The organism is Streptomyces sp. NPDC006174 (genome assembly GCF_040614075.1).
Taxonomy (GTDB): domain Bacteria; phylum Actinomycetota; class Actinomycetes; order Streptomycetales; family Streptomycetaceae; genus Streptomyces.
Genome location: NZ_JBEXTJ010000001.1, coordinates 395,820 through 452,368, shown reverse-complemented (window position 1 = coordinate 452,368; position 56,549 = coordinate 395,820). Strand labels below are relative to the sequence as shown.

52 protein-coding genes and 1 pseudogene (2 of these 53 cut by a window edge) are annotated in these 56,549 nt (G+C 71.1%); 15 read left to right on the top strand and 38 right to left on the bottom strand.

The annotated features are described in order from the left end of the window. The 7 genes from ABZ267_RS02060 to ABZ267_RS02030 all read right to left on the bottom strand — a co-directional run. On the bottom strand, positions 1-795 hold the 5' portion of the coding sequence (locus ABZ267_RS02060) for a dipeptide ABC transporter ATP-binding protein (protein ID WP_356746883.1). 345 nt of this gene lie to the left of the window's left edge; the window shows 795 of its 1,140 coding nt (coding positions 1-795); its start codon is at positions 793-795; its stop codon lies beyond the left edge, outside the window. Continuing rightward, positions 788-1,846 (bottom strand): ABC transporter ATP-binding protein, encoded by a 1,059-nt coding sequence (locus tag ABZ267_RS02055; RefSeq protein ID WP_356746884.1) that lies wholly within the window; start codon positions 1,844-1,846, stop codon positions 788-790. Before ABZ267_RS02055 ends, ABZ267_RS02060 begins: the two co-directional genes overlap by 8 nt. An 11-nt stretch (positions 1,847-1,857) precedes the next feature. After that, entirely contained in the window at positions 1,858-2,820 is a 963-nt protein-coding gene (locus ABZ267_RS02050) for an ABC transporter permease (RefSeq protein WP_356746885.1), read from the bottom strand. Continuing rightward, a complete protein-coding gene (locus ABZ267_RS02045) occupies positions 2,813-3,739 on the bottom strand; it encodes an ABC transporter permease (protein WP_356746886.1) in 927 nt (308 codons plus the stop codon). The genes ABZ267_RS02050 and ABZ267_RS02045 overlap by 8 nt, the downstream gene beginning before the upstream one ends. Before the next feature lie 94 nt (positions 3,740-3,833). Further along, positions 3,834-5,456 (bottom strand): ABC transporter substrate-binding protein, encoded by a 1,623-nt coding sequence (locus ABZ267_RS02040; protein WP_356746887.1) that lies wholly within the window; start codon positions 5,454-5,456, stop codon positions 3,834-3,836. A gap of 636 nt (positions 5,457-6,092) precedes the next feature. Next, complete coding sequence (gene typA / locus ABZ267_RS02035; protein WP_356746888.1) at positions 6,093-7,964, bottom strand: translational GTPase TypA; 1,872 nt, start codon at positions 7,962-7,964, stop codon at positions 6,093-6,095. A 399-nt stretch (positions 7,965-8,363) separates the two neighbouring features. After that, positions 8,364-10,772, bottom strand: a complete 2,409-nt coding sequence (locus ABZ267_RS02030; RefSeq protein ID WP_356746889.1) for an ABC transporter family substrate-binding protein — start codon at positions 10,770-10,772, stop codon at positions 8,364-8,366. 244 nt (positions 10,773-11,016) lie between these two features. Between ABZ267_RS02030 and ABZ267_RS02025 the strand changes: the two are divergent. Next, positions 11,017-11,289, top strand: a pseudogene (locus ABZ267_RS02025) (substrate-binding domain-containing protein); the annotation flags it as partial. 72 nt (positions 11,290-11,361) lie between these two features. Continuing rightward, positions 11,362-12,555 carry a PP2C family protein-serine/threonine phosphatase gene (locus ABZ267_RS02020; protein ID WP_356746890.1) on the top strand — a complete coding sequence of 398 codons (1,194 nt, stop codon included), beginning with the start codon at positions 11,362-11,364 and terminating at the stop codon, positions 12,553-12,555. Positions 12,556-12,691: 136 nt separating this feature from the next. Here the strand turns inward: ABZ267_RS02020 and ABZ267_RS02015 are convergent, their stop codons facing one another. The 16 genes from ABZ267_RS02015 to ABZ267_RS01940 form a co-directional block, all read right to left on the bottom strand. Then, positions 12,692-13,645: a hypothetical protein gene (locus tag ABZ267_RS02015; protein ID WP_356746891.1), complete on the bottom strand. Its 954-nt coding sequence runs from the start codon at positions 13,643-13,645 to the stop codon at positions 12,692-12,694. Next, a complete protein-coding gene (locus ABZ267_RS02010; RefSeq protein WP_356746892.1) occupies positions 13,636-14,277 on the bottom strand; it encodes a 4'-phosphopantetheinyl transferase superfamily protein in 642 nt (213 codons plus the stop codon). The genes ABZ267_RS02015 and ABZ267_RS02010 overlap by 10 nt, the downstream gene beginning before the upstream one ends. Continuing rightward, a complete protein-coding gene (locus tag ABZ267_RS02005) occupies positions 14,274-15,407 on the bottom strand; it encodes an acyl-CoA dehydrogenase family protein (protein WP_356746893.1) in 1,134 nt (377 codons plus the stop codon). The genes ABZ267_RS02010 and ABZ267_RS02005 overlap by 4 nt, the downstream gene beginning before the upstream one ends. Next, positions 15,400-16,599: an acyl-CoA dehydrogenase family protein gene (locus ABZ267_RS02000; RefSeq protein ID WP_356746894.1), complete on the bottom strand. Its 1,200-nt coding sequence runs from the start codon at positions 16,597-16,599 to the stop codon at positions 15,400-15,402. The genes ABZ267_RS02005 and ABZ267_RS02000 overlap by 8 nt, the downstream gene beginning before the upstream one ends. Further along, entirely contained in the window at positions 16,596-16,871 is a 276-nt protein-coding gene (locus ABZ267_RS01995; RefSeq protein ID WP_356746895.1) for an acyl carrier protein, read from the bottom strand. Before ABZ267_RS01995 ends, ABZ267_RS02000 begins: the two co-directional genes overlap by 4 nt. After that, on the bottom strand, positions 16,871-18,163 hold the full coding sequence (locus ABZ267_RS01990) for a type III PLP-dependent enzyme (protein WP_356746896.1): 1,293 nt from the start codon (positions 18,161-18,163) through the stop codon (positions 16,871-16,873). Before ABZ267_RS01990 ends, ABZ267_RS01995 begins: the two co-directional genes overlap by 1 nt. Beyond that, entirely contained in the window at positions 18,147-19,664 is a 1,518-nt protein-coding gene (locus ABZ267_RS01985) for an AMP-binding protein (protein ID WP_356746897.1), read from the bottom strand. The genes ABZ267_RS01990 and ABZ267_RS01985 overlap by 17 nt, the downstream gene beginning before the upstream one ends. Beyond that, the gene (locus ABZ267_RS01980; protein WP_356746898.1) at positions 19,661-20,851 is read right to left on the bottom strand and encodes a hypothetical protein; all 1,191 of its coding nucleotides are present in this window, start codon (positions 20,849-20,851) and stop codon (positions 19,661-19,663) included. The genes ABZ267_RS01985 and ABZ267_RS01980 overlap by 4 nt, the downstream gene beginning before the upstream one ends. After that, positions 20,848-22,209 (bottom strand): TrpB-like pyridoxal phosphate-dependent enzyme, encoded by a 1,362-nt coding sequence (locus ABZ267_RS01975; protein ID WP_356746899.1) that lies wholly within the window; start codon positions 22,207-22,209, stop codon positions 20,848-20,850. Before ABZ267_RS01975 ends, ABZ267_RS01980 begins: the two co-directional genes overlap by 4 nt. Next, positions 22,206-22,484 carry an acyl carrier protein gene (locus ABZ267_RS01970; RefSeq protein WP_356746900.1) on the bottom strand — a complete coding sequence of 93 codons (279 nt, stop codon included), beginning with the start codon at positions 22,482-22,484 and terminating at the stop codon, positions 22,206-22,208. Before ABZ267_RS01970 ends, ABZ267_RS01975 begins: the two co-directional genes overlap by 4 nt. Before the next feature lie 40 nt (positions 22,485-22,524). Next, a complete protein-coding gene (locus ABZ267_RS01965) occupies positions 22,525-23,808 on the bottom strand; it encodes a glutamate-5-semialdehyde dehydrogenase (RefSeq protein ID WP_356746901.1) in 1,284 nt (427 codons plus the stop codon). Positions 23,809-23,814: 6 nt separating this feature from the next. Beyond that, entirely contained in the window at positions 23,815-24,555 is a 741-nt protein-coding gene (locus ABZ267_RS01960; RefSeq protein WP_356746902.1) for a glucose 1-dehydrogenase, read from the bottom strand. Further along, positions 24,552-25,274 (bottom strand): thioesterase domain-containing protein, encoded by a 723-nt coding sequence (locus tag ABZ267_RS01955; RefSeq protein ID WP_356746903.1) that lies wholly within the window; start codon positions 25,272-25,274, stop codon positions 24,552-24,554. Before ABZ267_RS01955 ends, ABZ267_RS01960 begins: the two co-directional genes overlap by 4 nt. Beyond that, entirely contained in the window at positions 25,271-28,435 is a 3,165-nt protein-coding gene (locus tag ABZ267_RS01950) for an amino acid adenylation domain-containing protein (protein ID WP_356746904.1), read from the bottom strand. Before ABZ267_RS01950 ends, ABZ267_RS01955 begins: the two co-directional genes overlap by 4 nt. Next, positions 28,432-28,671 carry a phosphopantetheine-binding protein gene (locus ABZ267_RS01945; RefSeq protein WP_356899701.1) on the bottom strand — a complete coding sequence of 80 codons (240 nt, stop codon included), beginning with the start codon at positions 28,669-28,671 and terminating at the stop codon, positions 28,432-28,434. Before ABZ267_RS01945 ends, ABZ267_RS01950 begins: the two co-directional genes overlap by 4 nt. A gap of 223 nt (positions 28,672-28,894) precedes the next feature. Then, entirely contained in the window at positions 28,895-30,229 is a 1,335-nt protein-coding gene (locus ABZ267_RS01940) for an MFS transporter (protein ID WP_356746906.1), read from the bottom strand. 140 nt (positions 30,230-30,369) lie between these two features. On the opposite strand from ABZ267_RS01940, the gene ABZ267_RS01935 reads away from it, so the two are divergent. Beyond that, positions 30,370-30,927, top strand: a complete 558-nt coding sequence (locus ABZ267_RS01935; RefSeq protein ID WP_356746907.1) for a CGNR zinc finger domain-containing protein — start codon at positions 30,370-30,372, stop codon at positions 30,925-30,927. Here ABZ267_RS01935 and ABZ267_RS01930 read toward each other — a convergent pair. Further along, positions 30,920-33,307 (bottom strand): condensation domain-containing protein, encoded by a 2,388-nt coding sequence (locus ABZ267_RS01930; RefSeq protein ID WP_356746908.1) that lies wholly within the window; start codon positions 33,305-33,307, stop codon positions 30,920-30,922. The genes ABZ267_RS01935 and ABZ267_RS01930 overlap by 8 nt on opposite strands. A gap of 246 nt (positions 33,308-33,553) precedes the next feature. Here ABZ267_RS01930 and ABZ267_RS01925 point away from each other — a divergent pair, with 246 nt between their 5' ends. Further along, positions 33,554-35,098 (top strand): amino acid adenylation domain-containing protein, encoded by a 1,545-nt coding sequence (locus ABZ267_RS01925; protein WP_356746909.1) that lies wholly within the window; start codon positions 33,554-33,556, stop codon positions 35,096-35,098. 49 nt (positions 35,099-35,147) lie between these two features. Here the strand turns inward: ABZ267_RS01925 and ABZ267_RS01920 are convergent, their stop codons facing one another. Beyond that, positions 35,148-36,071: a LysR family transcriptional regulator gene (locus ABZ267_RS01920; protein WP_356746910.1), complete on the bottom strand. Its 924-nt coding sequence runs from the start codon at positions 36,069-36,071 to the stop codon at positions 35,148-35,150. 314 nt (positions 36,072-36,385) lie between these two features. Here ABZ267_RS01920 and ABZ267_RS01915 point away from each other — a divergent pair, with 314 nt between their 5' ends. Next, complete coding sequence (locus ABZ267_RS01915) at positions 36,386-36,925, top strand: flavin reductase family protein (protein WP_356746911.1); 540 nt, start codon at positions 36,386-36,388, stop codon at positions 36,923-36,925. Here ABZ267_RS01915 and ABZ267_RS01910 read toward each other — a convergent pair. The 3 genes from ABZ267_RS01910 to ABZ267_RS01900 form a co-directional block, all read right to left on the bottom strand. Continuing rightward, complete coding sequence (locus tag ABZ267_RS01910) at positions 36,892-37,680, bottom strand: 4'-phosphopantetheinyl transferase superfamily protein (protein WP_356746912.1); 789 nt, start codon at positions 37,678-37,680, stop codon at positions 36,892-36,894. The genes ABZ267_RS01915 and ABZ267_RS01910 overlap by 34 nt on opposite strands. Before the next feature lie 120 nt (positions 37,681-37,800). Continuing rightward, positions 37,801-38,652, bottom strand: a complete 852-nt coding sequence (locus tag ABZ267_RS01905) for a helix-turn-helix transcriptional regulator (protein ID WP_356746913.1) — start codon at positions 38,650-38,652, stop codon at positions 37,801-37,803. Between the two features lie 816 nt (positions 38,653-39,468). Next, positions 39,469-39,912: a MarR family transcriptional regulator gene (locus ABZ267_RS01900; RefSeq protein ID WP_356746914.1), complete on the bottom strand. Its 444-nt coding sequence runs from the start codon at positions 39,910-39,912 to the stop codon at positions 39,469-39,471. 157 nt (positions 39,913-40,069) lie between these two features. Between ABZ267_RS01900 and eno the strand changes: the two genes are divergently transcribed. After that, positions 40,070-41,362: a phosphopyruvate hydratase gene (gene eno, locus ABZ267_RS01895; protein WP_356746915.1), complete on the top strand. Its 1,293-nt coding sequence runs from the start codon at positions 40,070-40,072 to the stop codon at positions 41,360-41,362. 59 nt (positions 41,363-41,421) lie between these two features. Here eno and ABZ267_RS01890 read toward each other — a convergent pair whose 3' ends face one another. From ABZ267_RS01890 to ABZ267_RS01865, 6 genes are all read right to left on the bottom strand, one after another. Continuing rightward, on the bottom strand, positions 41,422-41,778 hold the full coding sequence (locus ABZ267_RS01890; protein WP_356746916.1) for a hypothetical protein: 357 nt from the start codon (positions 41,776-41,778) through the stop codon (positions 41,422-41,424). A gap of 145 nt (positions 41,779-41,923) precedes the next feature. Beyond that, positions 41,924-42,295: a hypothetical protein gene (locus ABZ267_RS01885; RefSeq protein ID WP_356746917.1), complete on the bottom strand. Its 372-nt coding sequence runs from the start codon at positions 42,293-42,295 to the stop codon at positions 41,924-41,926. Between the two features lie 58 nt (positions 42,296-42,353). Further along, positions 42,354-42,818 carry a hypothetical protein gene (locus ABZ267_RS01880; RefSeq protein ID WP_356746918.1) on the bottom strand — a complete coding sequence of 155 codons (465 nt, stop codon included), beginning with the start codon at positions 42,816-42,818 and terminating at the stop codon, positions 42,354-42,356. Positions 42,819-42,822: 4 nt separating this feature from the next. Then, positions 42,823-43,227 (bottom strand): hypothetical protein, encoded by a 405-nt coding sequence (locus tag ABZ267_RS01875; protein WP_356746919.1) that lies wholly within the window; start codon positions 43,225-43,227, stop codon positions 42,823-42,825. Then, positions 43,224-43,439, bottom strand: a complete 216-nt coding sequence (locus ABZ267_RS01870) for a hypothetical protein (RefSeq protein ID WP_356746920.1) — start codon at positions 43,437-43,439, stop codon at positions 43,224-43,226. Before ABZ267_RS01870 ends, ABZ267_RS01875 begins: the two co-directional genes overlap by 4 nt. A gap of 35 nt (positions 43,440-43,474) precedes the next feature. Further along, the gene (locus ABZ267_RS01865; RefSeq protein ID WP_356746921.1) at positions 43,475-43,762 is read right to left on the bottom strand and encodes a hypothetical protein; all 288 of its coding nucleotides are present in this window, start codon (positions 43,760-43,762) and stop codon (positions 43,475-43,477) included. A 95-nt stretch (positions 43,763-43,857) separates the two neighbouring features. Between ABZ267_RS01865 and ABZ267_RS01860 the strand changes: the two genes are divergently transcribed. The 4 genes from ABZ267_RS01860 to ABZ267_RS01845 all read left to right on the top strand — a co-directional run bounded on the left by ABZ267_RS01860 (position 43,858) and on the right by ABZ267_RS01845 (position 46,265). Next, positions 43,858-44,697, top strand: coding sequence for a helix-turn-helix transcriptional regulator (locus tag ABZ267_RS01860; RefSeq protein ID WP_356746922.1), 840 nt, complete (start codon positions 43,858-43,860; stop codon positions 44,695-44,697). Next, positions 44,694-44,900, top strand: coding sequence for a DUF397 domain-containing protein (locus tag ABZ267_RS01855; protein WP_356746923.1), 207 nt, complete (start codon positions 44,694-44,696; stop codon positions 44,898-44,900). Before ABZ267_RS01860 ends, ABZ267_RS01855 begins: the two co-directional genes overlap by 4 nt. Positions 44,901-44,905: 5 nt before the next feature. Beyond that, positions 44,906-45,121, top strand: coding sequence for a DUF397 domain-containing protein (locus ABZ267_RS01850; protein ID WP_356746924.1), 216 nt, complete (start codon positions 44,906-44,908; stop codon positions 45,119-45,121). A gap of 355 nt (positions 45,122-45,476) precedes the next feature. Next, a complete protein-coding gene (locus ABZ267_RS01845) occupies positions 45,477-46,265 on the top strand; it encodes a D-Ala-D-Ala carboxypeptidase family metallohydrolase (protein ID WP_356746925.1) in 789 nt (262 codons plus the stop codon). A gap of 91 nt (positions 46,266-46,356) precedes the next feature. On the opposite strand, the gene ABZ267_RS01840 is transcribed toward ABZ267_RS01845, so the two are convergent. After that, on the bottom strand, positions 46,357-46,818 hold the full coding sequence (locus ABZ267_RS01840) for a hypothetical protein (protein WP_356746926.1): 462 nt from the start codon (positions 46,816-46,818) through the stop codon (positions 46,357-46,359). 175 nt (positions 46,819-46,993) lie between these two features. Next, positions 46,994-47,662, bottom strand: coding sequence for a GPP34 family phosphoprotein (locus ABZ267_RS01835; protein ID WP_356746927.1), 669 nt, complete (start codon positions 47,660-47,662; stop codon positions 46,994-46,996). Between the two features lie 305 nt (positions 47,663-47,967). Here ABZ267_RS01835 and ABZ267_RS01830 point away from each other — a divergent pair, with 305 nt between their 5' ends. The 3 genes from ABZ267_RS01830 to ABZ267_RS01820 all read left to right on the top strand — a co-directional run bounded on the left by ABZ267_RS01830 (position 47,968) and on the right by ABZ267_RS01820 (position 50,651). Next, positions 47,968-48,951: a glycoside hydrolase family 6 protein gene (locus tag ABZ267_RS01830; RefSeq protein ID WP_356746928.1), complete on the top strand. Its 984-nt coding sequence runs from the start codon at positions 47,968-47,970 to the stop codon at positions 48,949-48,951. Positions 48,952-49,064: 113 nt separating this feature from the next. Continuing rightward, positions 49,065-49,472: a YciI family protein gene (locus ABZ267_RS01825; protein ID WP_356746929.1), complete on the top strand. Its 408-nt coding sequence runs from the start codon at positions 49,065-49,067 to the stop codon at positions 49,470-49,472. A gap of 39 nt (positions 49,473-49,511) precedes the next feature. After that, positions 49,512-50,651, top strand: a complete 1,140-nt coding sequence (locus ABZ267_RS01820; protein ID WP_356747247.1) for a DUF6596 domain-containing protein — start codon at positions 49,512-49,514, stop codon at positions 50,649-50,651. Here ABZ267_RS01820 and ABZ267_RS01815 read toward each other — a convergent pair. Then, complete coding sequence (locus tag ABZ267_RS01815; protein WP_356746930.1) at positions 50,635-52,182, bottom strand: DUF6056 family protein; 1,548 nt, start codon at positions 52,180-52,182, stop codon at positions 50,635-50,637. The two genes, ABZ267_RS01820 and ABZ267_RS01815, sit on opposite strands and share 17 nt — an antisense overlap. Continuing rightward, positions 52,179-53,690, bottom strand: coding sequence for a glycosyltransferase (locus ABZ267_RS01810; RefSeq protein WP_356746931.1), 1,512 nt, complete (start codon positions 53,688-53,690; stop codon positions 52,179-52,181). The genes ABZ267_RS01815 and ABZ267_RS01810 overlap by 4 nt, the downstream gene beginning before the upstream one ends. 325 nt (positions 53,691-54,015) lie before the next feature. Between ABZ267_RS01810 and ABZ267_RS01805 the strand changes: the two genes are divergently transcribed. Continuing rightward, the gene (locus tag ABZ267_RS01805) at positions 54,016-56,184 is read left to right on the top strand and encodes a TPM domain-containing protein (protein ID WP_356747249.1); all 2,169 of its coding nucleotides are present in this window, start codon (positions 54,016-54,018) and stop codon (positions 56,182-56,184) included. A gap of 52 nt (positions 56,185-56,236) precedes the next feature. Next, on the top strand, positions 56,237-56,549 hold the start of the coding sequence (locus ABZ267_RS01800) for a PspA/IM30 family protein (protein ID WP_356746932.1). 404 nt of this gene lie beyond the right edge of the window; only the first 313 of its 717 coding nucleotides appear in the window; the start codon lies at positions 56,237-56,239; the stop codon falls past the right edge of the window.

Here is a 56,549-nt window from a genome sequence, read left to right as displayed (position 1 = left end):
CCGGTCCGAGATGTGCCGGACGATGGAGAGGTCGTGCGCGATGAAGAGGTAGGAGAGGTTGAACTCGTCCTGGAGCTTCTCCATCAGGTTGATGACCTGCGCCTGCACCGACACGTCGAGCGCGGAGACCGGCTCGTCGCAGATGATGATCTCCGGGTTGAGCGCGAGGCCGCGCGCGATGCCGATGCGCTGGCGCTGACCGCCGGAGAACTGGTGCGGATACCGGTTGATGTACTCCGGGTTCAGGCCGACGACGTCCAGGAGCTCCTGGACCTTGCGCCGCCGGTCGCCCTTCGGAGCCACCTCGGGGTGGATCTCGAACGGCTCCCCGATGATGTCGCCGACCGTCATGCGCGGGTTCAGCGAGGTGTACGGGTCCTGGAACACCATCTGGATGTTCCGGCGCACGGCCTTCAGCGCGCGGCCGGACAGCTTGGTGATGTCCTGGCCCTTGTAGAAGACCTCGCCGGCGGTCGCCTTCTCCAGCATCATCAGCAGCTTGGCGACGGTGGACTTGCCACAGCCGGACTCGCCCACGATGCCGAGCGTCTCGCCCTGGAAGAGATCGAAGGAGATCCCGTCCACGGCCTTGACCGCGCCGATCTGCTTCTTGAAGAGGATGCCCTGGGTCAGCGGGAAGTGCTTGACCAGGTTGCGCACCTGGAGGATCGGCTCGCCCCGCTCGACCGGCGCCTCGATGGCGGCGACGGCCTCCTCTTCGGTGGCGGCGTCGACCGTCTCCACCTCGGTGACGTTAGGGGTGGCGTCCACGGACTCCTTGTCGAGCTCAGCCATGGATCGTCTCCTTCCAGAAGTGGCACGCGCTGCCGCGGCCCGGCAGGTCGGTGCCGTCGCGCTCGGTGACCGGGTGCAGCGGCGGGACGTCCGTACGGCAGATGTCCTCGGCCCTGGGACACCGGGGGTTGAACGCGCAACCCGGCGGGATACGCGTCAGGTTGGGCGGCAGGCCCTTGATCGCGTAGAGCTCCTGGCCCTTCTGGTCCAGCCGCGGGATCGAGTCCAGCAGACCGCGCGTGTAGGGGTGCGACGGGCGGCTGTAGAGCTCGTGCACCGGAGCGGTCTCCACGATCCGGCCCGCGTACATGACCGCGATCTTGTCCGCGACGTCGGCGACCACACCGAGGTCGTGGGTGATCAGGATGAGCCCCATGTTGTACTCGCGCTGGAGCTCCGCGAGCAGGTCCATGACCTGGGCCTGGACGGTCACGTCGAGCGCGGTGGTCGGCTCGTCCGCGATGATCAGGTCGGGCTCCAGGGCCAGCGCCATGGCGATCATGATGCGCTGGCGCATACCGCCGGAGAACTGGTGCGGGTAGTCGTCGACCCGCTCCTTCGCCGCCGGGATGCGCACGCGGTCCATCAGCTCGATGGCCTTGAGCTTGGCGTCCTTCTTGGACATGCCGAGGTGCGCGCGGAACATCTCGCCGAGCTGGTAGCCGACGGTCAGGACCGGGTTGAGCGAGGACAGCGCGTCCTGGAAGATCATCGCGACCCGGCGGCCCCGGATCTTGCGGCGCTCCTCCTCGGACATGGTCAGCATGTCCTGGCCGCGGAAGAGGATCTCTCCCTGCGGGATGCGGCCCGGAGGCATGTCCAGGATGCCCATGATCGCCTGAGCGGTCACGGACTTGCCGGAGCCGGACTCGCCGAGCACGGCCAGCGTCTCACCGGCGTCGACGGTGTAGTTGACACCGTTGACCGCCTTGGCGACACCTTCGCGGGTGTGGAACTCGACGTGCAGGTCACGCACTTCGAGCAGCGGGCCCTGGTGGTCGTCGTCGCTGCGGGGAGCGGGGACGTTCGCGGTTTTTTCGATCGTAGTCACGTACGCCTCCCTCAGCGCAGCTTGGGGTCGAGGGCGTCGCGGACCGCGTCGCCGAGCATGATGAACGCCAGCACGGTGATGCTGACGAAGCCGGCCGGGAAGAGCAGCGGGTGCAACGACTCGCGGATCCGCCCCAGCGACTGGTTGATCATGACGCCCCAGGAGATGGTCGGCTCCTGAATACCGACGCCGAGGAAGCTGAGCGTCGCCTCGGCCGAGATGATCACGCCGAGCGAGATGGTCGCCAGCACGATCAGCGGGGTCAGCGCGTTCGGCAGCACGTGCCGGAACATCAGCCGGCCGGTGGAGGCACCGAGCGAGCGGGCGGCGGTCACGTAGTCGGACTGCTTGGTCTGCATGGCGGTGGACCGCATGATGCGGGCCATGCTCATCCAGCCGAGCACGGTGAGCGCGGTGAGCACACCCCAGATGCCGCCGATGCGGAAGCCGTCGTCGTCACGGAAGCTGTTGAGGATGACGATGGCGCCGACGAGGAACGGAATACCCATCACGATGTCGATGCCGCGCGAGATGAGCGCGTCGACCCACCGGCCGTAGAACCCGGCGACGAGGCCGAAGATCAGGGCGATGATCGCGGATCCCGCGGTGGCGAGGACGCCGACGGTGATCGAGGTGCGGGTGCCGTAGATCGTCCGGGCGTAGACGTCGCAGCCACGGGCGTCGTAGCCGAACCAGGCGTCGGCGCTGGGCTTCTGCAACGAGCGGCCCAGCTCGCACAGTTGCGGGTCGGCGCTGGCGAACAGCGACGGGAACGCGGCCATGGCGACCAGCACCAGGATGATGCCGGACGGGATCAGGAAGAGCGGTCGGCGTACGAGGTCGCGCACCGCGTCCTGGAGGAGGCTGCGCGGCTTGGCCAGCTCCTTCACGGGGGCCTTGGGAGCCTCGGCCGGAGTGGCCGGGGGCTCCTCGCCGGACGCCGGGGCGACGGAAGTCTTGGTTGCGTCACGCATAGCGAATCCTCGGGTCAAGCACGGCATAGAGCAGGTCCACGACGAGCGCCATCACCACGTAGACGATGACGAGAAGGGTCACGAAACCGACCAGCGCCGGTCCGTCCTCGATCTGGATCGCCTTGAAGAGGTTGTAGCCGACACCGGGGATGTTGAAGATCCGTTCGGTGACGATGGCCCCGCCCATGAGCGTTCCGAGGTCCGCGCCGAGGTAGGTGACCACGGGGATCAGCGAGTTCCTCAGGACGTGGATGCCGGTGATGCGGGACGGGGAAAGGCCCTTCGCCTTGGCCGTACGCACGTAGTCCATGCGCAGGTTCTCCGCTACGGAGGCTCTGGCGAGGCGTGCGATGTAGGCGAGCGAGACGGAACCGAGCACGAGGCCGGGCAGAAGGTAGCTGACGAAACCTTCGTTGGTCCCCGAGACGGGGAAGATGCCGGCCTTGACGCCCAGGAAGATCTGGCTGACCTGCCCGAGGACGAAGATCGGGACAGCGATGACGGTCAGCGTGGAGAGCAGGACCAGGTTGTCCAGGAACTTTCCGCGCCGCATGCCCGCCATCACACCGGCGGCGACACCGATGATCATTTCGAAGACGAAGGCGATGCCGGCGATGCGGAGGGTCTCCGGCCACGCGTCGGCGATCATTTCGCTGATGGGACGGGAGCCACTGAGGCTCGTCCCGAAATCACCCTGGATCAGCCCGCCCAGGTAGTAGCCGTAGCGGATCGGCAGGGGGTCGTCCAGGTGGTACTGCGCGGTCAGCGCAGCTCTGGTGCCCTCCGGGACAGGTCGCTCTCCGTACAGGTTCTGTACCGGATCGCCGCCCATGGCGGTGACGAGAGCGAAGACCAGAAAGGTGGTCCCGATGATGACCGGGAGCATCTGGAGCAGCCGTCTTGCGACGTAGCGGCCCATGGTTCCTCCTCGTGGGAACGACGGGGGGCGGATTGGGTCCGCCCCCCGTCGTCAGGCCCTAATTTTTGCCTACTGCGTCATGCGAAGACGCAGGTCAGGACTTTTCGACCTTGGTGAGCTCAACCTGGTTGAAGACGTTCAGCTCAACGTTCTTGACGTTGGTCGAGTGACCGAAGACGTTCTTGCCGAAGCGCAGCGGGATGACCGGCATGTCCTTGGCGAGGACATCCTCAGCGGCCTGCCACTTGACGATGGCCTCTTCCTCGGTCTTGGCCTCGCGACCCTCCTGCACCAGGCGGTCGAAGTCCTTGTTGCTGTACCCGTAGTAGTTCGAGGAACCGTTGGTGGTGTACAGCGGGCCCAGGTAGTTCTCCATGGACGGGTAGTCCATGATCCAGCCCATGCGGAACATGCCGGAGAACTTCTTGTTCTCGACCTGCGTCAGCAGCTCGGCGAACTTCGGCACGGCCTGGCTCACGCACTCCAGGCCCAGGTTCTTCTTGAGCTGGTCACACGTGGCGTTGATCCACTGCTCGTGACCGCCATCGGCGTTGTGACCGATGTTGATCTTGTTGCCGGCGATGCCACCGGCCTCGGCGAGCAGCTTCTTGGCGGCGGGCACGTCGAACTTGCAGGCCTCGCCACAGGTGTCCTCGCGGTAGCCGCCCACGACCGGGGAGACGAAGGAACGCGCGGAGGACTGCGAACCCTGGAAGACCACCTTGATGATCTCGTCGCGGTCGATGGCCATCGAGATGGCCTTGCGCACGCGCGGGTCGCTGTACTTCTTGTCGTACGTCGGGAAGGCGACGAACTGGAAGGTGGAGGCCGGCGACGTCTTGAAGCGGTCACCGAGCTCGCTCGGGGCGGTGCCCATGACCTCGGTCGGGATCTGGTCCACGATGTCGAGGTTGTTGGCGAGCAGGTCGTTGTACGCGGTGTTCTGGTCCTGGAAGATCCGGAACTCGACCGAGTCGACCTTCGGCTTCGCGCCGAGCTTGTAGTCCGGGTAGGCCTTGACCTTCACGAACTTGTCGTGGTTCCACTTGCCGTCCATCTGGAACGGACCCTGGCCGATCGGGGCTTCCTCGTACGCCTTGACGTCGGCGAGGGCGGCCTCGGGCACGGGGTAGAACACCGTGTAGCCGAGGACCGACTTGTAGCCGGCGAACGGGGCCTTGAGGGTGACCTGGATGGTCTTGTCGTCGACGGCCTTGAGGCCGGTGAGCAGCTTGGCCTTCGGGGCGGCGGCCTTCTTCGGGCCTTCCTCGCCGTCCGGGTCGACGGGGTTCATCTCGTCGTAGCCCTGGATGGTGCTGAAGAAGTAGTTGCCGTCGGCCGTGTTCGGGCCGTAGGCGCCCCAGTTCCAGGCGGCGACGTAGTCCTTGGCGGTGACGGGCTTGCCGTCGTGCCAGGTGGCGTCCTTGAGCTTGATCGTCCAGACCTTGTTGTCCGGGCTCTCGATGGACTCCGCGGCGGCCAGCACCGGCTCGTTCTTCGCGTCGAAGTCGACGAGCGGCGTGAACAGGCCCGAGAGGACCTGCGAGCCACCGGACTCGGTGACCGACTGCGGGATGAGTCGCTTGGGCTCGGCGATGTTCATGCTGAACCCGCTGCCGGACTTGCCCTTGCCACCCTCGTCGCTACCGCCGCCGCCACAGGCGGTTGCGGCCAGGGCGACGACTATCGCGCACCCGACCATCTTGGAACCACGCATGGGTTCTCCTCCTCAAGAGTCCACTTTTGATCACTGCAAGAGGGGCACTGGTACGTCGCCGACACCCCTGACGGCGATGAACAGTGACCCCGAAGTGTGCTCGTGAGTCGGCGCTCCCCACAGCGCGTGACCCATTGACCCGAGCTCAATGGAGCCAACTATTGAGTACGGCCGGGCCGTAAACCACACTTAAAGGGTCTCGGTTTGACAACATCACCGGCCCTTGGATGCCCGAAATCCGGACAAAGTGATCCTAGACAGACGCCCGCGAAACGGACTGTTAACGCAACTTCCGGAGGGCGACGCCCGATAACCGGACACATGCATCAGGAAAATGGATTGCGTACCGACCCGTCCCGAACCACATTCTCCCACCGGAACCAGGGCCCTGACAGGCGTATTGCCGACCCGGCCGGACCGGAGTGTGACGTTCCATCAGAGCGTTTCCCGTTGCACACATTCCGGCTGCGACCGTAAGGAACGGGCAGGCCGGCGTACGGGACAAGCGAAAGGTCCGGCCTCCACAGGTCGTGGAAGGCCGGACCGATCTCGTCGTACCTCAGGCCGTACCGCCGGGTGCCGAGAACCGCCTCGGCGCCCGCTACGGGGTTACGTGCCCGCTCCTGCCGGGTTGCGTCAGCGCTTGGCGCGGGAGGCGGCGCGGCCGCGCTCCTTCGCGTCCAGGACGACCTTGCGGATCCGCACGGTCTCCGGGGTCACCTCGATGCACTCGTCCTCGCGGCAGAACTCCAGGGACTGCTCCAGCGAGAGCTTGCGGGCCGGGACCACGTTCTCCGTGGTGTCCGCGGAGGCCGCGCGCATGTTGGTGAGCTTCTTCTCCTTGGTGATGTTCACGTCCATGTCGTCGGCGCGGGAGTTCTCGCCGACGATCATGCCCTCGTAGACCTCGGTGCCGGCCTCGGTGAAGATGACACCGCGCTCCTGGAGGTTGACCATCGCGAACGGGGTCACCGAACCCGAACGGTCCGCCACCAGCGAGCCGTTGTGACGGGTGCGCAGCTCGCCGAACCACGGCTCGTGGCCCTCGAAGATGGAGTGCGCGATGCCGGTGCCGCGGGTCTGCGTCAGGAACTCCGTACGGAAGCCGATGAGGCCGCGGGACGGAACGATCCACTCCATGCGGACCCAGCCGGAGCCGTGGTTCGTCATGGTCTCCATACGGCCCTTGCGGGTCGCCATGAGCTGCGTGATGGCGCCGAGGTGCTCCTCGGGCGAGTCGATCGTCATGCGCTCGATCGGCTCGTGCGTCTTGCCGTCGATCTGCTTGGTGACGACCTCGGGCTTGCCGACGGTCAGCTCGAAGCCCTCGCGGCGCATCTGCTCGACCAGGATGGCGAGCGCCAGCTCACCACGGCCCTGGACCTCCCAGGCGTCGGGACGCTCGGTGTCCAGGACGCGGAGCGAGACGTTACCGATCAGCTCGCGGTCCAGGCGGTCCTTCACCTGGCGGGCGGTGACCTTGTGGCCCTTGCCGCCCTTGCCGACGAGCGGCGAGGTGTTGGTGCCGATGGTCATCGAGATGGCCGGCTCGTCGACCGTGATCAGCGGCAGCGCGATCGGGTTCTCGGGGTCGGCCAGGGTCTCGCCGATCATGATGTCCGGGAAGCCGGCGACGGCACAGATGTCACCCGGGCCCGCCACCTCGGCCGGCTTGCGGGTGAGCGCCTCGGTCATCATCAGCTCGGTGATGCGGACGTTGGACATGGTGCCGTCACGCTTGATCCAGGTGACGGTCTGGCCCTTGCGCAGCTCACCCTGCTCGACGCGGCAGAGCGCGATACGGCCGAGGAAGTTGTCGGCGTCCAGGTTGGTGACGTGGGCCTGGAGCGGCGCGTCCGCGTCGAACTCCGGGGCCGGGACGTGCGAGAGGATCGTGTTGAAGAACGGCTCCAGGTTCTCGCTGTCCTGCGGGACGGTGCCGTCCTCGGGCTTGGTCAGCGAGGCGACGCCGTCACGGGCGCAGGCGTAGACGATCGGGAACTCGATCTGGTCCTCGTCCGCGTCGAGGTCCAGGAACAGGTCGTACGTCTCGTCGACGACCTCGGCGATCCGGGAGTCGGGACGGTCCGTCTTGTTGATGCAGAGGATGACCGGCATCTTCGCGGCCAGCGCCTTGCGCAGCACGAAGCGGGTCTGGGGCAGCGGACCCTCGGAGGCGTCGACGAGCAGCACGACCGCGTCCACCATCGACAGACCGCGCTCGACCTCGCCGCCGAAGTCGGCGTGGCCGGGGGTGTCGATGATGTTGATCGTGATCGGGTCCCCGCCGTCCTTGGGGTGGTACTTCACCGCCGTGTTCTTGGCGAGGATCGTGATGCCCTTCTCACGCTCCAGGTCGTTCGAGTCCATCATGCGATCGTCGAGGTGCTCGGCGGCGTGGGCGGCGAACGCTCCGGCCTGCTTGAGCATGGCGTCGACCAGCGTGGTCTTGCCGTGGTCGACGTGGGCGACGATGGCTACGTTACGGATGTCGTGGCGCGTGGGCATGGGTGGCTTGCGCTTCTCTCGGATCGTGGGATCAGGCGTCTCAGTCGGTCTTCGAGTCCTCGTACGCCCGCCGGGCGGCACGCCACGGCTCGTCCCATGGTACGGGCCTTGCGCACGCCGGGCTTCCCGGGCCGATCCGCGAACGCGGTCTTCCCGTGTGATTCAGGCGATATTCAGCCGGTGTCAAGGAGCGGTGGCAGCTGAGGAAAGGCCGCATGAGGGGGGAGGGTGTGAGGAGGTCGAACGGCCCGGGTCGGGGCGGATACCACCTTGCCCGCCGGGGTCGCCGACGGGCAAGGGTTTTGAGCAGCATCTGAGCTTGTGCAAACCGTTGACCTGCTGTTTTCTCCGCTGACCTGGTGGTTCTTCCGGTGACCTGCCGGTAGCTCCGGTGACCTGCTACTTCTTGCGGTCTGCGGCGGAACCTGCCGCTTGCCGGTCCGTGAACCCGATGTCCTGGTAACGGGGGGCCGCGAAGCCGAAGGCGCCGACGTTCGCGAGCTTCTTGTCCACCGCGACGAGCTGCGGGCGCTGGTAGAGCGGAATCGATCCGGCGGCGGCCCAGATCCTGGCGTCCGCCTGCTTCATCAGCTCCCGCGAGGCCTTCTCGTCGAGCTCGGCGACCGCCTGGTCGAAGAGCTGGTCGATGTGGTCGGTGCCGACCCGGGTGTAGTTCTGCTCGACGAGGAGCGAACCGTCCGTGGCCGGCTCCGGCTTGGCGTAGATCGGGCGGCCGTCGGTGGCCGGGTAGGCGGTGGCGGGCCAGGAGTAGAGCGCCAGGTCGTAGTCGCCGGAGGCGATGTGGTCCTTGAAGTAGCTCTCGTCGGGAACCTTGGTGATCTCCGTACCGATGCCGATCTTCTCCAGCATCGTCGCGATCTTCTCGCCGACACCGCGCAGCGACTGCGAGCCGGGCCCGGAGGGGAGCACGAAGCGCAGGGTCAGCGTCTTGCCGTCCTTGCCGAGCGGCCCCTGGACCGAGGCGGGCGCGGGTGCGGCGGTGCCCATGGGGGCGTACGCGCCGGCGGCTCCGCCGGGCTGCTTGTCCTGGGCGTTGGCCTTGGCGGCGGCTTCGGTGGCCTTGGTGGTATCGGTGGCGCTGTCCTCACTCAGAGCGCGCGCCTGACGGAGCAGGGCGAGGCTCTGAGCGGCGGCGGCCTGGGAGGGAGCGAGGATGTGGGAGGTGTCCGGGCCCTGGACGGGTCCTGCGCCCGGCTTGTCGTCCTGGCCGACGATGTAGAGGCCCTCGGCGCGGGAGGCGGAGCTGTCGTCGGAGCCGGTGGCGGCCCGGTCGTCCTGGTCCTCGGCCTTGTCGGTCTTCTCGGCCTTCTTCTCGTCCGCCTCGGTCTTCTCCGTGCTGTCCGTGCTGTCCTTGTCCTCCTTGCTGTCCTTGTCCTCCTTCTTCTCCGCCTCGCTGCCCGCCTTGGTGTCCTTCGGCTTCTCCGCCGCACCGCCCTGCGTCCAGCCAGCGTCGGCCAGCAGCGCCTGGGCCTCCTTGGTGTTCTGGTCGCCGAGCGCTCCGCTGCCGTCCTTGTAGCCGGGCTGTCCGGCCAGGGCCAGGTGGCTGCCGGGCGGCTTCGCCGGGAGCCCGAGCGGCTTCAGTACGGTCTCGGCGATCTCCTGCCGGTCCAGCGCGCGGGCCACCGCCCGGCGGACCCGGTCGTCGGCGAGCGGGCCGGACTCGCCGTTCAGCGCGAGCTGGGTGTAGGCGGGCTCCAGGGACTTGCGTACGGCGTAACCGCGCAGGGCCTTCTGCTCCGCCCCGTACGCGGCGACGGCCTCGCGGGTCTTCTCGCGGGCCGCCTGCGCGATCTCGGCCTGCTCCTCGTCGGAGCCGTGGGCTAGAGCCCAGGAGCGCAGCGCGTCGGCCGGGGTGAGGGCGGCGCCGGGGCCGTGGGTGAGCGGCTGGCCGTTGCTGCCGTCGCGGAGGGCGAGGGCGATGCGGTCGGCGGTGGTGGCGTCGATGTCGGTGATGTGCACGGTGCCGTCGGCGAGGGCCCTGGTGCGGTCCTTGGGCGCGACGGCCCGGAAGACGAGGCTGTCCAGCTTGGCCTTCTCGCCCCACCAGCGCGGGTTGCGGACGAGAGTGACGGTCCCCTCGGCCTTGCTCACGCTCTTGAGCTGGAAGGGTCCGGCGGTGTTCTTCAGCGCGGTGCGCGCGCCGTCGTTGAAGGTGTCCGGCGAGCCGGTGATCTCCTTCGGGTAGAGCGGCGAGAAGAGCGAGCGCCAGTCCGCGTACGGCTTCGCGAACGTGACCCGGACCTGGAGGTCGTCGGCGCCGCGCTCGATCTTCTCGATCCGCTCGTAGCCGGCGTTGCGGGCCGTCCAGAAGGCCGAGTCCTTGCCGCTGAGCGCCCGCCACTGGGCGACGAAGTCGGGCGCGCCGATCTCGCGGCCGTCGCTCCAGACCGCCTGCTGGTTGAGCTTGTAGAGGACGACCTGCTTCGGCTCGCGCTCGATGACCTTGGCGGTCTCCAGGTAGTCCGGGTTGAGCTCGGGCTGCCCGGCCGCGTCCATCGGGAAGAGCGTGGGCAGCAGGGCTCCGGTGATCTTGGTGGTGGCGCTGTCGGCGTCCGCCTGGAAGGCGTTGAGGGTGGTGGGCACCGCGTCGACGGCCCAGTTCACCGTCGATCCGTCGGCGACCCGGTCGCGGGCGGCGGGCGCGATGTCCTGCGGGACCCCTCGGGAGGTCTCCTCGGTGTCGGAGCTGCAGCCCGCCAGCGCGGGGATCGTGAGCACCCCCGCTGTGAGGAGCGCGAGCGAGCGGCGCTTTCGTGCCGTCCCGCGCGGGACGCCGACGTGGGACATGGCTGATACCTCCGGGGCCGGCCCGGACCACCCCGCACCGGAATGGACCGGATAGTGCGTATCTGATGGCATTTGCAGTTGATCACACTGATTTCTTCCACCCACTGAAAGCTCCTCCGCGCGGGAGGGAGCGCCGACACGGCGAACAGGCACATCAAGCTCACCCACCTGGAGGAACGATTCGGCACCCTCGCGCTCCCGCTCCCACGCACGGATCGCGCTGTCTTGCTCCTCCGGCGGCCCAGCGATGCTCTTCGTCAACGACCAGATGGCCATCTAGGCGCTGGAGCAGCGCGGTGTGCGGGTGCCCGAGGACATCGCGGTGACCGGTTTCGACGGCATCCCGCTCAGCCGGATCGTCCGTCCGCCGCTGACCACGGTCCGCCAGCCGACCCGCCAACTCCGCTAGCAGGCGGTGGAGTTGCTGGACCAACGCCTGTCCGACCCGGCGCGCCCGCCGGTCTCGCTGGAGTTGCCGGTCTCGGTGACGCGGCGGGCCGGCTGCGGCTGCGGCTGAGCCGGGCCCTTCGAAAGAGGCGCTGAGTCAGGGCTGGGAGGGCATAAGCACTTCCTACCTGAGGAGGCTGTGGTGACGAGTGACAGGACGGGGCTGGCCGCAGTGCTGGCGGCCGCGCAGCATGCCGCACCGGTGAATTCGGTCGATGTCGTGGCACGCGACCTGCGCACCCGGTTCGGTGCGCGGTACGTGTCGTTCCTCTTCGTGGACGTGGTCGGCAGCCGCCTGCTGCGGGTCAGCGACATGGCCGGCGCCTCCCAGGAGCAACGGACCGAGAGGGTTCCTCTGGCGGGCAGCGGCATCTACGACAAGGTGCTGCGGTCCCAGAAGCTGCTGCAGGTGGAGCGGGACGGGAAGGGGCAGTGCGTACTCGCTCCTGTGACCAACCGCGGTGACGCCATCGGGGTGCTGGAACTGTTCCTCGACACCGTCACCGAGGAGACGCTGGCACAGGTCGAGGAGGCCGCGCACGCGCTGGCGTACATCATCGTCACCGACCGCCGCTTCACCGACCTCTACCACTGGGGCAACCGCACCACGCCGGTCAGCCTGGCGGCGGAGATCCAGCGCCAGCTGCTTCCCTCCGCTCCCTCCTGCGACGCGGCCGAATTCGCTCTCGCCGGAGCTCTGGTCCCGGCCTCCGACATCGCCGGGGACACCTACGACTACAGCCTCGACAACAGCGCCCTCCATCTGTCCGTCACCGACGCCATGGGCCACGACGTCAACGCCTCGCTCATCGCCACGCTCGCCGTGAACGCCTCGCGCGGCGCGCGCCGTGCCGGAGCGGATCTCGCCGAACAGGCCCGCCAGGTGCACCAGGCCCTCCTCGACCACGGGAACGGCGCCTTCACCACCGGCCAGCTGCTCCGCATCGCGCTGGACGGGAGCCGCGTCCAGCTCGTCAACGCCGGCCATCCCGGACCGCTCCGGATGCGCGACGGCTCGGTCGAGGAGGTCGCACTCCGGGTCGACATGCCGTTCGGCTTCCCTCCGCAGGGTTCCTACCGGGTGCAGGACCTCGACCTGCGGCCCGGCGACCGCGTCCTGCTGTTCACCGACGGCGTGCAGGAGCGCGAAGCGGCGACGGTCGACCTGCCCGGACTCCTGGCTCGGACCGCCGCGGAGCACCCGCGTGAGGTCGTCCGCACGATGGTCACCGCGGTCGCCGACGCCTACGGCGGCCGCCCGCCCAAGGACGACGCCACCGTCCTGTGCCTGGACTGGAACGGCCCCCGGAGCGAAACCCGCCGACCGCACTCCTGAGCCCGCGCGTCCGGGACCCTCGGACGGCCGGGGCCAGCCGCTCTTCCGGTCGCCGGGGCGGCCGCGGCGGGAGAGGGAGCGGTTCTCGATCTGAGGTCCCGGGGCGCGGTCCGGAGCGGTCCATGCCGGCCTGCTCTCATGGCCCGTCGGATGCCCGCATGTCCTTCAGCGCCGTGCGGAGTTGCTCCACCGAGCGTTCGATCGCCCCCGGCCGGGGGCGCCCGCGGGCCGCGGACTGGGCGGCGAACCTCAGGGCGCGGGGCAGCTCCTCCCAGGCTGTCGAGACAGCCGCCGCCTTGTCGGAGTCGGCGGTGCCAGCCGCGACGTCGAAGGCGAGCCTGAAGGTGTGGTGGCGGGAGGCTGCCCACAGGTCGTCGACGTGCCGCGTCACTGCATCCGGGTCCGCGCACAGGACCCGGGACACATGTTCCAGCGCAGGGTCGAGCCCGAGTATCCAGGTGCCCGGTCCGGGTGTCCCGCCGGTCTGCCGGTCCGGTGGGACGGGTGCGCGCGCGAACCAGCGGTAGTGGTCGTGCGGCGGGAGGGAGATCTCCTCGCCGAGAGCGAGACGGTCGCGCCGGGCGATCTCCGGTGCAGGCTCCCCGGTCGGGGCGAGAGCTGCCGCGAGCTGGGCGTCCTCGATCCAGCCGAGGAAGGGTTCCTGGTCGCCGTGGGGAGTGAGGGCGGCGAAGTGGTCGGCGATCAGCCAGCGGCTGTCACGGTGCTCCCGGACCAGTAACCAGTGCGGGGCGTCCACCTGACCGTACGCCGGTGACCAGGGCAGGTGGCGGATGTTTCCGGCGGCGAGGACCCGGCCGTCCCGGCGCAGCAGGTGCTGCAGGGCCTCGCGCGTGGCGGCCCAGTCGGGGGCACCGGCCGCTTCCAGGCGGCTGCCGTCGTCGCCGGTGTCGATACGCGGATGGTGCGAGAAGGCCAGATGCCCGGCCGGCAGGTCGGTGCGCACGGCGAGCCGGACGCCGTGGGCCAGCCGTCGCCGGACGTCGGGGAGATCCGGCGCCAGGTGGGCCAGCAGGTTGGTGGTGTAGCAGCTGAGGTCCGGCATGGTGGACGGGACATCGGTCAGGAACACGTGGTCTCCCGAGCATCGTCGAGACGGGTGTAGGCACAGCTCAAGGGAGTGCGGGAGTGGTCGCGCAGGCTGATCCAGCGGTAGGCGCCCCAGGTGCCCCGGCGGTGTCCGGGAGGCACGTCGATGGTCCATGGGCTGCCGGACAGTCCGGTGCCGGCGGCTTTGACGCAGGCTTCCTGCACGGTCCACACCCAGGCCAGTTCGAGAGCACGCCCCCGTGCGGACAGTTTTCGTACGTGGTCGGCGTGCGGGCCCAGACAGCGGCGCAGCAGACCGTCGGGCACACTCGGCGCCGGGAGTTGGACGTCCACGCCGACCCGGTGGCAGCGGCCCACGGCGGCCGCGACCGTGTCTCCGTCGTGGGAGATGCTGATGCCGGTGTCCGGGGCGCCTTCGAGGTAGGGCCGCCCGTGCCCGTCGGTCCGCACGGAGGCGTCGGCGTGCTCGGGAACGGTGAGGCGGAGCAAGTGGCGCAACAGGGCGCGGCCCGCGAGGTATTCGGACCGCCGCGGGTGCGGCAGCAGCTCGGCGGCGGCCAGATCCTCGGCGTGTGTGGCGCCGGCGCACCACAGGTCGCGCGTTCTGGTGGCGACCCAGACGTCCGGGGCGACGCGGGTGGGGGTCGCGGTCACGGGCTCAGCTCCCCGAGGATCTGGTCCGCGTAATCGGCGACGGCATCGAGGACGAGTTCGGTGACTCCGCCGCCGATGCCGAACACGGCGGCCTCGGCGCGGATGCGCTGGGCGCCACCCCGGGCCAGGCCGTCCGCCCCTTGCAGCTGTGAGCAGGCCGACAGGACGGGATCCACGGTGAGACCGACCGCGCTCTTGAGCAGGGCCGCCGCGGCGAGGTCCCGTTGCTGGGCGATACGGTCGCCGAGCTGGTCGCAGAGCGCTTGCAGCTGTCGCACCTGTACGAGGCAGGTGGCGTAGCGCTGGCGTACGGCGGCGTTCTGCCACAGCGGAGCGCCGTCGACGGTGCGGAGCGTCAGCCGTTCCTTGGTGTCGGCGAGCACTCTGCCGGTCAGGGCGAGGGCCCACTGGGCTCCGGCGAGCCGTTCGGTGCCCATGTGGCGGGCGAAGGCGAGCATGCCGCGTCCGGGGCGGCCGACGACGTGACCGGGAGCCAGCCGTACGTCGGTGAACTCGACGTGTCCGGTGGCGGAGCCGGGCAGCAGATCGGTCTCGGCGGGGGTCACACGGACCCCGGGGGCTCCGGACGGCACCAGGACCCAGGTGAAGCTGGTGAAGTGCCTGCCGGGCCGGTGCCGGGCGAGCACCAGGAACCAGTCGGCGGCGCAGGCGGTGGTGATCCAGCGTTTGCCGCCGCGCAGTACGAGTTCGTCGGGACCGAGGTCCACCGCCGTGGTGAGCCCGGCGAGGTCGGAACCCGCGGCATCCCTGTCGGTGGCGGCCAGGGCTAGGGTCTGCCGGCCGGAGCGGACACCGTCCAGCGCCTCGCGTACCGGCCCCTCGCCGGGCGCGTCGGTGGCCAGGACCGGCAGGGCGCTCGCCGCCTGCACGAGCACGCTGAGCGTGGCGCCGTTGTCGCCACGGGCGTCGACGGCCGCCAGGAGGGCCGCCAGACGCCGTGGGATCACCGTGCCCTGCTCGTCGTAGAGGCTCTCGGTCAGCCCTGCCGCCCCGCAGGCCTCCCATACCCGTGCGGCGGGGGCGTGCTCGGGCAGGGCGGACAGGACATCGGCGGCCTCCGGTGCCGGGGCTGGGGGCCGCAGGGCCTGGATGGTGGGCAGGTCAGTCAAGACGCACCTCGGAGTCCAGCAGGGTGAGTTTGCCGTCGACGAGGTGGAGCCGGTCGTTGCTGTAGTTGAGCGCGGCGGAGCGCAGGTCGCGCAGACTCTGCTCCAGCCGGGTGGGCGAGTCCTTGAGGTAGCCGTGGCGCATCCCGACGGCCTCCACGAGTTCGTCGACGGCCCGGTGGCACTCCTCGGCGGCGGTGATCTTCAGTCCGTTCAGCAGGAGTTGCGTCCGGGGAGCGGTGACGTCCGGGGTCTGCTCCAGGACGGTGCGGGTGTGCTGGAGCAGCGCGTGCACGGTGTCGATGCGCTGCCGGGTCCGCGAGAGCCGGGTGAGCAGCAGCTCGGAGTCGAGGTCGGCCCGGCCGCGGGTGCGCGGGGAGCGCAGGAGTTTCACCACGCGGGAGAGGGCTCCGGCCGCGGTGCCGAGCCAGCAGGCGGACCAGCCGAGGTGGGCCATGGGTCCGAACACGGACGTGACGACGGTGTGGAAGGCTCCGTGTTCGCCGACGACCTGGTGGGCCGGAACGGTCCCGGACAGGCGCAAAGCGATGCTGTGGCTCGCCCGCATGCCCAGGGGATCCCAGTCGCCGGAGCGTTCGACGCTCAGCTGGTCGCGGTGGGCGTAGACCAGGGAGACCTCCTGCGCGTTCTCGGTGCCGGGGCTCTGCATCGTGACGAGAAAGGCGTCCGCGTGCTCGCCTCCGGTGACGATCGGCGCGAACCGGTCCAGGACGAGGCCGTCGTCGTCGGTGGCGAGAGCGCTGTGCGAGGTCAGCAGGTGGCCGCCCTTGCCCGCTTCGGTGGTGACGGAGGCGAGGTACTGCCGGCCGGCGGCGATCTCCGGGAGCACGTCGTCGCGCAGCTGGGGACCGGCGAAGCGGACCAGGGCGGCGACCTGCTGGCAGTGCATGACCAGGATCATCGCGGTGGACATGTCGACTCGGCCGAGGGCCACCCCGGCCCGGATCATGTCGGCGGTGGTGCCGCCGAGACCGCCGTACTCGCGCGGGACGAGCAGGCCGAGCAGGCCGGTGGTGCGCATCGCGGTCAGCGCCTCGACGGGGAAGTCGGCGTCGCGCTCGTGCCGGGCGAGGTGGTCAGCGGTGACGGCCGCGACCTCCGCGAGCCGTTCTTCGATGCCGTTCGTGCCGGAGGCGACGGGGCGGGATTCCAGCAGCGTGGTGGGGGCGCTCATGCGACGGCCGCCGTGGTGGTGCCCGCGCCGCCGTGCTGCGCTTCGAGGGCCTCGGACACGGCCTGCCAGAGAGCGTCGGCGGTGGCGAAGGTGGCGTCGTTCATGGCGTCGTCGGGCAGCGTCACCTCGAAGGCGTCCTCCAGGGCGAACAGCAGCTCGATGGCCTGCATCGAGTCCAGGCCGTATCCGCGCAGGGAAGCCTGGGGGTCGATCTCCTGGCCGTTGAGGAATTTGAGGAAAGGGGTGAGCGCTTCGGTGAAACGGGGGTCCATCACTTCACTCCTGGGGCGGGTTCGGCGGTGCGGGTCAGGTGGACACGGGTGAGTTCGGGGGCGCGGCCGGGGGCGTCGCCGTCGACGACGGCCTCCGCCGGCAGCGGGTGGCCGAGGAAGGCGACGAGGCTGGCACTGAGGCCGTACGCACCGACGTTGGGCACGGCGAGCACGTCCCCCGGGCGCAGCGCAGGCAGTTTCGCCGCGCGGGACCAGGTGTCGAGCGGGGTGCACAGCGGGCCGGTGACCAGGGTCTCCACGTCAGCGGGCCGCTCCTCGCCCGATGTGGCGACGAGATGGGGGTTGAGCGGGGGCAGACGACGCAGGCCGGGCATGCCACCGAGGTGGTTGATGCCGGACTCCAGGGTCACGACGTCCTTGCCGTGCGAGCGTTTGACGTCCAGTACGGAGGTCAGCAGCACGCCGGCGGTCCCCACCAGGTAGCGGCCCGACTCGAAGACGACGCGGGTGCCGTCGGAGCTGCGGCCGGGCAGTTCCCGGTCGAGCAGCTCAGTCAGTTCCGGGCGCAGTGCGGTCAGGTCGATCCGCTCCCCGGCGGTGGCGAAGGGCGCGCCGAAGCCGCCGCCGAGGTCCAGGACCCGGATACGCGCGCCGTGCCGGGCCAGCTCGGCGCGCAGGGTCTTGGCGGTGTCGAGCGACCGGGCGAACTGGCCCAGGAGCGCTTCGGGCTGGGCCAGATTGGTGCCCATGTACAGGTGCAGGCCGGTCAGTTCGGCGTGCGGCCGGCCGGCGAACCGGGCCGGCTCCGCGAGCACCCAGCGGGTGTCCGCGCCGAACTGCGAGGCGACACCGGTCATGGCGAGGCCCTGGCCGGGCACGGGCTGGTCGTCGTTGATCCGCAGCAGGTACTCGGCACGGACGCCGTGCCCGGCGGCGATCCGGTCCAGCTGCTCGATGGCGTGCGGCGAGTCGACGGAGAAGTGGCGCACCCCGGCGCGCACGGCCGTGTCGACCTCGGCGTCGCGCTTGCCGGGGCCGGTGTAGAGGACCTCGGCGGCGGGCCAGCCCGCGGCCAGGGCGGCGTCGAGCTCGCCGCTGGAGCAGACCTCGGGCGCGGCTCCCTCGGCTCGCAGCGTGCGTAGGAGGGCCGGGTGTGCGTTGGCTTTCAGCGAGTAGTAGAGGCCGCTGCCGTCGGGGAGCGCGGCACGCAGGGCGCTGTGGTTACGGCGGACCTCGGCCAGGTCGTAGACGTACGCGGGGGTCGGGATGCCGGCCAGTACGGCGGGGTCCAGGCCCAGCGGCGGCGCGAGGGGTTCAGCGGGTGCGGACACGGACGGCCTCCTCGGTCAGGGCGGCCAGCGCCTTGCGGTCGACCTTGCCGTTGCCGGTGAGCGGCAGCGCGTCCAGCGGAAGGCAGTGTCCGGGGATCTTGAACTCCTCGATCTGCTCGCGCATACCGTCGAGCACCTGGCCGGCACCGACGTCGCCCACCACGAACAGCAGCGCCGGTGCGGTGGGTTGCGGAGGCAGCACGGCCGCGGCCGTGACGCCGGGCACCCTACGGGCGGCGGCCTCGACCTCGGTGGCGCTGACGCGGAAGCCGCTCTCCTTGTAGATGTCGTCGCGGCGTCCGTCGAAGTACAGGAAGCCGTCCTCGTCGACCCATCCGTAGTCTCCGGTGTGCAGCTGCGGGAAGAGGCCCTCGACGCGGCGGAACCGCTGGGCGGTCAGCTCGGGGCGGCGCCAGTAGCCGGCCATGACGTTGGGACCGCGTACGACGATCTCGCCGATCTCGCCGGGTGCCAGCCGGTTGCCGTCCTCGTCGAGGACGAAGACTTCGGTGCCCGGCAGCGCGCGACCGCTCGATCCGGGCCGGGTGAGGTCTCCGTCGGGCGGCATGATGGTGGCCCGCTTGCACTCGGTGAGTCCGAACATCAGCTGAACGCGCAGGTCGGGCAGGGCGGCGCGCAGGGCGGCGAGCGTCTCGGCGGGCATGGCCGCGCCGGTGTTGGTGAGCAGCCGCAGCGGCGGGGCGCCCCGGCCCCGGGAGCGTCGCAGCAGCCGGGCGAGCGCCTCGGCCACCGACGGGACGGCGGCCAGGACGGTGGCGTTCGCGCGCACCAGGTTGGTCAGGAGCGCCGGTCCGACCTCGGCGGGTCGGCCGAGGGTGACGTGGGCTCCGGCCAGGGTGGACAGGAACAGCTGGTAGAGGCCGTAGTCGAAGGAGAGCGGCAGCGGGCTGTAGACGACGTCGTCGGGCCGGTATCCGAGCACGGACCGGATGGCGCGGGCGGCGAACGTCAGCTGCTGGTGCGTGCTGACGACGGCCTTGGGCAACGAGGTCGTACCGGAGGTGTAGATGAGGCAGACCGGGTCGACCGCGAGCGGTCCCGGCGGTGCCTCTTCGGGTACGGGGGTGTCGGCGAACGCCACCTCCGTGAGGGCCGTGGTGCTCACCGTACGCACGTTCCGCCGCTCGGCCGCCGCTGCCGCGTCGGCGTTGTCGGTGACCAGCAGCGCCGGTTCGCAGTCGTCGAGGACGTGGTCGAGCTGGATGCCGCGGGTCTGTTCGTGCAGGAGCGAGAAGGTGATGCCGGCGCGGGACGCGGCGTAGACCAGGGCCGGCTGGAGGACGGAGCCGGGCGCGCAGACGACGAGCCGGTCCCCGCGTTCGAGTCCTCGCTCCAGGAGCCAGCGGGCGAGACGTCGGGAGCCGCCGTCGAGCGCGCGGTAGGTGAGGGTCTCACCGCCGCTGCTGACGGCGGAGGAGTCCGGCCGGTCGGCGGCCGTCCGGTCGAGGAAGGCGTGCAGAAGATCGGGGTGTGCGGTCACCGGTTCCCTCCCGGTCGGACGGCGACGCGGGCCGGCACCGGTTCGGGTGCGGCGCGCAGGGCGGTGTGGACGATGCGGCCGATGCCGTCGAGGTGGTGGAGGTTCTCGGGGACGAGGTCGTCGGCGGCGCACTCGACGGACAGGTCCCGCTCCAGGCTCTCGATGATCTCGACGACCCGGAACGAGGTGAAGCGGTCGAGGTCGGCGAGCGAGCCGGCCCGCAGAACCGTGGCGGTGTCGGTGCCCAGCACGTCGGCGACGGTGTGGGCGACCTTTTCACGCAGGGCCGCGGGCACCTCGGCGGGCGCGGTGCCGGCCGGTGCCGACGAGCCGGTCGTGGTACCGAAGGCCGTCCGGTCGGCATGGAGCTGGGCGGCGAGCCGGTCGAACGTGCCGGTCGGTTCGGGGCGCCCTCGGGCGACCCTGCGGTACCCGACGTAAACGCTTTCGGCGAGGGATTCCCAGGCCCGGACGTGCGCGTCCCGCGCCTCGCCGCCCGCCGGGTCGCGGTCGTCGAGGAACCGGGCGTGCAGCTTGCGGGAGCGGGCCAGCAGCCACGTCTGGAGGGTGAGCCGGTCGAAGGCGGCGGTCCGGTCCGGGTGCTCGGCGTAGGCGGCGACGTAGGCGTCGACCGCCGCGCCCCCGCATAGGTCGAGTTCGGCGGTGGCTGCCGGGGGCGGGTCGGACGGTGAGAGGACGATGCTGGTCGCGGTTCCGGGGACGGCGGCGGCCAGCTCCTCGGCGGTGATGCTTCGGGTGAGAGGACGGGCGCTGCCCCAGGGCGTCTCGTTGTGGTAGCCGTCGAAGACGACCGGGGCGTGCGCGTCGCCCTCCAGCAGGAAGCTGTGCTCCATGTGCCGGTGGCCCGCGTACGGCAGCCAGGGCAGGTGGTAGGCGTCGGAGACGACGTAGTGGCCGGGCTCGGGCCGGAGCGGCTCGCCGGGGCCGGTGCTCCGCTCGGCGACGACGCGCAGTCCGAGCAGCCGTCGGGCGTCGGCGAGGTGGTCGGCCAGGGTCGGCTCCACGGTGGGCAGACCGTCGGCGTCGGGCCTCGGGGTGAAGCGCAGGACGGCGCCGAGGGCCCGGTGGGTGCCCGGGCCGTGCCAGCGGTCGGCTAGGACGGCGAGGTTGACCTGTACGCAGTCGAAGAGAGCGCAGTCCGTGGTGGTGGCAGGGGTGCTGCTCACGCGCTCGCTCCCGTCCCGGCGGATGCCTGGGCCGGCTCCAGTCCGGTCATGGCGCGGCGCAGCTGCTCGGCGTCGGGCGCGGCGTCGCTCAACTCGCCGTCCAGGAGCTGCTGGTAGGCGCCGAGGTCGAGGTAGCCGTGGCCGCTGACGCAGACGACGACACCCTTCTCGGCACGCACCGGACCACTGTTGGCGTCGGCTCCGCCGGCGGCCAGCCGGGCGGCGGCCGCGAGGGCGTGCCCGGACTCCGGGGCGGGCAGCACCATCTCGCTGCGCGTGAACAGCCGCCCGGCGTCGAGCGCGTCGACCTGACCGATGGCGGTGGCGGCGATGCGGTCGCGGTGGCGCAGCGCGGAGAGGATCTTGGCGGCGCCGTGGAAGCGCAGTCCGGCGGAGTGCGAGTCGGGGATCGGGTAGGAGCTGCCGATCGTGTACATCGCCTCCATCGGACCGGTGCCGGTGGCGTCCGTGCGGTCGTACGCGTACGTGCCCCGGGTCAGCTTGGGCGTGGTCGCGGACTCGGCGGCGAGCAGCAGGGGCTCGGCGGTGCCTGCGGTGGCGGAGGCGGCGAGGAACGGCAGGGCGATCCCGCCGAAGTTCGAGCCGGCGCCCACGCAGCCGACCACGGCGTCGATGTCGGCTTCGAGTCCGGCGAGCTGGTCGATGGCCTCCAGGCCGATCACGGACTGGTGCAGGATGCTGTACGTCTCGCCGCTTCCGATGCAGAAGGCGGCGCCCTCGGTGCGGCCGGCGTACTCGACCGCCTCACCGATGGCGAGCGAGAGGCTGTTGACGCCGGCCTCGCTCTGCGCCGCGACCTCGGTGAGCGTGCTCGGGCTGGCGTGCACGGTGGCACCGAGGGTGCGCATCAGCGTTCCGCGGTAGGGCTTGCGGCGCAGGCTGCCGTCGACCATGAAGATGGTGCACTTCATGCCGAACAGGGCGCAGGCGGCGGCGAGTGCTGTCCCCCACTGTCCGGCGCCGGTGCCCGAGACCAGCTCCCGCACGCCGGCTCTGGCGTAGTAGTAGGCCTGGGCGAGTGCGGTGTTGAGTTTGTGGCTGCCGGAGATGTTGCCGCCCTCGTACTTGACGTAGATCGGCACCCGCGCGCCGACGGCGCGCTCGAAGGCCCGCGCCCGCCACAGCGGGGTCGGCCGGAAGGACCGGTAGGCGTCGGCGACCTCGGCGGGTATGTCCCAGTGCTCGCGGGGCAGGACGCTCTGGCGGACGAGCTCCATCGGCAGGTTGACCTGTACGCCGTCGCGGCCGGCGGAGGGCGGGGTGCGGTCGGGTGGCAGGGGTTCGTCGAGGTGGGGCAGGACACTGCGCCAGGTGGTGGGCAACTGCGTGGTGATCATCGGCTCTCCTCCGCCCCGAGCATGACGACTTCGATGAGGTCGTTCACGGTGTGGAAGCTGCGGCCTACGAAGAGGTCGTCGGGCAGGACGATGTCCAGCTCGTCCTCCAGCAGCACCAGCATGCCGACGAATCCGAGCGAGTTGACCTGGAGGAGCTCCCCGTTGAGGGGCTCGTGGTCGTCGACCTCGGAGGGTTGCAGCGGCAGGCGGGACTCGGCGAGCACCACGCGCTTGACGGTGGTGGCGACCGCCGCCCGGTCCAGTCCTGTGATCATGAAAGAGCTCCGTGAGAGGTGGGGGCAGGAGTGAGCGGTGTCAGAGGGAGGAGCGCAGGGTGCCGCGGGCCTCGACGACCCAGCTGTGGGTGACGAGCGCGGCCAGCGTCACGGGCCCTCTCACGTGCAGGCGGCCGGTGCTGATGGAGAGCTCCGAACCGAGGCCGAGCGTGGGGCCGTCGTGCAGGCGCAGCGAGCCGTTCACCACGATCGTGGCGGCGTCGACATGGCGGGCGAACTCCCGGGTCACGTCCTCGTCGCGGGCCATGACGCCCTCGGTGTGCCCCGATCCGTACCGGCGGATGTGCCCGGTCGCCTCGCTCAGGCCGGCGACCGGGTGCACGCCGATGGTGGCGTCGAGGAACTCTCGGCCGAAGTCGTGCTCGCGCAGTTCGCCGATCTTCCAGGGCCGGTCCGCCACGGGCTCGTCGGCGCCGTCGGGGCGTGGTGTGCCGGTCGACAGACGGACGGTGACGGGGCGCCGGCCGCGCTCGGAGGCGCGTAGGACTGCCGCGACGAGGTCTGCGGCGACCTCGGCGTCGACGAGGACCATCTCGGCGGTGTTGCACGCCGTCGGCTCGGGGAGCTTGCTGTCGAGGGCGGCCTCGGCGGCGAGGTCGAGATCCGCGCTGCGGTGCACGTAGAGGTGGTTGACGCCGCCACCGCTGGCGATGACGGGGATCGAGGAGGAGGTGCGGCAGTAGTCGATGAGGGACGGGCTGCCGCGCGGGATGAGCACGTCGATCGCGTCGGGACGCTTGACGAGGGCGCGCAGGGCGGAGCGGTCGGGGTCGTCGAGGACGCTGACCAGACCGGCCGGCAGCCCGGCGGCCTCCAGCGCCTCGTGGACGACGTCGGCGAGGGCCTGGTTGGTGCGGGCGATCTCCTTGCCGCCGCGCAGGATGACGGCGTTGCCGACGGCGACCGGCAGCAGGGCTCCCTCGACGGTCACGGTGGGACGGGCCTCGAAGACCATGAAGGCGACGCCCAGCGGTTTGGGAACCAGGTGGCGCGTCCCCCACTTCCCCGCCGGCACCGGGTCACCGGGCGCGCTGACGGCGGGCAGTTCGGCCAGAACGCTCTCGGCGAGGCGCTCCAGCTGTGCCAGGTGCGCGGGGGTCAGCCGCAGCCGGTCGAGGAGCACCGGGGGCAGCTTGCGCTCCTCGGCGCGGGCCACGTCCTCGGCGTTGGCCTCCAGGACCGCCGGCCAGCGGGCGGCGAGCCTCTTGGCGAGTTCACGGCAGTAGTTCTCGTAGGCGAGGTCGCCGACCGGAGGGGCGGCGGCTACGGCTTCGCGGGCGGATACGAGCAGGTCGTCGGTCATGATCTCCTACCACATGAACTGGCCGCCGTCGACGATCAGCTTCTGACCGGTGACGTAGCGGCTGAGCGGGCCTACGAGGTATTCGAGGGCGTCGGCGATGTCGTCGGTGGTGCCGATGCGGCGTTGCGGGATCTCGGTCAGCACCGCCGCGCGGCGCTCGGGGTCGTCGAGCCGGAAGCGCTCGACGAGTTCCTGGGTCTCGGTCATGCCGGGAATCAGGCAGTTGACGCGCACGGTGGGGGCGAGTTCCAGCGCGAGGCATTTCGTGAGCTGGAGCAGCCCGGCCTTGGACGCGGCGTAGTTGACGCCGTTGAGGCGCGGACGGATGCCGGTGGTGGCGCCGACGTTGACGATGGTGCCGCCGCCGGCGTCGAGCATCGCCGGGGCGAAGGCCTGGGTGAGGTGGAACGGGCCGGAGAGGTTGGTGTCGATCACCTGGCGCCAGTCGTCCTCGGTGAGCTCCAGGAAGGGCCGGTCGATGTTGACGCCGGCGTTGTTGACAAGTACCTCGGGCGGGCCGTGTTCGGCGAGGATCTGGCGGGCGGCGGCGCGGACCGAGGAGCTGTCGGCGAGGTCGGCCCGGACGACCGTGAGGCCGTGCTTGTCGGCGGCCTCCTGTGCGGCGTCCTTGTCGGAGCGGTAAAGGGCCACGGTGCGGTGTCCCAGGCGGCGCAGCCGCGCGGCCAGGGCCAGGCCGATGCCGCGGGTTCCGCCGGTGACGACGGCGAGCGGGGCGTTGTCGGTCATCGGGGCGTCTCCCGGGGTACGTCGATGAGAGAGGGGAGGAAGCTGTCCAGGTGGGTGATGAGGCGCTCCTGGTGCTGCGGGGCGAACACCTCGAAGTGGCCGCAGTCCAGCTCCCGTACGGTCAGCCGGTCGTCCAGGTCCTGCCAGGCGGCGGTCTGCCGTTGCCGGTCGGGACCGGCGCAGGTGACGAGCAGCACGGGGCCGGCCGCGCGGGAGCGGGTGCGGTGACCGGTGGCCGCCCGGACGTGTGCGCGGGCGGTGGTGCGGACGCGTGCGGCGTCCATGCCCGTGTCGAGATGGCTGACGGACCGTTCGATGATGTCGGTGTAGTCCTCGTCGGTGGCGCCCGGGAGTCCGGCGAAGCTGTCGATCATGACGACCGCCGGTGCGGGTCCGTCCTGCGCCATGCGGGCGGCCAGCTCCCAGGCGAGCACGCCGCCCAGGGACCAGCCGAACAGCAGGCCGGGGCGCTCGGGGAGGATGTCGATCAGGCCGAGGTAGGTCCTGGTCATCTCCTCGACGTCGGCTACGGGCTCCTCACCGGGCAGCAGGCCGGCGGCGCGGATGCCGAACACGTCGCCGTGCCGGGAGAGACGGGCGGCGACGGCGAGGTACTGGCCGAGTCCGCCGCCTGCCGGGTGGATCAGGAGCGAGCTGAGCGGCCCGGAGCGTGTCGCGAACTGGACGAGCAGGCCGGCGTCCGGCGCCGTGCCGGTCATGACGCGGCCTCGCGCAGCTCGGTGATCCGGTCGGCCTGGGCCTGGATCGTCGGGGAACGGAAGAAGTCGAGGATCGGGATGCGGACCCCGTACTGCTCCTCGATCGTGGCGGCGGCGGACATGACGGTGAGCGAGTGCGCGCCGTGCTCCAGCAGGGAGCGGTCGACGGGGACGTCGGCAACGCCCAGGAGGTCCGCCCACAGCAGCCGCAACGCCGCCACGAGCGGGTCGTCGGATACGGTCGCCGCCGGTGCGGTCCGGGTCTCCTCGGCGAGGGCCCGCTCGGCACGGCCGGCGAGGGCCGCCCGGTCCACCTTGCCGTTGGGCGTGGTGGGTACGGTGTCGAGGGCGAAGGTGCGGGTGGGCACCATGTAGCCGGGCAGGACGCCCGCCACGTGGTCACGCACCCGCTCCGGCTCCGGGGCGCGGTCGGTCTCGGGCAGGACGAACAGAGCGAGCCGCAGGTCCGCGGCGTTGCCGTGGACGACGGCCACCGCGCGCCGTACGTCCGGGTGGGAGACGGCCGCGGCCTCCAGCTCACCGAGCTCGACCCGGTAGCCGCGGATCTTGACCTGGTCGTCGTTGCGGCCGAGGAAGACCAGATCGCCGCTCTCGTCGCGCATGACCTGGTCGCCGGTCCGGTACATGCGGGCGTGCGGGTCGTCGGCGTACGGGTCGGGCAGGAAGCGCTCCGCGGTGCGTTCGGTGTCGTTGACGTAACCGCGTGCCGGGCAGGCGCCGGCGAGGTACAGCTCACCGGGCACGCCACGCGGGGCGAGGTGTCCGGTGGTGTCCACGAGGTGCGCGGCGACATCGGTGAGCGGACGGCCGATGGGGACGTGGGAGGGCCAGGGCGAGGTGCCGGCGGTGAGCCGGTGGGTGGTGACGGCGTGCGTCTCGGTGGGCCCGTAGAGGTTCACGAGGGTCAGGTGAGGGCGTTCGGCGAAGAAGCTCCGTACCTGGTCGGTGATCAGGAGCTGTTCACCGGAGACGCAGACCTGGCGCAGGTGCGCGAGCTCGTCGCCGGTGTCCTGCGCGGCCCGGACGAATCCGGGCAGCGCGGCGACCGGGAGGTAGATGTGGGTGACCCGGTGGGCGCGGATCCGCTCGACCACGGCGGGCAGGTCCCGGCGGTCGGCGGGTTCGCGGGAGACGAGGGTGCCGCCGGCGACGAGGGTCGGCAGGATCTCCTGGAAGGAGACGTCGAAGCCCAGCGGCGCGTACTGGAGGAACCGGGTGCGCTCGTCCATGTCCAGGGCGTCGAGCTGCCATTCGGTGAGGTTCCGCAGCGGGCCGTTGTGCATGAGCACGCCTTTGGGGCGGCCGGTGGAGCCCGAGGTGAACATGATGTAGACGCCGTCGTCGGGGCCCGTCGCGGTGGTGGACGCCCCGTCCTGGGCGGCCGCGTCCTCCGCCGGGGCGGCGAGCTGCGTCGGGGTGATGAGACCGACGCCGTCGACGGTCTTTTCGCCGATGACGAGGCGGCAGTCGGCCTTCTGTGTCATGTACTCGACCCGGTCGGCAGGCAGGCCGAGGTCGAGCGGGAGGAACACGGCGCCTCGGGCGAGAGTGGCGAGCACGGCGACGACGGTGTCCACGAGGGTGGTCGTGGTGAGGCCGACGACGGTGCCGTGGCCCACGCCACGCGCGGCCAGCGCGGTCGCGCCCGTGGTGACCAGCCGGTCGAGTTCGCCGTAGGCGAGGTGTCGCCCGTCCTCCTCCACCGCGATCCGCTCGGGGTGGGCGGCCGCGACGGCCCGGACCGCGTGGGGCAGGTCGGGTTCGGCCAGGCGGCGCCGGTACCCGTCGTGCGCGTGGGAGTCGGTGGCCGAGGCGTCCTCGAAGAGGTCGGAGAGGGTACGTCCGGGGCTCTCGGCGGCCCGTGCGAGAAGTGTTTCGAGGGATGCGGCCAGGGCGTCCACCAGCGGTTCCGGCAGCAGTTCGCGGTCGCTCTCCAGCTCCAGGAGCCAGCCGTCGGCCGCGGGCGTGACGCCGAGCCACAGGTCGAACTTGGCGGTGCCGTTGCCGTGTTCGCGCACCCGCCGCACCACGGAGCCGGGTTCGGCTCCGGTGGCGTCCTGGAGGGCGAGCATGCAGGAGAACACCGGATTGCGGTTGGTCGAGCGGTCCGGGTCGACGTGGCGCACGATGCGGTCGAAGGAGACGGCGGCGTCGGCACGTGCCCGGTCGGCCTCGGGCTGGACGCTCTCGCGCACGAAGGCGTCGAAGGCGGTGTCGAAGGGCACGTCGACGATGAGCGGCAGCGTGTTGACGAAGAAGCCGCACAGGTCGAAGGAGCCAAGGGTACGGCGGGCCATGACCGGGCTGCCGAAGACGGCCGTGGAGTTGCCCGAGTGCCGGGCGAGTACGGCCGCGTAGGCGGCGGAGAAGAGGACGAACGGGCTGACCTTGAGGTCGGCGCACAGCCGGTCCAGGGCGGCCGACCGCTGCGCGGAGAGGCGTATCTCGCGCCGGGCGCCGGTGAAGCCGGTGGTGGTGGGACGGTGGGGCCGCGGGTTGAGGACGGTCGCCGCAGCGGTACGCAGCCGCTCGGCCAGCACCTTCGCCGCCTGCTCCGCCTTCTCGTCGTCGGCGGACCGCAGTTGGGCGGTCAGTTCCCGGTGCAGGGCTCGTTCGCGGGCGGCGCGGACGGTGTCGACATCGAGTTCGTCCCGCACGGCGGCACTGAGGTCACGGACGAACTGGCGCAGCGAGAAGCCGTCGAAGACGAGGTGGTGCACCACGATCAGGAGGGTGGTGCGCGTGGAGTCGGCGGCGCGTAGCAGCGCCGCGCGGAGCAGCGGGGGGCGGTCGAGGTCGAAGGCGGTGGTGCCGAGTCCGGCGAGCAGCCGGGCCCGTTCCCCGGCGAACGCGCCGGCGTCGACGGTGACCGTGTCGAGCGGCGGGGTGGCGGGGACGTCGCCGAGCACCGCGTGCGGCTTCGCGCCCCCGCGGATCGCCAGCCGCAGGGCCGGCTGGACGGCGAGCACCGCGGTCAGCGCGGCGCCGACGGTGTCCGGGGAGAGGCCGGGGTCCAGTTCCAGTTCGGTCGTGACGTTGTAGAGGTGGGGCACCGGCACGGTGTGGTGCACCACCAGCAGGCCCTGCTGGGCCGCGGTGAGCGGGAGAGTACCGGTCGCGGTCTCGGGGGCGAGGGTCATCGGGCGTTCTCCTCGGGTGCGCGGAGTTCCTGGAGCCACTGCCGGAGATCGCCCACCGTCCGTACGGCGGCGAGACCGCTGGGATCGATCTCCCGGTCGGGATCGGTGATCACCTCACCGGCGATGCGCAGAACGGACAGCGAATGCAGACCCACCTCGGCGAGCGGTGAATTGTCGTCGAACGGCGTGCGGATGTTTCTCTCAAGAACGGAGCTGATTTCTCCATCGGCTGTCACGTCCGCGGGATTCATTTCTTGGACTCCTCGGAAAGTTCGCTTCCTGGCGCACCACAAATGATTCAACAGGTCGCTCGCGAGGGTCAACTGCCCCCTCGGGCACCTATCGAAGGAACTGATGGAGGATTTTCCGGGCCGTTGTCCATCAGAAATTTCGATACACGCAGCACGAAGGGGAGGCCGGAATTCCGGCCTCCCCTTACGTGTGGGACGAGGTGACGCGTCAGGTGCGTGCGGTGTCCCCGAACGCCTCGGCGAGCGCGGACCTGGTGAGCACCTTGAAGAACGGCGGGATGGTGAGCACGACCGATACGGCGAAGACGCCGAAGGCGGTCTCCATGCCGAACCACTCGGCGATCAGGCCCATCAGACCGGCGCCGACCGGCATGGCGCCCCAGCTGAACAGCCGGCTGACCGCCCCGTAGCGGCCGAGCATGGCGTCGGGGACGAGGCGCTGCGCCATGGTGCGGGCGTTGACCGTCCACAGGGTGCCGCCCATGCCGCCGAGGAACGCGGCGACGGCGACCACCCAGAGCTCGGTGGTGAGGGCGGGCACAGCCATCATCGCGAAGGTGCCCACCAGGTCGGCGAACATGACCCAGCGACGACCGAAGAAGCGGTTGAGCCAGGTGACGGAGAGCGCACCGGCCAGGCCGCCGATACCCAGGGCGCTGAGCAGGATGCCGTACTGACGCGAGTCGAGGTTCATGACGGAGGTGGCGAACAGCGGCATGAGCGCGAGCCAGGCGCCCCAGCAGGCGCACAGGACGGTGAGGATCAGCGCCATCGTGCGCAGCAGGACGTGCCGCCACAGATAGCGCAGCCCCTCCGCGATCTGCGTGCGGACGGTGACGGGTGCCGCGTCCTTGGCCGCCTCGCCGCGCACCGCCCGGAAGCGGCCGACGAGCAGGACGATGATGAGCGAGGCCGCCAGGTAGGAGATCCAGGTGACGCCCAGGGCGATGCCGGTCCCGGCCGCGAGGAGCAGGCCGCCGACGAAGGGGCCGGCGAACTCGTTGCAGACGGTCTCCGCACCCGCGATCCAGGTGTTGGCCTTCTCGCGCCCCTCCGGCGGGGTCAGCGCCGGGATCATCGCGGAGGCCGAGGTCAGAGCGATGACCTCGGCGACGCCGAGGGCGATGCCGACGGCGCACAGTACGGGGATGGTGATCCCGTCGCTCGCCGCGAGCGGCATCAGGGAGCCGAGGGCGATCAGGCGCAGGGCGTTGGCGCCCCAGAGCAGCCGGCGCCGGTCGAGGCGGTCCACCAGGACGCCGACGTGAAGGGCGGCGAGCAGCCAGGGCAGCGTGAGCGTGAGGGACACCGCGGAGACCTGCGCCGGGGAGGCGGAGGCCTGGGTGGCGAGCAGGGGCAGTGCGATCTTGGTGACACCGTCGGCGAGGTTGGTGACCGCGGTGAAGGCGAGCAGGACAGCGGTGTTGCGGTTGCCGCGGCGCAGGCTCGGCTGCTCGGGGTCGGGGGCGGCCTTCTGGCCGGACGGCAGGGGCGGAGGGAGCGCCTCAGGCGCCTTCTTGGTGTCGAGGCTCTGCTCGGTCATCAGTCTCCCCTAACCGTCTAACGCTTTTGCTGGTGATCCCGGAGGGTCGATTCTGGCACGGCACCACAGATGCTCGCTACCGGTAAAGGCGATTGCCGGTTAGGCGATGTAGGCTGGAAGCCGATACCGGGAGGTGGCTCATGCGCGACGCACCGGCGTCCGCCCAGCTCATCCAGGCATTCGCCAACACGGTCGATGTCGAAACCGGCACCGACGAGATCGACACCGTTCGCAAGTTCGATACCTGGCTGCGTGGACAGAAGCTGCTGAGTGGCCCCCGGCTCGACTCGCGCGGCCACGCTCTCGGCCTGCGCCTGCGGGCCGGCATCCGGGAGGCGCTCGGCGTCCACGTCGGCGACGATCCGGACCTCGCTGTCCAGCGGGCCGCCGACGAGGCACTGCGCGAGCTGCCCGTCGTGGTGACGGCGGACGGCGCTGCGCCCGGGACGCTGATTGCGGACCCGCGGCTCCCCGCGTCCCGAGCGGCGCTCGCGGCGCTCGCCGTCGCCTGGAGCGAGCTGACCGTCACGGGCGAGTCCGTCCGGCTCAAGCGGTGTGCCGAGCACGCGTGCGCCTGGGTCTTCTGGGACGCCTCGAAGAACCGCAGCGGCCGCTGGTGCTCGATGCGGGTGTGCGGGAACCGCGCCAAGGCCCGCCGGTACGCGGCCCGGCAGGCGACCGCGCCCGGCGTCAGCTGACCGCGATTCCCGCGGTCAGCATCCTCGTCGCCAGCCGGGCCACCTGCCGGGCCGCGGCACCGGTGAGCAGGCTGTAGTGGTCCGCGGGCACCCGCACGCTCGTGGCGTCCGGGAGCAGGAGCCGCCAGCGGCCGACGGCCTCGTCGGTGAGGTCGGCGGCGACCAGCAGGGCGGGCACATCGACGACGTGGGCGTCCTGGTGTGCCGCCATCGCCGCGACGTGCCGGGCGTGCAGGGCGTACCGCGCCCGCAGCGCCTCCCCCACCGCCTCGCCGGTGGCCAGGCTCAGCAGCACCGCGAGGGTCTCCATGGCTCGGTCCTCGCGCGGCCCGAGGCCGATCCGGTCGGGTGCGGGCAGCGCGGAGTGGGCACCGCGCAACGCGGCTCGGGCGAAACCGTCCGGGCCGCCCTCCGGCACGTCACCGGGCACCGGCGGGTCCAGCAGCAGCAGGGGCGGGCAGTGCTCCCCGCGGGCGCGCAGTTCGGCGGCGATCCCGTGCGCGAGCAGCCCGCCCATCGACCAGCCGCCCAGCAGGTCCGGCACCCCGTCGGTCAGGAGCCGGTCGGTGTAGTGCCGGGCCATGTCCCCCACCCCGGCAGGTGCGACTCCATCGTCCTCGGCGACCGTGATCCGCCAGTCCGCCGGGAGCGCAGCGGCCAGCTCGCGGTACGGCAGCACGCCCACGCCGGCGCCGTGCACCAGATGAAGGTGTTGGCCTCCGGGTGTCCCGGGGCGGAGCACCGTGGCCCGCGCCGCACCGGGGGTGGCCGATCCTTCGTCGTACGCGGCCCCCTCCTGGGACACCGGCCTCGTGAGCCGCTCCATGCGGGCGGGCGTCGGCTCCTCCAGCCATGCCGTGACATCCAGTTCGCTTCCGGTGCTCTTCTCCACCAGGGCGACCAGTTCGAGGACCTGCAGAGAGTGTCCGCCCAGATCGAAGAAGTCGTCGTCCGGGCCGACCGGGCGGCCGAACACGCGCTGCCAGTGGGCGAGCACCGTTCCGGCGGCCTCTGCCCCGTCGCCTTCCGACCGGACGGCTGCGGACCCGGCGGCGCGGGCCGGCCGGGCCGTCGCCCGGGTGGACACGTGCAGGTCCCCGACGCTGCGAGCACCGTCGGCCGTCCCGACGAGCACGCTCTCGACATCCGCGAGGAAGGTGCGCACCGCGCCCTCGTCCAGGGCACAGGTGTCGTACTCCAGCTCCAGGACGCTCTCGTCCCCGTCGTCGAAGACACCCATGAGCAGCTGGCAGCGGGCGCTGGTCGACGGGCTGGGCAGCAGCCGGGCGGGCTCGTCGCCGAGGACGACGCCGGAGCCGATCGCTCCGTGGTGGGTCACCAGGACCGGCGGGACGGTGCCGAGTGCGGCCCGGTCGTCCTCGGCCAGCGCCGCGAACACCTCCGGGTAGGTCACGTGCTGGTACGGCAGGCTCTCCCAGAGCCCGTCGCGGGCGCGGCCCACCACCTCGTCGAAGGTGTCCTGCGGGCGGATCTCGTCGGCGAGCAGCACCGTGTTCGCGCGGTAGTCGACGCTGCGCTGGTCCGCCGGGGTCAGCCGGTTCGCCACGACGGTGCCGAGCGCGGTGAGCCCCTCCGCGCCGCCCCTGGCCAGCACGGTCCGGACAGCCGCGAGATGCACGGCGAACTCCGTGCATCCCACGCGTCGGCCGATGGCCTTCACGGCCGTACGCGCCCCGGCGGACAAGGTGTGGCGCAGGACCGCACCGGAACCGGTGGCGGCCGAGGAGCGCACCGGTGCGAGTGCCGCCGGCAGCGCGCCGCGCAGCCGCTCGGTCCAGTAGGCGGTCTCCCGCGGCAACGCTCCAGGCCTCGCCGTGCCGGCCAGGACGGGGCCCGGTGCCCGGTCGAGCGCCGCGGCACCTTCGTCGCGCACGGTGGCGTAGGAGCTCCGGAGGTCGTCGAGGAGCAGTTGCATGCCCCAGCCGTCGATGACGGAGTGGTGAGCCGTGACCAGGAGTTCGTCGAGGTCGCCGGCGCGCACCACCATCAGCCGGATCAGCGGCGCGTCGTGGAGGTCGAAGGGCACCGCGTGCAGCCGCGCCGCCATGTCGTCGAGCAGTGACTCCGCTCCCCGGTCTGCGGGGGCCCGCTCCCAGGCGACTTCCTGCGGCCGGGTGTCGGTGGGTGCCGGGGTGACGATCCGCACGACGCTCTCGCCCCGCCGTTCGAAGGCGCTGCGCAGCGCCTCGTGCCGGTCCACGACGTGCCGCCAGGCGGCGGTCAGGATCTCCGGATCGAGCCGGCCTGTCCGCAGTCGCCAGGTCAGGTTCATCAGGTCCTGGCGTCCGCCCCGGTGCTGCACCCACCACAGCGCTTCCTGGAGCGGCGAACTCGGCCGGATATCGGGCTTCTGCGTCATGGGTCCTCACCAGAAGGAAAGAGTTGTCCTGAGCGGGGCTCATCATTCCGACCCGCCGGCCGCCGCGGCAAACGGCGTATTCGGAAAATGAATCGCCTTCGCGCAGCGCCTCGTTGTCCTCTTGACGCACGGCCGCGCGCGGAAAAACAATCTCTCCACGTCTCCGGCCGCCGATTCTCACCATCCTTTCGCGAAGAGCCGGGGCCTTCCCCTCATCACACCGCGCCACGGAAGAGGACCGGACTCATGAATGCCACCTGGACCATGTACGACTGGTTCGCCGACTCCGTTGCCCGCCACGGCGACCGGGAGATCGCGCTCGACGTCGCGGGAGAGACCCTGACGTACGCCGGACTCGACGCCCTCGCCGCGCGCATCGCGGGCGAACTCGTCGACGCGCACGGCGGGACACCCCAGCGGGTCGGCCTGCTGGCCGCCCGCAGCACGGCCGCCTACGCCGGCTACCTCGCGGTACAGCGGCTCGGTGCCGTCGTCGTACCGCTGAACCCGGCCTGGCCGCCCGCCCGGAACGCGACGATCGCCGCCGACGCCGGGCTCGACCTCGTGATCACGGAGGACGGCACCGATCTCGGCACCTCGTCGGTGGATCTCCCGGCCGAGCGGATCGCCGCGCTGCGCACCGGCCCCGTGCCGGACCTGCCGCCGTCCGGGGCCGGCCCCGACTCGCTCGCGTACATCCTGTTCACCTCCGGCTCCACCGGCCGCCCCAAGGGTGTCCCGATCGCGCACCGCAACGTCTCCGCGTACCTGGGCCACGTCATCCCGCGCTACGAGCTGGGGCCCGGCTCCCGCGTCTCGCAGACCTTCGACCTCACCTTCGACCCGTCCGTCTACGACATGTTCGCGGCCTGGGGCTCGGGGGCGGCTCTCGTCGTGCCCGACAAGAAAGACCTGCTGACACCGGTGCTGTTCGTGAACCGCGCCCGTATCACCCACTGGAACTCCGTGCCGTCGGTGGCGTCCATCGCCATGCGGCTGCGGGCCCTGCGTCCGGACTCGATGCCGACGCTGCGCTGGAGCCTGTTCTGCGGCGAGGCGCTGACCCTGCCGCACGCGCGGGCCTGGCACGCCGCGGCACCGCAGTCGGTCCTGGAGAACATCTACGGCCCCACCGAGATGACGGTCACCTGGACGGAGTTCCGCCTCCCGGCCGATCCCGCCGACTGGCCGGCCCCGGCCAACGGCACCGTCCCCATCGGTACGCCGTACCCGGGCCAGGAGCACCTCGTCCTCGACGAGAGCGGCCGGCCCGCGGACACCGGCGAGCTGGTGGTGCGCGGGACGCAGCGCTTCCCCGGGTATCTGGACCCCGCGGACGACGCCGGCCGGTTCCTGCGCATGGTGGACGGCGTCGCCGTCGTCCACGACGGTACGCAGCCGCTGACACACGATCACTGGTACCGCACCGGCGACCGGGTGGGCCTCCTCGGCGGCGCGCTCGTCCATCTGGGCCGCCTCGACCACCAGCTCAAGATCCGCGGCTACCGCGTGGAGCTGGGCGAGATCGAGTCGGCTCTGCTGGATCTGCCGGACGTCGTGGAGGCCGTCGTCCTGGCACTGCCAGGCGTCGGCGGCGAAGTGGAACTGGCGGCCGCCTGCACCGGAGGGCTTGACGACACCGCCGACGCCCTGGAGCGGCTGGCGGCACGGCTGCCCGCTTATATGATCCCCGCGTCCCTGACGGTGCTCGACACGCTCCCGCTCAACGCGAACGGCAAGGTGGACCGCGCGTCCCTGACGGCCGAGCTCGGCAGCGCGCCCACCGGCTGACACCGTTACCGGCCGGGCCGTGCGCGGACCGGCCCGGCCGGTAACGCGGTCAGGACGCGGAACGGAGCACGGGGGCGTCGTGCGTCCGGTCCTCGGCCAGCACCTGCCCGGCCGCGTCGAGGACGGTCGCGAAGGACACGTCCTCCTCCAGGCCCGGACGCCACGCGCACTGCGAGAACACGTCGAACGGTGCCCACCAGCCGATCCGGCCGAGCTGTCCGGAGCGCAGTTCGTCGCGCACCGCGACCGTGGGCAGCAGCGCGATGCCCACGCCCTCGCCCACGCCGCGTTTGACCGCGTCCACCGAACCGAGCGTGAGCACACCGGCCGACGGCCGGCCGGTCGCGGCCAGCAACGTCTCGAAGCAACGCTGATAGCCGCCGTTCCACCGGTGCGCGCACACGATCGTCTCCCCGGCGAGCTCCTCGGCGGAGGCGACGGACACTCCGGCCAGCGGATGCGACGGGGCGGCGACGAGGCTGAGCGACTCACGTCGCAGCAGCCGGTGGCGCACGGTGGGGTTGTCGAGGCGCGGGCCGATGAAGAAGGCGCAGTCCACCAGCTCCTGGTGCAGCAGGGAGACGGGGTCGTCGTCAAGGCCGCGCAGGGCCACGCCGAGTCCGCCGTGCCGCAGGTGCAGGTACTCGATCATCGGCAGGAGCCGGTACGCCACGATGCACTCCGCGGCGCCGACGGACAGCGGCGGGTCCTGGGTCCCCGGTCCTGAGACCGAGTGCTGAGCGAGCTCGCTGAGCCGGACGATGCGGGAGGCGTAGGCGTGTAACTGGCGCCCGGCGGGCGTGAGTTGTGCTCCATCGGCCGTACGCTGCAGCAGCACCGCGTCAAGGACCTGCTCCAGGGCCTTGATGCGGGCGGTGACCGTCGGCTGCGCGAGGCCCAGCAGACGGGCGGCCTTGGTGAAGCTGTGCGACCGGGCGACGGCGAGGAACGCGTCGAGCTGCTTGATGTTCATGCCGCCGCTCACCCTCGCTCCCGAAGCGAGCGCACGGCGGTTCCGGTCACGGGTGTCCGGCTCCCCCGGCCCGCCCGCGATCCCCCGTGCGGCATCCGGCCGTTGCGCGTCGTGGTGCACCTTGAGCTCCCATCGTCCGTCGTACGGGATCGTCGCCGTCGCACGCCGGTGCGCTGTCGGGCGGGAGCGCGATCCGCTCCGCTGTGCGACCTTAACGACGCGCGACCCGCGCCGCAGCAGCTGTCGGTGTTGCCGTCACCAATACCACCGAGAGGCACTTCCCTGTCGCCGCGCATCGGGCCGACGATGCCCTCATGTCCTCGTCAGTCGCGCCTCCACACGTCCAGCGTCCGACCGACCTCCCGGCCCCCGGCCGGATCGATCCCGGCGAATTCCGCGCCACTCTGGGCAGATTCACCACCGGCGTCGTAGCCGTGACGGCGCTGCACGGCCGGGATCACGCTCCCGCGGGCGTCGTCGTGAACTCGTTCACATCGCTCTCCCTCGACCCCGCCCTGGTGCTGTTCTGCATGGCCCGGACGAGCAGCAGCTGGCCCAAGATCCGTACCGCCGACCGCTACTGCGTCAACATCCTCGGTTCGCACCAGCGTGAGGTCAGCACCCGGCTCGCCACCCGTGGCGGCGACAAGTTCAGCGGCCTCGGCTGGCACACCACCCCGGCCGGCGCACCGGTCCTGGACGGCACGCCCGCCTGGCTCGAGTGCTCCACGGAGGCGGAGTATCCCGGCGGCGACCACGACGTGGTCATCGCCCGCGTCCATCGCCTCGGCACCCAGGGCAGCGCGCCACCGCTGGTGTTCTACCGGGGAGCGTACGGCCGGCTGGCGGAGTGACCGGCCGGCGGAACGTATGGTGCCGCCTCCGCGGGTGACGGGCCGTCCGGCTCCAGGCACCGCGACGACAGCTCCCGCACACTCGCCCGCACCGGTCCGGAAGTCCGCAGGGCGGTGGACGCACGATGGTCCGGGCGGCAGGCGACGTCGAGGACCTGCCAGCCGTACGGCCGGCGCGCCGGGTCCGCGCCGAGGTAGTCGGCGGCGAGGGGGCGCGCCAGGCCGGTGCCCAGGCCCTTCAGGTACGCCTCCTTGCGCGTCCACACCTGCGCGAAGGCGCCGGCGTACGTGCCCGCGGGTGACGCCGCGAGCTCGGCCCGCTCGGCCGGATGCAGAGCGGCGGTGCACGCCCGCGCGGTCCGGCGGGACGGGATCCGCTCGACGTCCACGCCGATAGGCACGGTGGCGACACCGACGAGAGCCAGTCCGTCACCGTGCGAGAGCGAGAAGTGCAGTGGCACGTCCGGATGTTCGAGCACGGGCCTGCCGTGCGGCTCGCCGCAACAGGGGCACGTGTCCCGGGACAGCCGCACGGCACGGGGCTCGGTGCCCGTGTAAGCGCCGAGCAGCACGCGCAGCCCCACGTGGGCTCCGACGTAGAGCAGTCGGGCGGTGCCGTCCCGGTACTCCTCGGCGCGGCGGCGTTCACGTGCGTCGAGCACCGCCGTATCGGGCCCCCGTGCTCCGCCGCCGGCCGGAGGGCGGGGCAGCAGCCACAGATGCGCGGCGCCGTCCACCGGCCGCGGAAGGGTCATGACCGCACGACCCGGTGGTGGCCCGGGGCACGGCATCGGTCACGGTTCACCCTCGCCCTCCTTTCTGCGGCACGGAGGCGTATCAGGTACGGAGCCGGGCTCGGCTCACGTCGGCCGGGATCAGGCGGGCGCGACGACGTCCCGGGAGGCTTCACGGCCCCAGCGCGCTATGCGGTCGCTCATGACGCCGGGCTGCGGTTCCAGGAGGACGAGCTGGAGGCCCGGCCGCGCGGTGAAGTCGAGACAGATCTGCGTCAGGCGCACCAGCCCGAGCTCCGGATGGAGCAGTTCGAGACCGACTTCCGTGCCGTCGCTGAACCGGTGGCGGTTCCACAGGTCCGCGAAGGCAGGGCTGCACTCGCATAAGTACTGGGAGAGCGCGGCGAGCCGGGGATCGCCGAGGAACTCACCGCTCTGGGTACGGAAGTGCGCCACGGCTTCCGTTGCCACGGCTTCCCAGTCGGCGAAGCGGCCCGGGGCGAGCGGGTCGAGGAAGAGCGACTCCAGGTAGTTGTGGTTGGCCCCTTCGAGGCCCAGGAGCCGCGCGGCGCTCCGGTTCGCCGCCACGATGTCCCAGTAGCGGTTCACGAAGTAGGCGGGTTTGGGGAGGAAGCTGTCGACCACTCCGGCCGCGAGCCGCCGCTCGTCGTCGATCGGCCCCTGTGACCGGTGGGCGACGGTGTAGCCGGCCAGGCGCGCCATGTACAGGAACTCCATCTCGGTCAGACCCAGTACCCGGGCGATGGCCTTCAGTATCTCCAAGGAGACGTTCTTCGCCCGGCCCTGCTCGATCCACGCGTACCAGGAGGCGCCGATACCCGCGAGCATCGCCACTTCCTCCCGTCTCAGCCCGGGAAGTCTGCGTGAGCCTCCGCCCGGCAGTCCCACCTGTTCCGGTGTCACCTCGGAGCGGCGGGCGGCGAGGAAGCTGCCCAGCTCGGCGACCCTCAGGGCCGACGGGCTGGCCGGCACGGTCCGGGCGGACTCACTCCGCCGCCGGGACGCGTTCCCGCCTGCCAGGCGTCTTCCGCCGCTCCTCGGTGCGATCTCCGTCGCCGCTGATCCCATGGCGGTCATATCGGCCACCCTTCAGGCTCCGCCTCATTGGCGGTGACCGTGGCGGCCCCGGCCGGGAAGGACCGTGGCAGACGGCATCGGCAGTGTCGTGTTGGGAGCATGACAGTGTTCACGGCAGTCTCTCTGTGGGGTGAGGAGCTGAGGAACGGGACTTGACGAGGCGCCACCTCTGCGAGGCGCCTTACGGTCCTGCTTGTGGGGGGAGAGCGGACAAGGCCGTCGACCGGGCGCCGGCGACAGCACGTGAGAGCGGGCGCCTGAGCAGGGAGCGGGGTGCGGTGCTCCGGCCCGCGGACAACCCGGCTCTCACCGGGCTACGCGAGTGGAGCTCGTGACCGGAACGGAGTTCTCCACACCTTGGCGCCAACATGCACGCCTCACGCACACACCTCCCCGACGGAGCACGCAGGTCTTCGCCACCCGAGCAGATCTCGGATCCGGTCGCACCGCATCATCCTCACGCCGCGCCTCTCTGGAATGGCGAATTCCGGCTACAGAATCACAGCCCGTTAACATTTAACACAGGGTAATTCCACGGACTTTGTGGGCATGAACCTGCGTATCGATGATCGAGTCGCCTTTCGGAGCAATCATCAAAGGTACGCGAAAGTGTCGCTGGCACTTCCAGAGGCAAGTCATATGTATGTGACCTTTGACACATACATGTCCAGCCTCTGCCGGGGCACACTCCGGCGCCGCAGCCCTTTCGCCCTAGTGCGCCGCGAGCCGCTCCACCAGCTCGATCGCGCGCGACAGCAACCCCCGCTCCTCGGCCGTCAGTTCCGACTCGATCGCGCGGGCCAGCCAGTCCGTCCTGCGGCCCCGCTCCTCCTCCAGCAACGCCTGGCCGGCGGTGGAGAGTTCGAGGAGGGCCTTGCGGCCGTCGGTCGGATGGGCGCGGCGGGTGATCAGGCCCTGGTCCATGAGCAGGCCGACCGCTCGGGCCATCGACTGCGGGCGGACCCGCTGGTCGGCCGCCAGGTCGCTGGTCGTCATCGCGCCGCTGCGGTCCAGCGCGCCGAGGACGGCCACCTGGCCGAGCGGCATCTGGTCCTCCAGCTTCACGCGGCGCGTGAGCTTTCCCGTCGCGGTGCGCAGCTCCGCGGCGACGGCGGAGGCAGCGGCAGAAGCGGCGGCGGATTCCGGATGAGGCATACCAGATGTTAACGCAGCGTAGCCAACCGGAAGAAGTGGGCAGCCTAACTGAACAGCATTGCTGCGCAGCCTTGCTGTAGAGTTCACGTCGTCGGGTCCCGCGCCACCGTCGCCGCAGCCGAACCCGGCCACACGTGTGACAACGGGAAGGACTCCCATGACCGCCATCACCTCCGTCACCGGCCGCACCGTCCTCGACAGCCGCGGCAACCCCACCGTCGAAGTGGACGTCGAACTGGCCGACGGGTCCATCGGCCGGGCCGCCGTCCCGTCCGGTGCGTCCACCGGCGCCCGTGAGGCGGTCGAACTCCGCGACGGCGACCCGGCCCGCTGGCACGGCAAAGGCGTCGACCAGGCCGTACGCCACGTGAACACCGAGCTCGCGGTCACCGCCATCGGCCGCGAGGCCGAGGACCAGGCCGGGCTCGACGCCGCGCTCGTCGCTCTCGACGGCACTCCGGCCAAGTCCCGCCTCGGCGCCAACGCCGTCCTCGGCGTCTCGCTGGCCGCCGCCAAGGCCGCGGCAGCGGCCCATCGGCTGCCGCTCTACCGCTACCTCGGCGGCTCCGACGCCCGCCTGCTCCCCGTACCGATGATGAACATCGTCAACGGCGGCGCCCACGCCGACAATCCGCTGGACTTCCAGGAGTTCATGATCGCTCCGGTCGGCGCGGCCACCTTCGCCGAGGCCGTACGCATGGGCTCCGAGGTCTTCCACACGCTGCGCCGCGACCTCCTCGCCGCCGGTCACTCCACCGGCGTCGGCGACGAAGGCGGCTTCGCACCCTCGCTCCGCACCGCCGAGGAGGCGCTCGACTTCGTGGTGGCCGCTGTCGAGCGCACCGGATACCGGCCCGGCACGGACGTCGGCCTCGTCATGGACCCGGCGTCGTCCGAGTTCTTCCGCGACGGCGTGTACGACTACACCGGCGAAGGCGTACGCCGCACCTCCGCCGAACAGGTCGACTACCTGGTGAAGTTGATCGACGCCTACCCTGTCGTGTCCATCGAGGACCCGATGGCCGAGGACGACCTCACCGGATGGCGCGACCTCACCGCACGCGTCGGCGCGCACTGCCAGCTCACCGGCGACGACGTCTTCTGCACCAACGAGGCGATTCTGCGCGACGGCATCGCCTCCGGTGTCGCCAACTCCGTTCTGGTCAAGGTCAACCAGATCGGCACGTTGACCGAGGCTCTCGCCACCGTGAACACCGCCCACCGCGCCGGCTACACCGTCGTCATGTCCCACCGGTCCGGCGAGACCGAGGACACCACCATCGCCGACCTGGCCGTGGCCACCGGCTGCGGACAGATCAAGACCGGATCACTCTCCCGCTCCGACCGCACCGCCAAGTACAACCAACTCATCCGCATCGAGGAGCAGTTGGGCGCGAGCGCGCAGTACGCCGGGCCGCGCGTCCTGTCGGCTGCCGTCGGCCGCTCCTGAGGCGCAAAAAAGCCGGCCGGCCCTAAGGTGCCTCGGGCCGGCCGGCTCAGGTGCGTGCGTCAGTTGCCGATACCGGAACTGCCCACGCCCGTGTTGCCGATGCCGTGGCTGCCGAGGCCCGTGTTGCCGAGACCGGCGTTGCCCAGGCCGCCGTTGTGGATGCCCGCGTTGCCCACACCCCAGTTGTGGATGCCGGCGTTGCCCACACCCGAGTTCTTGATGCCCGCGTTGCCCAGGCCCCAGTTGGCGATCCCGGCGTTGCCGATGCCCCAGTTGTGGATGCCCGCGTTGCCGACGCCCGAGTTCCCGATGCCGGAGTTGCCCAGGCCGTCGGCGTTGGCCGTGCCCGCGCCGAAGACGGCCAGAGCGGCGGCGGCACCGAGCGCCGTCGTGACGCGGATAAGGGTCATGCGCATCGTTGCATACCTCCCATTTAGGAATTCTTGCTCGCTATGCCTAGCACGCGGCCCTTCCGGATACGGGGATGCCCGCGCGCCCGCCTTCGTGTCGTCCGGAACCCGCAGGCCGCAGGGCCCGCAGGCTGGAAGAGGCCTCACGCCTCTACGGCCCGTCCGCCGGGTCCGGATGGCCGTCCAGGTGCGCGTCCGTCTCCACCAGCGTCGGGTCCACCACGTCGAAGTCGTGCGCCGACGGGTGGCCGGCGAACAGCCCGCACGCGTCGCCGCTCCGCGCGTCGGTCGCCGTACACCAGGCCAGGCCCGCCAGCCGGGCCCGTTCGCCGCTGCCGTGCCACCGCACCCAGACGCCCTCGCGGCTCGCGTCGACGTCCCAGAGCAGGGCCGCGTGCTCGCCGGTGTGGCGCTCGGCCAGTTCGCACAGGACGTACCCGGCCTCCGGCGGCTCACCAGGTACGGCACGCCGGACCACGTGTTCCGGAGGCGGTAACAGTGCCACAGCCGTGCATTGGTTCATCGGACCGGAAAGCTCAGACCGCCGGTCCTCCGGTCGCCGGTCCTCCGGTCGCCGGTCCTCAGGGATCATCCACGTCTCCGTCCGCATCTCCGTCCGCATCGCCATCGGCATCCCTTCCTCCGCTTGTCTTCCTCTCCTCCCGGCTCTTGACGATTTCACCCAGCGGATCGGTGACGAAGAACGAGTGCGGTCCCGGATGGCGGTCGGAGTACGCGCACGTGTCGACCTTGCCGGTGGCCAGATGCCGCAGCCTCGCGGGACACAGCGGCCGGACCTCGAACCGGTAGACGCGGTGCGCGCCGCTGCCCGTCCACAGCAGCCACAGGTCCTGGTCCTCCACGGTGTCGGCCGCCCAGAGGTACGCGGCATGCTCGGCCGACTCGTCGTGCTCGCCCAGCTCGCACAGCAGGAATTCGTCCTCTTCCAGGACCTCGGCCGGATATCCGGGACCGCCTTCCATGGTGGTGAGCGCCAGAAGCGCTTCGTAGTACGGGACATCGGTTACGGCGGTGCACTGCAGCACGGATTCAGTTCTCTTCCCTGAGGCGCAGGGGCGGTGGGTCGCCGGACCCTACCGCCCACCCGGCGAGAGTGACGCACAACCCCACGGCAGGGTCGGCCACGGTGAGCAGAGCGGGAAACCCGCGCTCCAAGGCGCATATGGCCTCGCCTTGGCGCTCGTCGTCTCCCGCCCACGCCCGCAGTCCTTCCGGAGCGTCCGAGCCGTGGAAGGTGACCTGCCGGACGTCCCTGGCCCGCAGCCACGGTGAGGCCGGCGGCAGGTCCCGGCCGTGTCCGTCGGCCAGGCGCAGTGCCTGCCGCCGGAGCCAGCGGAGTACGAGGCGGCGATTCGGTACGGCGATTCCGCCGAGCCACAGCGCCCGCCCGTCGGCCGTCGCGGTGACGGCCGCCACGTAGACCAGGTCCCTCACGCCGCACGCTCCGGCCTCAGCAGGCGCCGCAGCCGGTCAGCAGCCGCCGCGACCTCCACCAGCACGGCCTCGCGCTCCGCCTCGCGGTCGGCGATCGCCGCCTCCAACTCCGCGAGGAACAGCGCCCGGTACACCGGGTCGGACTCGGTCCGCTGCAGCTCCGCGAACGGCGCCTCACACTCGTCCCGGCGCCGGACGAGTGCCCGCGTCAACCGCGCCAGCCGGCCTCGCACACGTACCGAAAGACTCACAGCACCTCACCTCGGCTACGGGCGTTGAGCCGTGCCGTACGGGCCCGCAGCTGCTCCATCAGCAGCGCCGGTCGTACGCGTCCGGGCTCGGCCTCCCACTCGCGTCCGCCGCCCACCGGACGCAAGGACCAGCGCGTGCCGGCCACTCCTCGGAACTCGCCCACGCGGTCGGCGCGGCTGGTGTCGACCACAAGGGCTCCGAGCTCCGGAAGCTCCGGAAGTGCCGGAGGCTCCGGAATGCCAGGAGGCTTCTGAGCATTCGGACGCGCGTTCTCGCCGTACACCTGTCAGCTCCTCTCCGTGACGGAATGACTACCGAGGCGGCTCAGCGTGGCCTACCGTCGAGACAGACATCAACGTTTCGGATCTGGGGGGTACGTTGGCCAACCGCAAGAAGCTGAATGCGCTCGACAGCCCGGAGGCGGCCTACGGCGTGCGTCTGCGCGAGGTGCGCGAGGCACGAGGCTGGCGGCAGGACGATCTCGGCAGGCGGTGCGGATACTCCGGCCGCCACATCTCCGGCGTGGAAACCTGCAGCAAATCCCCAACTCTCAGCTTTTCGATCGCCGTTGACGGCGCACTCGGATTTACCGGAACCGCTGAATCGTTCGAGCGCGAATGCCGGAAGATCAGGCACGGTGTGCTGCTGCAAGGCTTTCCGGAGTACGTGGTCCTGGAAAGCGCGGCGGCGGAGATCCGGCTGTTCGAGGCAGGGCTGATTCCTGGACTGCTCCAGACGCGCGAGTACGCGCAGGCGCTGGCCAACGGAGCCGTGGCCCGTGGAGTCCTCACACCGCAGGCGGCCGAGGAACGCGTTTCGCTCCTCATGAAGCGTCAGGAGTCGTTAGTACGGATCGTGCCGCCGGTGCTCATGGCGGTGCTGGACGAGAGCTGCCTCCACCGGCCGATCGGCGGATCTGAGGTCATGGCGGCGCAGTTGCAGCATCTGATCGACCTCTCCACGCAGCCGGACACCACGATCCAGCTCGTGCCGTACAGCGTCGGCGAGCGCCGACCTTTCGACCGGCTGGTGAACCTGCTGACGCTGGACGACCGGTCCTTGGTCTCGTACGTCGAGTCGGAGACGCAGGGCTATCTCGACCGTGAAAACGCCTCTGTGCTGCCGTTGGTGAGGGCCTACCATCAAGGACAGTCCATGTCTCTGTCACCGGCCGAGACCGTGGACATGGTCCGCCGGCATCGAAAGGGCATCTCGTGACAACCGCATCCTCGGCTCAGCAGTGGGTCAAGTCCTCCTACAGCAACAACGGCGGATCCTGCGTCGAGTGGGCTCCGCGCACCGCGACCACCACCGGCACCGTTCCCGTACGCGACTCCAAGAACCCGAACGGTCCGACGCTCAACGTCAGCGCCGCCGCGTTCTCCACCTTCGTGACAGGTCTCAAGTCCGAGGAGCTGTAACCCTCATGGCGACCAAGTCTCCGGCCCAGCAGTGGGTCAAGTCCTCCTACAGCGGCAACGGTGGCACCTGCGTCGAGTGGGCTCCGCACACCGCGACCACCACCGGCACCGTTCCGGTACGCGACTCCAAGAGCACGGACGGCCCGACGCTGCACGTCACCGCCGCCGCGTTCTCGTCCTTCGTCTCGGGCGTCAAGGCCGGAGACTTCGGCACCGTCTGACCACCGCACCAGCCGGAAGCCTCCGCCGAGCTCGGCGGAGGCTTCCGGCTGTCGGCATGCGTCAGTACAGCCGGAGACGAGGAACGCGCGGCGCCGCAACTACCGTCGAACACGACCGGTTGACGGAGCTCTGATCCACTCGCCGCTCGGAAGCCCTCCGCTCCGCCATGACCCCGGCACGCCCGGCGAACCGTCCGCCCGATGGCAGCTTCCGGACAGCACACACGCCTCGGCGCGCACCCGCACCAGACCCACGTTGCAGAAAGTTGTCATGCGCTTGACAGCCTTGAAGGAGCGTCACAGGCTCGAAATCCCACCGGCCGGCCCACTCCCGCTCACGAAGAGGTGCAGCCTCATGCGCTCACGTCCCACCGGATTCCTGCTCGCGACGCTCGCAGGCGCGGTGCTCGCTCTCGGCGGCACATCAGCCGCCTCCGCGTCACCCGACACCGCCGCCACCACAACTCCCGCATCCACGGCGTCCGGAGACATCGGCACGGCCGACGCCTGCTACACCTGGAGCGGCACGCTCCGGGAGGGTTCCAGCGGCGAGGCCGTACGCCAGCTCCAGATCCGGGTCTCGGGCTATCCGGGCACCGGCAACCAGCTCACCATCGACGGTGCGTACGGTCCGGCCACGAAGGCGGCCGTCCAGCGCTTCCAGGCCGCGTACGGACTCGGCGCCGACGGCATCGCCGGGCCGCAGACGTTCAACAAGATCTACCAGCTCCAGGACGACGACTGCACGCCGGTCAACTTCACGTACGCCGAGCTGAACCGCTGCAACTCCGACTGGTCCGGCGGCAGGGTCAGCGCGGCCACCGCGCGCGCCAACGCCTTGGTGACCATGTGGAAACTCCAGGCCATGCGGCACGCCATGGGTGACCGGCCGATGACCGTCAACGGCGGCTTCCGCAGCGTCTCCTGCAACAGCGCGGTCGGCGGCGCCGCCAACAGCCGCCACATGTACGGCCACGCGGCGGACCTCGGCGCCGGATCACAGGGCTTCTGCGGCCTCGCTCAGGCGGCCCGCAACCACGGCTTCACCGAGATCCTCGGTCCGGGCTATCCGGGCCACAACGACCACACGCACGTCGCCGGTGGCAGCGGCCGCTTCTGGTCCGCGCCCAGCTGCGGCATCTGACGCCGTCACGGCGGTGGTGGCCGGTGGCGCGTCGCTACCAGTGCCCATCCGACCACCACCGCCGCGCGGAGGCGGTACGAGAGCGGGCGTCCTACTCCGCGGAGGACGAGCGGCGGTTCTCCGCCGTCCAGTCGCCGTTCGTCTGCCAGGCGTACAGCGTGTGGTCCTCCACCGAGGCGTAGTAGGAGCCGCAGCGGCCCTGCGCCTGACCCGCCGTGTCCGACGGGAACCAGGAGGCGCTGATCTCCGGGTCCGGCGCCTTCTTCTCCTGGAGCGGCTCGCAGGACTCGGGCAGCTTGTCGCCGCTGAGCCTGGCCTTGAGGACGCGCTCGCCGCCGGTGGTGCGCATGGCGTACTCGACGGAGGCGGCGTCGTCCGGGAGCCAGCGAGGGACGGAGTCGCGGTCGGCCTTGGCCGCCTTGCCGGTGGCGTAGGAGGAGGTCTGCTCGTGGCGGCCGTCGTACCACTCCTTGGCCTCGGGTACGACCACTGCGGCCGTGATGCCGAGAACCACCACCGCGCCACCCAGAGCACCTGTCAGAACGCCACGCATCTTCGCTTCTCTCCTGCCGGTATCGCTGCCTCGTCTGCCGCGCGCCGGAGGAGGGCTCCTGCTCGCTTACGTCCAGTTTCGTCGCCGTATGGCTGGAAAACGTCAGACTCTGAGGCATAGAGGCGTACGTCTCCGGTCGCACACCCCTGACACCGTCCCGGACCCGATGCCGTACTCAGCTGGTCACGGCGGCCGCGGACCCGGCCGCGATCGCCGCCACGGTCCGCAGCACCGCGGAGTTGACCGCCTCCGCCCCCCAGCTGGCCCGCTCCAGCTCCTTGGCCCTGTGGTAGACCTTGCCGGACCACGGGACGGTGCGGTGCAGGTTCGGCAGCGATCCGCTCGCGGAGAGCAGGCCGATGAGAGCCGCCGTGCGCGCGTCGGGCTCCGCACCGTCGATCAGGACGGCCCGGACCTGCTCCAGGCGCGCCTTCTTGTACGTGGTGTCCGCGATGGTGGTCGACGTCGTACGGAAGAGGCCCAGCGCCTTCTTCGTCTCGCGGCGCAGCGTGCCTCGCTCCACGAGCCGGTCGAACACGGGCTCGCGCAGCCCGGTGCCGATCTCGATCAGGAGCGTCTGGACGCCTCGTACCTTCTCGGAGACCTTCTTGTACGCGTCGCGCAGCAGCGGATCCTCCGGCGGCCGGCCGGCGACGGCGTGCACCCTGATACCCGTCAGCCCCTGGTCGCCCTCATCGACCCGGACATGACCGGCGAGCCCCAGCTCGACCAGGACCGCGCCACCTTGCGTGTAATAGAGCGTGCCCGCCGTCGGGATGGCGCCGGAGGCGTCGTCCATCAGCAGCAGCGTCAGGTCTTCGACGATCAGCATCTCGCTCGGCATGTCTCTTCCCACCGTTGGATAGGGGCCTTTCGGCCACGTTATCCACGGCGAGGCGGAGCGGCTCGGTGCGAGCTGTCACCGGTGTCGATGACAGATGTCATGGCCCACCGCCGTCCGGCCGCCGTGCCCGACTCATTGACAGCGAGGTGTCCCGCTGCCACCGTCTCGTCTGACGGCGGCAGTTCCCGGACCCCGGCCCCAGAGGTCCACCGCGCGCACTCCCCCACCTCACCCCACCCCGCGCCTCCCACCCCTACAGCTCGGCCGCCGTCGAATGGGAGCGCTCCCAGAGAAGGGCCGCACTCGTGAGACGACTTCTCCGTACGCTCGCCGCCTCGGCGTTCGCCTGTCTGCTCCTGCCGCTCGGAGCCGCACCGGGCAACGCCATGACCACCTCGGTCCAGGCGAGCCCGATCAGCATGACCAGCGGTTTCTACACCGACCCGCACTCCGGCCCCGCCGCCTGGGCCGCCGCCAATGCCGGTGACGGCCGCGCCGCCGCCATCCGGGACAACATCGCCAACCGGCCCATGGCCCGCTGGTTCGGCGCCTGGAGCGGAGACATCGGAGCGGCCGTCGGCTCGTACGTCGGTGCCGCCGACGCCGCCGACAAGCTGCCGGTGCTCATCGCGTACAACATCCCGGGCCGCGACGCCTGCGGCGGCCACTCCGGCGGCGGCGCCGGGACTCCGGCCGCGTACCACTCCTGGATCTCCGCCTTCGCCTCCGCCATCGGCACCCGGCCCGCGCTGGTGGTGATCGAGCCCGATTCGCTCGGCGACTTCAGCTGCCTGAGCCAGGCCCAGATCAACGAGCGGAACGGCATGCTCCGAGGCGCCCTGACCGAGTTCCGCAACCGCGCGCCCAACACCTGGACCTACCTCGACGCCGGAAACCCGGCCTGGATCGGCGCGGCCACCATGGCCCAGCACCTCAACGGCGCCGGTGTGCGCGAGGCGCACGGCTTCTCGCTGAACATCTCGAACTACTACACCACCGGCGAGAACACCGCGTACGGCAACGCCATCAGCTCGGCGCTCTCCTCGTCGTACGGCTACACGAAGCCGTACGTCGTCGACACCAGCCGCAACGGCAACGGCTCCAACGGCCAGTGGTGCAACCCCGGCGGACGCCGGATCGGCACGCCGAGCCAGAGTGGCGGCGGCGCCGAGATGCTGCTGTGGCTGAAGACGCCCGGCGAGTCGGACGGCAACTGCGGAGTCGGCGGCGGGTCGGCGGCCGGACAGTTCCTGCCGGAGGTCGCGTACAAGATGATCTACGGATACTGAGGGCCGTGCGGGACGCGGAAAAAAGATCCGGCAGCCATGTCGAGATCCCGCGTCCCGCTCCGTCTCCCAGGTGAACGCGACCAGAATGGGTCGCCCGCACCGAGGAGAATCCCATGGCCAAGTACCTGCTGCTCAAGCACTACCGCGGCGCTCCGGAGGCCGTCAACGACGTGCCCATGGACCGCTGGACGCCGGAGGAGGTCTCGGCGCACATCCAGTACATGAACGACTTCGCGGCCCGGCTGGAGAAGAACGGCGAGTACGTCGACGGGCAGGCGCTCGCGCCGGAAGGTGCCTGGGTCCGGTACGACGGTGAAGGACGGCCGCCGGTGACGGACGGGCCGTTCGCCGAGACCAAGGACCTGATCGCCGGTTGGATGATCATCGACGTGGACTCGTACGAACGTGCCGTCGAGCTGGCCGGTGAGCTGTCGGCCGCTCCGGGCGCGGGCGGGAAGCCGATCCACGAGTGGCTGGAGCTGCGGCCGTTCCTGACGGCACCGCCGACCATCGCGGAGTGACCTGATCCGATGAACGAGATCGCGGAGGGGGCCGAGCCGATGGACGAGCCGCTGCTCCGGTCCCTCATCCCGGGCGTGCTCGGTGTCCTCGTCCGCCGCGGAGCCGATTTCGCGGCGGCCGAGGACGCCGTCCAGGAGGCGTTGATCGAGGCGGTGCGGGTCTGGCCCGACGATCCGCCGCGCGATCCGAAGGCGTGGCTGGTCACCGTGGCCTGGCGGCGGTTCCTGGACGCGACGCGGGCCGAGAGCGCGCGGCGGCGGCGCGAGGACGCGGTGGAGGAGGAGCCGGCTCCCGGGCCCGCCTCCGGCACGGACGACACGCTCCAGCTCTACTTCCTCTGCGCGCATCCTTCGCTGACGCCGTCGTCCGCCGTCGCGCTCACGCTGCGAGCCGTCGGCGGGCTCACCACGCGGCAGATCGCGCAGGCCTATCTGGTGCCCGAGGCGACGATGGCACAGCGCGTCAGCCGGGCCAAGCGGACGGTCTCCGGCGTGCGGTTCGACCGGCCCGGCGATGTCGCCACCGTGCTGCACGTCCTCTACCTGGTCTTCAACGAGGGCTACTCCGGCGACCTGGACCTGGCCGCCGAGGCCATCCGGCTCACGCGGCAGCTCGCGGCCGCGGTCGACCATTCGGAGGTGGCCGGACTGCTCGCTCTGATGCTGCTCCACCACGCCCGACGGGCCGCGCGCACCGGACCTGACGGCAGCCTGGTCCCGCTGGCAGAGCAGGACCGGAGCCGGTGGGACACGGCGGCGATCGCCGAAGGCGTGGAGATCCTCCAGGCGGCGCTGGCCCGGGACCGGCTCGGCGCGTACCAGGCCCAGGCCGCCGTCGCCGCGCTCCACGCCGACGCGCCGACCGCCGCCGAGACCGACTGGGTGCAGATCGTGAAGTGGTACGACGAGCTGTGCCGGCTGACGGAGAGCCCGGTCGTGCGGCTGAACCGTGCGGTGGCGGTGGGTGAGGCGGACGGGCCGCGCGCCGGGCTCGCCGCGCTGGCGGAGGTGGACGGCGCGCTGCCGCGGTACGTGGCGGTCTCCGCGTACCTCCATGAGCGCGACGGCGACCTGGAGACGGCGGCGAAGCTCTACGCCGAGGCCGCTCGGAAAGCGCAGAACGTCGCCGAGCGCGACCATCTGACGCGGCAGGCGGCCCGGCTCAATTCGCTGCCGTAGGACCGCGTGTTCCGTCGGTGACCCGCTCGAGACCGTAGAAGTCCGCCACGCAGCCGCCCGGCCAGTAGCTGGTGCCCGCCTTGCTGAACGGCTCCAGCATGCCGCTGACGACGAGCCGCCGGTACGGCATCACCTGCTCGCCGTCGGCCGCTCCTTGCCTCAGCCGCCGGTCCTGCGCGTCCCACTTCTCCGCGCGGGCCCGCATGGTGGTGTCCAGCTTGAGCAGCGAGACCGCCGGGCCGAAGCAGACCAGCACACAGAGCGCGGCACACACGGCCTTGACCGGTGCCGTACGGCGTACGTGCTGCCGCAGCGCGAGGCCGATGAGCGCTCCGGCCGCGACGAGGAGGACCACGTACAGGAGGAGGTAGTCGTTCCACAGCCGGTTGGCGCTCGGGTCGCTCACGCGGTCCTGGAAGACCGGATACGCGATCACCGTGCAGAGGTAGCCGGAGATGAGGAGCGTGAGGAGGCCGGTCCAGGCGAGGAGGGGCCGGTGGGCCGGTGGTGCGGGAGTGCGGCCGACGTGGTGGGCGTCGCGGGACTCGCCGTCGCGGGACTCGCCGTCGCGGCGCTCGCACAGCAGGCCGAGCAGGACGCCGACCGCCACCGCACCGACGTACTGCCACGTCGTGACCACCTGGACGGTGATCTCCGCGAAGGCGCGCAGCGAGGCGGCGAGCGAGTCCGGTGCGAGCAGCGAGGTGGTCTCGGCGCCGAACCGTTCGCGACGGCGGAGCGAGCCCGGGGAGGTGATGAGGACGAGCGCGCCCGCCACCGTTCCGGCGAGGCCCGCCACACACCAGCGGCGGACGAACGAGCGGGAAGACGCGGGAACGGTCCGGCCGCTGAGCAGCAGCGCGGCCAGCAGCACCACCGCCATCACGACCGCCGTCTCCTCGGAGAGTGTGGCGACGAAGGCGCCCGCGAACAGCGCGACGGCGAGCGCTAAGCCTCTGCCGCGACGCGTACGGGCGAGCAGCAGCGGGATCAGCGCGGCGCAGGCGAGGACCGGCGGCACGGTGTGCGAGACGGAGGCGGCGGGCCAGTAGAACGTCTTGTACGTGTTCGGCGTGACGAACAGGAAGGCGGCGGTCACCATCGCCGCGACCAGCAACGGCAGCCCGCGCGGCACCGTGAGGCCGGCCCGGCGCACCGCGAGCGCCGTCACCGACCAGAGGACGGCGAGGATCAGGAGGCCGCTGACGGCCGGGTACCACTGGTGTCCGGCCAGCTGGAACTTCGCGTAGGCGCCGACCAGGAGCGCGTTGGCGACGCGGCCGTTGTCGTCGAGGTAGAACGTGCCGACCAGGCCGGAGATGCCGTCGTCCCGGACGACCGGGAGGAAGCACCAGTCGTCGGCGCCGGGCCGCACCCACCGGCCGAACCAGGAGGCGGCGGCGAGGAGGGCCAGCGGCGGGAGAGTGAGGACGCTGAGCCAGAGCGTGGTTCTCGGCCGGGTGCGAGGCGGAGGTGGCTGGTGGTCCGGGCCGGCGTTCGGTGTGGTCGTGTTGCGGGTCTCCTCGGTCATCGCTTCTCGCCGGTCCTCGGTGCGAGCGTCCGGTCCGCCATCGGGCGTGCGGTCAGCGGCTGTTGCTTCGCCGGGCTCTCCGGACTCTCCGTCACAGCGGCCTCCGCCGGCTCCGTGCGGCGGCGGCCCGACATGATCGCCCAGCGCGCCAGCAGGAACGAGAGCGGCGTGACGACGATCCCGGCCGCCAGCGCGGCGAGGTTCTTGTCCATGCCGAGAACGGTGACCGCGCCGTAGAGCAGTGCTCCGGACGCCACCAGGTTGGCCAGGCTGGAGACCGGATAGCGGACGAACGCGCGCCAGGTCGGCCGCGTCCGGCAGGTGACGTACGAGTTGAGCAGGAACGAGCAGACGATGCTGACCGTGTAGCCGAGGACATGGGCCGCGAGGTACGGGATCCAGCGGTTCAGCGACGCGTAGACGGCCAGGTAGACGGCGGTGTTGACGCAGCCGATGAGGACGAAGCTGCCGAACTGGCGTGCCGTACGCGTCCGTGGAGAGGTGCCGCTCGCGACCGGCCCGTCCGGCTCGCCGATGATCAGCGGCGCGGCCGGCAGGCGGCGCTCCGGCAGGCTTCGGCAGGTCGCGTCGGTCTCGCGCACCACGTACGGCGGTCGGTGCTTCGCCTCGTGGTAGATCCGGCCCACGTACTCGCCGATGACTCCGAGCGTGACCAGCTGGATGCCGCTGAGCGCGACGACGGCGGTGAGGAGGGTCGCGTAGCCAGGTGTGTCCGCACCGTGCAGAACGACGGTGATCACCGTCCACAGCGCGTACGCCAGAGCCGAGACGAAGACCCAGAAGCCGGTGTAGATGGCGAGGCGGAGCGGACGGTTGTTGAAGGAGAGCAGTCCGTCGATGCCGTAGTTGAGCAGCCGCCGGCTGCCCCACTTCGACCGGCCGGCCACGCGCTCGCTGTTGCGGTAGCGGAAGCTGACCGTGTCGAAGCCGATCCAGGAGAAGATCCCTTTGGAGAACCGGTTGCTCTCCGGCAGCGAGAGGACGCTCTCCACGGCCCGCCGCGACAGCAGCCGGAAGTCGCCGGAACCGTCGATCAGCTCCACGTCCATGCACCGCCGCACCAAGGCGTAGTACGTGTGGCTCAGCGTGGAGCGCACCACGCCTTCGCCGGTCCGGTCGCGGCGCGGGATGACCTGGTCGTAGCCGTGGCGGTGGAGTTCGAGCATGCGCGGGATCAGCTCCGGCGGGTGCTGGAGGTCGGCGTCCATGATGACCACCGCCGCACCGCGTGACATGCGCAGACCGGCGAGCATGGCGGCCTCCTTGCCGAAGTTGCGGCTGAAGGCGGTGTAGTGGACGCGCTCGTCGCGCCCGGCGAGAGCGGCGAGGAGTTCGCGGGTGGCGTCGCCGCTGCCGTCGTCCACGTAACAGATCTCGAACGGCATGGAGAGCCCTTCGAGGACGGTGAGCAGCTCGGTGTGGAAGGCGCCGAGCACCTCGGCCTCGTTGAAGCACGGCACGACGACGGAGAGCTGAAGACCGGTCATCTGACATCTCCAGGCTGCGGCCGGGTCACCCACGTGGGGCCTGTCTTGTTGCTTTTTATCTACATTTGCCCATGCCGTAGGAGGAGGCCGTGGCTTCCGAGCCCGGACGCGCGGGCCGCCGCGGCCTTTCATCCGAACAGCGCAGACGCGTCGGGAGGCGGTTGAGAGGCCGTCGCGAAGCCGTCGAGAGGTTGTCGCGAAAGCCGTCGGGAAGCCGCCGGAAGGTCGTCGCGAAAGCCGTCGGGAGGGGTGCCGAGGCGGTGTGCGGCGGCTCCGGTCGCGAGCACCGAAACTCGGACATAGCCTCACGAACGTGACGCCATCCGTGGACCGCATCCGGAGCGCCGGACCCGGCCGGGCTCTGCTCGGCGGGCCGCTCGCCGCGCTCCTCGCCGCGCTCGTCGCCGTGTGCTGGATCGCCGGGCCCGCGGCCGTGGACGCGCGTGCGGAGGACCCGGTGGAGCTCTCCCGGGACGGCCAGATCACCGACCGGGTCGGCGCGCTCCAGGACCGGGACGCCGCCGTGGAGGACGCGCTCGACCGGCTCTACGCGGAGCGGCGGATCCAGCTCTTCGTGGTGTACGTACGCGATTTCTCCGGGCGCTCCGGCCAGACCTGGAGCGACGAGACCGCCGACCGCAACGGGCTCGGCCAGGACGATGTGCTGCTCTCCGTCGCCACGCACGACCGGCAGTACGCCTACTCCGTGGACGCGGATTCCGAGCTGACCGACGAGCAGCTGCGCGAGGTGGCGTCCACCGCGATCGAACCCGCGCTGCGGGAGAACGACTGGGCGGGCGCGGCGATCGGTGCGGCGGACGGATACGCCTCCGTCCTGGCCGGGCGCCCGGCGACCGCTCCGGCCATCACACCGGGCCCGTCCGATCCCGGAACCGGCGCCTCCGGCCCTTCCGGCGCCGGTGACTTCATCCTGCCGGTGGTGGTGGTCACAGGCGCCGGAGCGCTCGCCGTGTTCGCGTACTCCCGGCGCAAGCGCCGCTCCACGACCCGCACCACTCCGGCGGCGTCCGGCTGGGGACGGCCGGCGGAGGCAGGGAGTGCGCCGGAGCCGCCGGTGCCGCTGGAGGAATTGGACGCGCGGGCGAAGCAGGTGCTGGTGGACACCGATGACGCGGTCCGTACCAGCGAGGAGGAACTCGGCTTCGCGACGGCCCAGTTCGGCGAGGAGGCGGCGAAGCCGTTCACCAAGGCGGTCGCGCGGGCCAAGGACGAGCTGACCCGGTCGTTCCGGTTGCGCCAGCAGCTCGATGACGCCTTTCCGGAGGACGACGCGACCCGCCGCCGGATGCTGGAGGAGATCCTCAGCCGGTGCGCGGCCGCCGACGAGGGGCTCGACGCGGTGGCGGAGGACTTCGACCGGCTGCGCGCTCTGGAACGCGACGCTCCGGAGGCGCTGGCCACGCTGGAGACCACGTTCTCCACGCTCACCGGACGCGTGTCGGGGGCCGAGGCGACGGTGGCGGAGATGCGGGAGCGGTACGGGGACGGGACCGCCGCGCCGGTCGCGGGCGCCGTGGAGCAGGCGAAGGACCGGCTCGCCTTCGCCAAGTCCGCTCTCGACCAGGCCCGCCAGGCGGTCGAGACCGCCGACCATTCACGGGCCGCCGTCTACATCCGGGCCGCCGAAGGCGCGGTCGGCCAGGCGGGCACGCTGATCGACGCGGTGGACCGGCGCGCCGCCGAGCCGGCCGAGGCGTCCGGCAAGCTGCCCGCCGCGCTCACCGAGACGGAGACCGACCTCGCCGACGCGCGCGGCCTCCTCGAAGGCACCGCGCCGGCCACCTCCACCGCCGACCTCCGGGGCCGGATCGCCCGCGCGGAGGCCGTACTCACCGACGTACGGGAGGCGATGGCGGCAGGCCCGTACGACCCGGTCGACGCGCTGCGCCGGGTGGAGGAGGCCGATGCGGCGCTGGACGAGGCGCTCGCCGGAGCGCGGGAGCGGGAGGAGGGCGGACGGCGGGCCCGCTCGCTCCTGGACCAGGCGCTGCTCACCGCCCGCTCCGCGATCGCCGCGGCCGCCGACTACATCACCACCACCCGCGGCGCGGTCGGCGCCGCGGCCCGCACGCGGCTCGCGGAGGCCCAGCGGCGCTACGAGCAGGCGGGAGCGCTGGCCGAACGTGACGCGCAGGCCGCCTTGGCCGAGGCCCAGCAGGCGGACGCGCTGGCCCGGCAGGCACTGAGCCTCGCCGAGCAGGACGTACGCGGCTTCCAGGGCCCGGGAGGACCGGGAGGCTTCGGCGGGTCGCGAGGTGGCGGTGGGATGGGCGGGGCCGTGCTCGGCGGGATCATCCTCGGCGGGCTGTTCGGCGGCGGAGGCGGGCGGGGCGGAGGCTACGGAGGGGGTTACGGAGGCGGCTTCGGCGGAGGGTTCGGAGGCGGTGGCCGGTCCGGCGGGTTCGGTGGTGGGCCCGGCAGCTTCGGCGGAGGCGGCACGCGGGGACGGCGGGGCGGAGGCGGCCGCTTCTGAACGACCGGCAGCACCACAGCCCGAACCATCTCGACTTCCAAGGAGCCGTGCCATGACCAAGCAGACCATCCTCGGCCGCGTCACCCAGCTCGCCAAGGCCAACATCAACGCCGTGCTCGACCAGGCGGAGGACCCGCAGAAGATGCTGGACCAGCTGATCCGCGACTACACCAGCAACATCGCCGAGGCCGAGCAGGCGGTCGCCGCCACCATCGGCAACCTCCGGCTGATGGAGCAGGACCACACGGAGGACGTGGAGGCGGCGGCCGAGTGGGGTTCGAAGGCGCTGGCAGCCAGCCGGAAGGCCGACGAACTGCGCGGGGCCGGGTCGGTGGCGGAGGCGGACAAGTTCGACAACCTGGCCA

What these genes read in the sequence shown, in the direction of transcription:
- ABZ267_RS01970 (WP_356746900.1), bottom strand. Translation starts at nt 22,484, where the DNA reads ATGATCACAGGACTGGACCGGGCGGCGGTCGCCACCACCGTCAAGCGC.
- ABZ267_RS01825 (WP_356746929.1), top strand. Translation starts at nt 49,065, where the DNA reads ATGGCCAAGTACCTGCTGCTCAAGCACTACCGCGGCGCTCCGGAGGCC.
- ABZ267_RS01975 (WP_356746899.1), bottom strand. Translation starts at nt 22,209, where the DNA reads ATGATCACCACGCAGTTGCCCACCACCTGGCGCAGTGTCCTGCCCCAC.
- ABZ267_RS01810 (WP_356746931.1), bottom strand. Translation starts at nt 53,690, where the DNA reads ATGACCGGTCTTCAGCTCTCCGTCGTCGTGCCGTGCTTCAACGAGGCC.
- ABZ267_RS01920 (WP_356746910.1), bottom strand. Translation starts at nt 36,071, where the DNA reads ATGAACATCAAGCAGCTCGACGCGTTCCTCGCCGTCGCCCGGTCGCAC.
- ABZ267_RS01965 (WP_356746901.1), bottom strand. Translation starts at nt 23,808, where the DNA reads ATGACCGACGACCTGCTCGTATCCGCCCGCGAAGCCGTAGCCGCCGCC.
- ABZ267_RS01940 (WP_356746906.1), bottom strand. Translation starts at nt 30,229, where the DNA reads ATGACCGAGCAGAGCCTCGACACCAAGAAGGCGCCTGAGGCGCTCCCT.
- ABZ267_RS02040 (WP_356746887.1), bottom strand. Translation starts at nt 5,456, where the DNA reads ATGCGTGGTTCCAAGATGGTCGGGTGCGCGATAGTCGTCGCCCTGGCC.
- ABZ267_RS01930 (WP_356746908.1), bottom strand. Translation starts at nt 33,307, where the DNA reads ATGACGCAGAAGCCCGATATCCGGCCGAGTTCGCCGCTCCAGGAAGCG.
- ABZ267_RS01885 (WP_356746917.1), bottom strand. Translation starts at nt 42,295, where the DNA reads ATGAACCAATGCACGGCTGTGGCACTGTTACCGCCTCCGGAACACGTG.
- ABZ267_RS01840 (WP_356746926.1), bottom strand. Translation starts at nt 46,818, where the DNA reads ATGCGTGGCGTTCTGACAGGTGCTCTGGGTGGCGCGGTGGTGGTTCTC.
- ABZ267_RS02030 (WP_356746889.1), bottom strand. Translation starts at nt 10,772, where the DNA reads ATGTCCCACGTCGGCGTCCCGCGCGGGACGGCACGAAAGCGCCGCTCG.
- ABZ267_RS01815 (WP_356746930.1), bottom strand. Translation starts at nt 52,182, where the DNA reads ATGACCGAGGAGACCCGCAACACGACCACACCGAACGCCGGCCCGGAC.
- ABZ267_RS01835 (WP_356746927.1), bottom strand. Translation starts at nt 47,662, where the DNA reads ATGCCGAGCGAGATGCTGATCGTCGAAGACCTGACGCTGCTGCTGATG.
- ABZ267_RS01955 (WP_356746903.1), bottom strand. Translation starts at nt 25,274, where the DNA reads ATGACCGGCACGGCGCCGGACGCCGGCCTGCTCGTCCAGTTCGCGACA.
- ABZ267_RS01915 (WP_356746911.1), top strand. Translation starts at nt 36,386, where the DNA reads ATGTCCTCGTCAGTCGCGCCTCCACACGTCCAGCGTCCGACCGACCTC.
- ABZ267_RS01845 (WP_356746925.1), top strand. Translation starts at nt 45,477, where the DNA reads ATGCGCTCACGTCCCACCGGATTCCTGCTCGCGACGCTCGCAGGCGCG.
- ABZ267_RS02050 (WP_356746885.1), bottom strand. Translation starts at nt 2,820, where the DNA reads ATGCGTGACGCAACCAAGACTTCCGTCGCCCCGGCGTCCGGCGAGGAG.
- ABZ267_RS01960 (WP_356746902.1), bottom strand. Translation starts at nt 24,555, where the DNA reads ATGACCGACAACGCCCCGCTCGCCGTCGTCACCGGCGGAACCCGCGGC.
- ABZ267_RS01995 (WP_356746895.1), bottom strand. Translation starts at nt 16,871, where the DNA reads ATGGACCCCCGTTTCACCGAAGCGCTCACCCCTTTCCTCAAATTCCTC.
- ABZ267_RS01820 (WP_356747247.1), top strand. Translation starts at nt 49,512, where the DNA reads ATGGACGAGCCGCTGCTCCGGTCCCTCATCCCGGGCGTGCTCGGTGTC.
- ABZ267_RS02045 (WP_356746886.1), bottom strand. Translation starts at nt 3,739, where the DNA reads ATGGGCCGCTACGTCGCAAGACGGCTGCTCCAGATGCTCCCGGTCATC.
- ABZ267_RS01890 (WP_356746916.1), bottom strand. Translation starts at nt 41,778, where the DNA reads ATGCGCATGACCCTTATCCGCGTCACGACGGCGCTCGGTGCCGCCGCC.
- ABZ267_RS01900 (WP_356746914.1), bottom strand. Translation starts at nt 39,912, where the DNA reads ATGCCTCATCCGGAATCCGCCGCCGCTTCTGCCGCTGCCTCCGCCGTC.
- ABZ267_RS01950 (WP_356746904.1), bottom strand. Translation starts at nt 28,435, where the DNA reads ATGACCCTCGCCCCCGAGACCGCGACCGGTACTCTCCCGCTCACCGCG.
- ABZ267_RS01935 (WP_356746907.1), top strand. Translation starts at nt 30,370, where the DNA reads ATGCGCGACGCACCGGCGTCCGCCCAGCTCATCCAGGCATTCGCCAAC.
- ABZ267_RS01910 (WP_356746912.1), bottom strand. Translation starts at nt 37,680, where the DNA reads ATGACCCTTCCGCGGCCGGTGGACGGCGCCGCGCATCTGTGGCTGCTG.
- typA (WP_356746888.1), bottom strand. Translation starts at nt 7,964, where the DNA reads ATGCCCACGCGCCACGACATCCGTAACGTAGCCATCGTCGCCCACGTC.
- ABZ267_RS02000 (WP_356746894.1), bottom strand. Translation starts at nt 16,599, where the DNA reads ATGAGCGCCCCCACCACGCTGCTGGAATCCCGCCCCGTCGCCTCCGGC.
- eno (WP_356746915.1), top strand. Translation starts at nt 40,070, where the DNA reads ATGACCGCCATCACCTCCGTCACCGGCCGCACCGTCCTCGACAGCCGC.
- ABZ267_RS01925 (WP_356746909.1), top strand. Translation starts at nt 33,554, where the DNA reads ATGAATGCCACCTGGACCATGTACGACTGGTTCGCCGACTCCGTTGCC.
- ABZ267_RS01850 (WP_356746924.1), top strand. Translation starts at nt 44,906, where the DNA reads ATGGCGACCAAGTCTCCGGCCCAGCAGTGGGTCAAGTCCTCCTACAGC.